This is a genomic window from Nostoc spongiaeforme FACHB-130, assembly GCF_014698475.1.
Lineage (GTDB): Bacteria > Cyanobacteriota > Cyanobacteriia > Cyanobacteriales > Nostocaceae > Nostoc_B > Nostoc_B spongiaeforme.
In genome coordinates this window covers 57672-115342 of the sequence record NZ_JACJTB010000014.1, presented here as the reverse complement: position 1 = coordinate 115342, position 57671 = coordinate 57672, and the positions used below count along the sequence as shown (strand labels likewise).

The following is a 57671-nucleotide window of genomic DNA, read 5'->3' as shown; positions in this document are numbered from 1 at the left end:
GAAGCCTAAGTTACCTAAGAAGTCTTTGCAGTCGTCTTTGCGGGTGGTGAAGTCAGAATCTATATGGCTATCACAGTCAAAGGTTGTGGCGACACCCCGGACTTGTTTTTTTCCCCAGCCGTATTGCATTAATCCTTCATCCCAAAGATAAAAGGTGGGGATACCTTTTTCATCGGCGGTGCGTAACAAGGCGTAAACGGTGGGGCCACCATAAACAGACTCGCGGAATCTACGTTGTAAATTTACTAGCTGCTCGTCAAACAGAAAATCTTCATCTTGGCTGATGGCTTCAAACCAATCCCAAACGCAATAAATTACGGCTCTGGTTGTGCGGGGATGCAGTGATTGAATACTAATGCGGGTAAATTTGTCCTCTGGCTTCACATTGAAGTGGCTCAGGTGCAAATCCATTTCCAGCTTTCCCACTTCTGAAGCGGTGCGAGCAAACAAATGAGCATAAGATTCATAAGTTTGATTGCCTAGAAGGGGATAGCGATCGCTAATTTTTTTAACATAGTCTTCAATGGGCAAAGGTTCTCTATACCCAGTCAGCGCAAAATCAAATACTAGTGCGCCTCTATCTAAATAGGGGTTCGGCCCGGCATAATGCTGGAAGTTGAAAACATCAAACACATCTGTTCTTCTGGCATTCACACGGACTACATTGGTGATTTTTTCTTGAATCATTGATTCTCAACCTTTGCTAAACACCCTGAAATTTCAACTTTAATTTGTGGTTGCTTAGACTCAATCAATTATTGTAAATTGATTCAAATTAGCTTAGGCAATCTGTAACTTTCTTCTTAACTTTGTTAATTTCACCCTAAATCGATTTATTAAGTATTTTCAACTATCTCAGGGCATAAATAAATTTCTCTGGGTTTGACTCAAATCCATAGGATTCTACACGCAATTGGTCAAGATAAAAATATAACCTTTGAAGGGTGATTTTTGATTCAGAAAAATATTATAAGTAGAAAAATAGGGTTAGAGGAGACAGCCAAACATGAATAGCACAAAAGCTGCTCTCAGAGATGAAGTTAGACAACTCGCCGAGGAAGCTTTTCACTTAAAACTGATTTCTGGCTATGGTGATGGCCCAGATATCAACGAATTCCAAATTGTCTATCAGGGTAAACCACGACATTTACCTCTGGAACAAGCACGTTTATTTTTAGTTAACTTACTTTACAAAATTCGTCCGCAGTAGCAATTTCCCTGGATATTTGTGGATAATAATCCCCACATTTATCATTTCAGGGCAATCACAAAAGCCTGTTAGATAAGAGTGATATTATACATTCTTAATATATTAGTAATTGGTAATTCTGCTAAATAAATTACCAATTAATACTATGCTTTTCTATCTTTTTGGGTCTTATACAAATTCTATAATAGCATATAAACCCCTCAGACTGAAGTCTGGGGCTATACAAACAAAGCCTGCCTTTGCAGGCTAATTATATGCTTCTTCATATCGATTTGGTATTAGTGCTGTGGCAGTTTTTATGATGAGCATTGAGGGACTTGCCTTGAGCGTAGTCGAAAGGAGTCGAAATGCGTCTTCTAGATAATTATGTCCACCTCCTTATTCATGAGATTTAGGTATACATAAATTTATACAAATTTTAGTTTCTCCTATTAAAAATTAATCTACCGAAGGACTGATTGGATTGTCGTAATTGTCATGTTTTATTGAAATTAATTAAATTAATTCTTAATCCGGTTATACGGGAGGCATTATGACAGAGGCTACACATAAACGCCAGTTGGTAATTATTGGCGGCGCAGAAGATAAAGAAGGCGATTGCGTGATTCTGCGAGAATTTGTCCGTCGGGCTGGGGGTACAAAAGCCAATATTATAATTATGACAGCCGCCACAGAACTACCTAGAGAGGTGGGCGAAAATTACATTCGAGTTTTTGAACGCTTAGGTGCAGAAAAGGTGCGGATTGTTGATACCGAAACTCGTGAAGATGCTTCTTCTTCGACTGCTTTAGAAGCAATTAGTAAAGCGACTGGGATATTTTTTACTGGTGGAGACCAAGCCAGAATTACCAGCATTCTCAAGGATACCGAAATTGATGCGGCGATTCACAAACGTTATGCGGAAGGTGCGGTAATCGCCGGGACTAGTGCTGGTGCGGCTGTGATGCCCGATAAAATGATTGTTGAGGGTGATTCTCAAAGTACACCACGGATGGAAATTGTGGAAATGGGGCCTGGTCTTGGTTTTCTCCCAGGAGTGGTGATTGACCAACATTTCTTGCAACGGGGACGCTTAGGAAGATTAATTACAGCTTTAGTCCGTGAACCTGCGGTGTTAGGATTTGGCATTGATGAGAATACAGCGATCGCAATAACTGATGACCAAATCGAAATCATTGGTGAAGGTTCGGTCACAATTGTGGATGAATCTGATTCCACATATAACAACGCAGATCAAATTCTCCGTGATGAACCTTTAGCAATTTGCGGTGCGAAGCTACACATTTTGCCGCATGGTTATAAATTTAACTTAAAGACGCGGCAAGCAATTTTGACTAATGGTGTTGTTGCTAGTGAAGCGGTGAATGAGTCTGTAGCGGTATAGAAGTAAAGGGGTGTAAGGGTTTTGAACACCTACACCCTGATTTCAACCCTTAATTTTGCTTATAGATTTTGAAGCAATACACAATATTTCGCCAACAGTATCACTACTCAACAAAAAACCCGCCGAAGCGGGGATTTCCACACAACAAAACTATAAACAGTCAACTCTTGTTTTCCCAGACTTAGCCGAGATATCTCATTTCGGCTTCTAGTTGATGAATTAGCTTTTCGTTACCTTGGGCTTTGGCTACTTCTAAGCGGTGTTCCAAGCTTTTTCTCAGGTTTTGTCTGTGAGCTTCTTTAGCTTGTCTCATAGCCTGTAGTCTATTTTGATTCATAGTTATTTCCCTCTTTATGCTTTTTTCTGTTTAGTATTGCTAATATAGCACAGGTTTTGTAGCTGTTGCTACAGAAATTAATATCTTAATATATGTGAATATTGTAAATTTATGGCGGACAAGGCAATAAGTACCCGATCGCACCTGACATTACTCAGCGATTTTGGCGATCGCGATGTTTATGTCGGGGTGATGAAAGGTATAATTGATCAAATAAACCCAGAAATCAGGGTTATCGACTTAACGCATCAAATTCCGCCACAAAATATTGTTGCTGCTAGATTTTGCTTGATGAATGCTTATCCCTACTTTCCTGATGGGACAGTACATATAGCAGTGGTAGATCCGGGGGTAGGTGGAAATCGGAGAGCGATCGCAGTAGAATTTGCTGGTGGGTTTTTAGTCGGCCCCGATAATGGCATATTTAGCGGTGTACTCAGTCAAACTCCCGCAGTCGCAGCCGTAGAACTGACAAACCCAGACTACTGGTTAACTCCCCAACCTAGCCGCACTTTTCATGGTAGAGATATTTTTGCACCCGTGGGAGCTAATTTGGCTAGTGGCGTTCCCTTGAACTATTTGGGAAAAGAAATCAATCCCACAACTTTGTTACAGCTAGGCATGGGCAAATGTCAAACAACTAGCCGTGGTGTGTTGGGACATATTCAATATATAGATCACTTTGGCAATTTAATCAGCAATATTCATCAAAGTTGCGTGGAAGGTAAAACTTGGTATGTGCAGATTGCGGGGTTGACAATACCAGGATGTGAAACTTACAGTAATTGCCAAGTTGGTGAAGCTGTTGCCTTAGTTGGTAGTCACGGCTGGGTAGAAATCGCTATCAATGGCGGTAATGCACATTCACAGTTGCAAATTAGTTACCAAGATACTTTAGAGGTGATTAATTATTAGACTAGAAACTGAGATTACTGCTAACTTATCACAATTGTTATATGACTACGCAAACTGTATCACCATCACCAGTTTATCAAGGGCAATTTGGCGAATTTACGATTGATCAAAGCGATCGCACTGGTGTAATTATCTATCGTACTGCGTTAATGGTAGCGGCACTCAGCTTTGCTGCGGGGACTGTTTTGGCATTGTTCTACAATAACCCGACTACCATCCAAGCAATTACCCCTTTATATACCTGCTTTAGTTTAGCTCTCGGTGTGAGTTTGTTGACTATTCATATTTATATGGTTTTGCTGCACCGAGTTTTACAAATTTTTTGGTTAATTGGGAGTATTTCTGCGTTTATTTTTGCTCATTTTGATAGTCAACCTTTTGCTGTGACTATCTACACAAACCCATTAACTATTTTAGGTGTGGGTTTTACTTTTGCAGCCTTAACAGGCATTTATTTTAAAGAAGCTTTTTGTTTTAATCGATTGGAAACAAAAGTCTTAACTTTCACAGTTCCCTTGCTTTTATTAGGACATTTGGTCGGAATTTTACCAGTTCAAGTAGAACAAATTTTGTTAGGAATTTGGGCAACTTTATTTTTAGTTTTTGCTTTGCGGAAAACTGTGCAAGCAATTCCCGCCGATATTGGGGATAAATCTGTATTTGCTTATTTAAAAGCCCAACGTTCAGCTAAGGTTTAATGTGGTTAATCAAACGTCAAGAAATTTGGACTCTTACGGCGCAGGGGTGGGCGTTATGTCTGGCTGTTTTAGCTAGTAATCTATTCTTTATAATTCGGAATTTACACTCATTTCTCGCCGTAACTGCTCCCATTAAATCAGCAGATACACTCGTTATTGATGGCTGGATATGTGATTATGCTTTAGAACAAGCAGCCGGAGAATTTAAAAGTGGTTCCTATCGCCAAATTATTACTATTGGCTCAAAAGTAGAACAAGGATTTTATCTGGCGGAATATCAGAATTTTGCCGAAATTGCAGCTTTGACATTGGCTAAGTTGGGTGTTCCGCCAGATAAATTGATTATTGTACCTACGCCGAGTGCGGCTAAAGATAGAACTAATGCTTCTGCTGCGGCATTATTGCAATATATATCGGAGAAAAATTTACCAATTGAGTCAATTAATTTGTTGACAATTGATGCTCATGGGCGAAGAAGTTGGTTGATATTTAGAAATATATTTGCTCCCAAAATTCAAGTCGGAATTATCTCGGCTAAAACTAAAAACTATGATCCGCAAAAATGGTGGAGTTCTAGCGAAGGTGTGCGGGTAGTTATTAGTGAAGCGATCGCTTATGTGTATGCTAAGTTGGTAAGCTGGAAGTTGTAAGAGGGGATGAGGAGACAAGGGAGACAAGGGGGACAAGGAAGCAAGATTTCTACCTTGTCTCTACCCCCACTCAGCACTTTAAAACTTGACTTTATATAATTCAAATAATTCGCCTGATTGCTGTGCAACTAGTTTACCACCGGCGGCTTTGATGATTTTTTCCCACTCAGCTAGAGGTTCTAAAAATACTTCTGCACCTAAATAAGTTTCTAATACCGCCCAGTCTTCTGCTAGAGGTTGTTGGGGGTTGAGGACATCAAAGACAAAATGTCCCCCAGATTTTAAAACTCGTTGGACTTCTCCTAAAACAATATTCCAGTATTCCAGGGGATAATAGCAACTAAATCCCGTAGCGATCGCTAAATCAAATTGATTTAAGGCATAATTTAAACGGTGCGCTCCACCCAACTCTACACCTTTGAATAGTTTGGAGTTTAGCTGAGAACCGCGAGAATTAAGTGTATCTCGCGCGATGCTACTAATTTCTTGACCATAGAAAAATGCTTGCCAATCACGCCAAGGATAAATCAAAAAACTGACACCGCAACCAATATCTAAACAATGTTGATTTTTCTGGGGTTGAGCAATTTCCCAAAACGAAGAAACAGCCCTCCCTGCTAAAATACCTGCTTGCCATTCTTGATATATTGGCAAAGCTTGTACCTCTGGTGGTAGTTCAAAAGTTTGATTTTGATATTGGCGGTTGAAGCGATAAGCTACTTGGTTAGTTCTTTCCTGCCATTTATCTGAGTGGGGACTGTTGTTGAATGGAAAACTAAGAGACGGTTTTTTAGACATAAGGCTTCACGGCTGTTGAGTGTGAGTTCCAGTAGTCTGCCAAGATAACTTTGCGTGGTGGCAAGCTTCGGAGCAGGGAGCAGGGAGCAGAGGGGAAAGATTCTCTCCCTTGCACCCTGCCCCCTGCACCCCTGCTAAGTCTACACGGCAATGTTCGGTTGGTGAACTACTAGGTTGGGGTTGGTAAAGATTTATGCGATCGCCCAAGACATAACCTAAAGTTCATATTGTACAATCGCAAAAAACATCATCTGGAGAACAGCTTGCCTAAATCGATACACTCCACTCAACCACCATTAAAATTTATTCCCCAAAATTTTAACCCGCTAATACTCCAGATGATGCGGTGGTGCTTGCCATTTATCCTGCGGTTTCGCACTCGACCTTGGTTAACGGCTGGTGTGGTTAAAATCGAAGCGGAGAATGCAGAGATATTAGCTGAACTATATCAACAATTCCAAGCAGGCAAAATCCGCTTTTTGATAGCATTTCGTCACCCAGAAGTCGAAGATCCCTTATGTATGCTGTATCTGCTGTCACGCTTAGTTCCCAAAGCAGCACGTCAGCATCAGATTAACTTACAAGAACCAATTCATAGCCACTTTATGTATGAACGAGGAATGACTTTATGGGCGGGAAACTGGCTGGGTTGGTTATTTTCTCGTGTGGGGGGTGTTTCTGTGCGGCGGGGGAGACGAGTTGACAAGCTGGCTATTCAAACAGCGCGAGATTTATTTGCGAATGGGAAAATACCGATCGCCGTTGCACCAGAAGGTGGTACAAATGGTCATAGTGGCATCGTTAGTCCTTTAGAACCGGGTGTAGCGCAATTAGGTTTTTGGTGTGTGGAAGACTTGCAAAAAAGCGATCGCCCTGAAACAGTATTCATAGTACCAGTTGCCATTCAATATCGTTACGTCCAGCCACCTTGGGCAAAAATAAACTGGTTATTAAGTAAATTAGAAGCTGATAGTGGTTTAACAGTCCAGTCAATTTCGCCGTCGCAAATTGACAACCCGTCCGAAATTTATCATCAACGCATTTGTCGCCTGGGTGAACATCTCATCACCGAGATGGAAGAATTTTATCGCCGCTTTTATCATCAAGATTTACCCCAAATCCCAAATCAACCATTTATTACTCGACTACATCGTTTATTAGATACTGGCTTAAAAATTGCCGAACAATATTTTGGGATTTCCGCCCAGGGAAACTTTATTGATAGATGTCGGCGTTTAGAAGAAGCTGGTTGGAATTACATTTATCGAGACGACATTCCTGATATTAATAACCTACCACCCTTAAAACGCGGACTAGCTGATTGGATTGCCGAAGAAGCCGACTTACGAATGCAGCACATGAGAATAGTCGAAAGTTTTGTCGCCATTACCGAAAACTATCTCAAAGAACAACCAAGTAGCGATCGCTTCGCTGAGACTGCATTATTAATGTATGATATGCTGACACGCATTCAAAACTCCACACTACCAGGAAGACCGCGTTTAGGTTTACGCCAAGTAAAAATTACTGTCGGTGAACCAATATCCGTTACCGAACGCTGGGAAAAGTCCCAAAATAACCGTCACGCAGCCAGACAAGCAGCAAGTAATTTAACCAAAGACTTGCAAACAGCATTAGAAAATTTGATTAACTAAGCTAATCGTCATTTAAATTGCGTCAGTTCCTGTACTTTTTCCGAGTTTTTTGAACCGCTTGCACTCATACATTTTCATATCTGCAAGGGTGATGAGTTGGTCTAAAGGAAGGGGTTGATGAGGATCATAGGCTTGAAAACCCACACTCATCGACAGTTGAAATGGTTGGTTTTGACTATGATTGTATTCCTTGATGGCTGTTTGCAATCGCTGTTGAATTACTTCCGAACTGGGATCTCGTCCTTGTAGCAGCACAACAAATTCATCACCTCCCAATCTGGCTAAAATATCGGACTCACGAAAAGTATTTTTGAGCAAATCCGCCGCCGCGATGATTGCATTATCACCAATTTCATGTCCTAAAGTGTCATTAATGGTTTTGAGTCCATCCAAATCAATAAATAGTAAGCCAGTGGGAATTTGCGATCGCTGAATTTGTTTTAATTGCTGTTGTGCCAAAATTACAAAGCCACGCCGATTGTACAATCCTGTTAACTCATCAGTAATAGAAAGACGACGGATTTCGGCTTCTGCGGCTTTGCGATCGCTAATTTCTTGTTGGAGATGGGTATTAATTGCGGCTAAAGCCGCAGTGCGATCATATACTCGCTGTTCTAATTCTGCGTATACTTGCACATTTTCCATTGCTACGGCTGTAGTATCTGCTAAAGCCTGTAATAACTTGACTTCTTCGGGGGTCGGCTGATGAAAATTTGCCCAATAAATACCGATGGCACCAATCGGATCAAATGTGCGAATTGGCACCATCACCATACTTTTTACAAAAGTAGGTTGATAGGCTACATGAGGAACCCGGAGATCACTATAAACATCACTAATAACTGCTGGTTGACGGTTTAACATTGCCCAACCGCCAAGGCAGATATTCATTGGGAATCGCTGACCTTTCCACAAAGGAGCGATCGCATCCTCATCAACGTAATAGCAATAACCATTGTCTCGTAAAATAAAACTAGCTCCATCAGACCCAGTGATTTGCCGCGCCGCTACTCTCACGATTTCAATAATGCGCTCTAAATTATGGGCGAGGGATAAATCTTGAACTACTACCAATAAATTTTCCATTGCTCGTAAATATACTTGGGTCGAAGTATCTTTAATATCTATAACCAGTGAACAATGTAGCGGCGATTCAACCTTTTTAGTCATATATCCCTCAAGAAGCCATTAAATTGATACTTCCCTCTGAGAATTATTCAGTATAAATTTGTAAAAAAATGTAATATGTAGATTTTTATTTTCCCAACCTTGAGACCAGACACGATATGATTCTTTGTGCATTGATCAAAACAATGAATACCCGACGCTCTTGATTCTGACTTCTGAATTCTTCTTCAAGGTTGGCTTTGCAAAATAATGCTGGATTGGCTTTATAGTTACCCAACGCTCTACCCTGGTGTTTTACTCAAACGCTACAAACGATTTTTTGCTGATGTGCAGCTTGCTGATGGTCAAATCGTCACAGCACATTGTCCCAACACAGGGCCGATGACTGGAGTTTCTACCCTTGGTAGTTTGGTGCAATTATCTCTCAGTGATAACCCTAACCGTAAACTGGCTTACACCCTAGAACTCATTCAAGTACACGATAATGAACCAACTTGGGTAGGTGTCAACACAGCTTTACCTAATCGCATCGTCAAACTAGCTTTAGCAAAATACTTATTTCCCGAATTAGGTAACTACAGCCAAATCAAAAGTGAAGTGGTTTATGGCGTAGATAAAAAAAGTCGTGTGGATTTTTTGTTAACAGGTAGTGATGCAGAACGCCCGATATATTTAGAAGTTAAAAATACAACTTGGGCGCAAGGAACCTTAGCATTATTTCCTGATACAGAAACCACCAGAGGACAAAAACACCTGCGCGAATTAATGGCGTTGCTACCGACAAATCGGGCTGTAATGTTTTACTTTATCAACCGGGGTGATTGTACAGAGTTTGCCCCTGGTGATACTACAGATCCAGTATATGGCCAGTTATTGCGGCAAGCGATCGCCCTTGGTTTAGAAGTATTACCTTGCCGATTTGAGATTTCTCCTGAAGGTATCCGTTATTTAGGTTTGGCAAAACTCATCGTTTAAATTGAGAACTTACACACCAAGATTATCTGTGAAAAATGGGTGTAGGGGTGAAATCAAGTCAAAAGTCAAAAGTTAAAAGTCAAAAATTCTCTTAACTTTTGACATGTCTGTAAGAGTGTAGATGTTTAAAATCTTTACCCCCTACACCCTGACACTCATTCTCAACAGACCACAGCCTTATTAAAGTTGATGGGTAGCGAGAAAAGCTTCGACTTCTGCGGCTGTTGCTTGAGAAGCGATCGCACCTGGTTTAATCGTAGTTAATGCTCCCACAGCACTAGCATAAGTAACAATGCGTTTGGCGGTGTCTGCATCTTCTAGTTTTTTGATCCCATGCTGACTTAATTGGTGGATAAATCCCGCCAAAAAGCTATCTCCTGCGCCAGTGGTATCAGCTACTTTCACCGGAAAAGAAGGTAATGTTCCTTCGTTACCACTTAAGCAATAGGCGCAACCTTTGTCACCATCAGTTATCAGCACCCCTTCCACAGAATCTAAACGGTAAGTAATGGCTCCCGCATCGGCGGTATCAAAAAGCCATTCTGCTTCCTCTTTGGAGAGTTTGAGAAAATCAATCCGCTTAAATGTCTCTTGAATTTTTTGCCGCGCGATATTTTGGTCTTGCCAAAATACTGGTCGCCAGTTGACATCTAGCACAATTTTCAGGTCAAATTGTTCTGCTAAATCTAAAGCGCGATAAACTGCCTGTTCACTGTCAGGATAAGCTAATTCTAAAGTACCCAAAACCAGAAAATCTGCCTCTTGAAACAGCGCAGTGGGTAATTGCTTGGCTTGTAGACGGGTGTCGGCAAATTCAGAGGTATCATACTGACCGAAGCCAGCGAAATTGCGATCGCCTGCCAAATCTCGCACTACATACACCTGTCGCGTTGGCGCAGTCGGATGACGTTGCACACCCGTTATATCTACCCCAACTTCCTGGAGTAACTGAACCAGCTCATTCCCCGGTTCATCTTCACCCACACATCCAACAAATCCGGCGGAAGTTCCGAGTTTCACCAACGCACAGGCCACATTAGCTGGCGCTCCTCCAGGGTAAGGAGTCCAAGACTGTACCTCCTCCAGCTTTAGCCCCAATTGATCGGCTAAACAATCAAACAGAATTTCACCAAGACACAAAACACGGGGATTGCTCATCTCACTTTAGATTTGCGATTTAGGTTGAGGAAGCAAAGAATAATCCTGACATCAGAATTTTTCTGCCTAAACCCAGAACTTTATATTCTGAGTTTTTCCTATTGACCCCTAACTTTGTAAGTTCTTGTGAGGTCAGTATAAAATCTACAATAATCTTGTCGTTCTGTCGCCAGTCCTTCATAGAATTAAATAGCAATTTTTGTTACTAATAATGAATCTGTAGGCTTTAATATCAGCTTTTATTTCTCAGTGTTAATGCTTAATAAAATCTTTATAATAAGTATTAAAAATAACACTTAGGTTGTGGTATGTAAATTTTTCCTTCGATTAAACTTGAAAAAAATTATTGTCAATCGTATTACAGCTAACACTTCAAATCCCTACCAACAAAAGAATCTTCTAGAATTAAAGAGAGTGATTAAGTACATATACCAAGGGAGGATAGAATCAGTCATGGCTGGTGGCGAGTCCCAGACCCCTGTTACTCTGTCAGACAGAGAACTGCAAATTATCGACTTAGTGGCCGCTGGCTTAACTAACCAAGAGATTGCAGCAAAACTGGAAATTAGCAAGCGAACAGTTGATAACCACATCAGCAATATTCTCACCAAAACCCAAACAGAAAACCGAGTGGCACTTGTGCGCTGGGCTTTACAGTGGGGCAAGGTCTGTTTGGATGATGTGAATTGCTGTCCTCTGCCTAACCAAAACGAATAAATTGCTAACACAGATGCGGTCAATGGCGTTTGGCAGATGCCATAAATCGCGTCTAATCTAGCGATAAATTTTATTTGGCGTGCAGCTACGACATTTTTATGGTTCACTGCTTGTTTTACTCCTCACGCATCTATTTCAGCGTGAACCTCTAGTTCTCGCTAGTATCAACATCAGGCAGAACAGATTACTGAGTTATTGGTTATCGTGCAGAACTGTTACCGTTGAGTCAGTTTGAAAAAACTGGCTCAACGGTACATTTCACCATATTTAAGAAGATATTCATTCAGTCATCAATAAAAATTAGCAATAATCTTTGGCTGCAAGCGTTACATTTGTAAGAAATATATCTTGCTCCATCAGTTTGAGGAGCAGTGTTGCTATGGAAACTTCTGCTTCTGTTCAAGGCGGCTCGTCTTCCTTTAACTTTTTTAACTTTGACTTTACTACGCCGCAATCTACCCTAGATGCTGATTTAGTCAGACAGCTATCATTTGTCCCTGGTTTGAAAGAAATTCTCATGCTGCGGCAAGTCCACGCCTTAGAACATGCTACAGTTTGGGTTTTGAGCGAAACAAAAAATGTTCATACTCCCCCAGGGAGACCCAATACAGTTCAACTTGATAACGAATTATTGGGTGGTTTATCTACAGATCAAGGATTTTACCTTTATGGTGAAGTTAATATTAGCAACTTGCGACGGGCAGTCAGCCAAGCCCTTTATCGGCTGACAAATGGTGAATGGGATTTAGCAGTACATCCCCGTTGTGGTACAAATCTTTCAGTCACAATGTTGTTAACAGCCGGACTCGCTGTCGGTGTCAATTTATTGCTTCCCTTCCGCCCAGTTGAACAATTAATTGGTTTAGGACTAGCCGCCACCACAGCCGCAGAAATCGCCCCAGATTTAGGTTCCATAGCCCAGCGTTATCTCACAACAGCTATTCCGTTTAACCTAGCAGTAGAAAATATTACCGTAGCTCGTGATGTTTGGGGACGGCAAGGGCATTTTGTCAAGGTAAAATGGCGAGAGTGAAATTTATTCGTAATTCATAATTTATAATGCGAAAGCTTTATTTTCTTTTGCCTGGAACTCAGGGCAAATTTGTTTGTGGTGGTCTCTGGGCAGAATTAAAAACTTTAAAACTTGCTCAACAGATTTGTAGTGCGGAAATCGTAACTTACCGCCAAAGAGAAGCCGATAAGTTATTTTTAGATGACTTGCTGAGAGAAGCAAATTTAGATAATGCCATCTTTGTCATTAGTTGGGGATTTGATATCGCTCAATTAGTTGCCAAACTCCAGCAGTACAATGTGGTATATCATGCCCATAGTTCTGGTTACAAGTTTAATTTACCTATAGGGATTCCCATTATTACTGTTAGCCGCAACACATTAGGTTATTGGGGGCAGAAGTCGCCAAATAACCTCATTTATTATTTACCGAATGAAATTAGCCCAGAATTTAAAAATTTACATTTAGAACGAGATATTGATGTGTTAGTTCAGGCGAGAAAGTCTTCGGAGTATTTATTAAGCGAGTTAATTCCCACGTTAAAACTAAAATGCAATGTGCATTTAGTTGACTATTATGTAGAAGATTTACCAGGATTATTTAATCGGGCTAAAATTTATCTTTATGATTCGGCAGAATATTGGGCGCAACAAGGTGTCAGTGAAGGCTTTGGACTGCAACCAATGGAAGCTTTAGCTTGTGGATGTCAGGTATTTTCTAGCGTTAACGGTGGGCTTTCTGATTATTTAGACCCTGGTTTTAATAGTTATAAAATCGCTAATTATTCCAAAGAATATGACGTGGCAAAGATTCTCAAAGTGCTGCAATCTGCTCCAGGTTTAAGTGTGTCAGAAGAGGTGTTGAAAGAGTATCGCTATGAAAATATTCTTCCAAGGCTGCGAGTAATTTTACAGGAATTAAATGAGTTTTTTGACCACAAACAACAGTATCAATCTAACATTACTATTTTGACGCAATTACGCTTAAATCAATTAAGAATTAAAAACCTCTACAAAAAAGTGAAGAAAAAATACTTTCATGCTTGATTAGATATTAATTCGTTAACCAAAATATCCCCGACTTCTTGAAGCAGTCGGAAATCTGAACCTCTCGACTTTCACAAATCAAAGAGGATTACCATAGTTGCGATAAAACAGATTTCATCATTCTTGCATAAAAGTAGTTCTTCTCTATTCCCCACTCCCTGCCTTAATTAAATCGGATTGCTATATATAGACAACTGTGCCAGTTTTGCAAATGGAACACAGTTAACTTGATAGGTGATTACATTTTAATTGCTTGCGGATAAGATGGAATTGCACTTGTAGGTATCACATATAACTTAAATTCAGGGGTTAGAGTATGAAACGCCCATTTATAACTTTAGCTGTGATTGTCAGTGCGATCGCTCTTGCTCATCCTGTCCAAGCGCAACAACAAGAGGAACTTGCGCCACTGACTATCGAAAGCCGCGAAGCCGCCACCCTGATCACTGAACCAATTACAATCAACAGTAGCGCAGTTAGCAACAGCGATCGCGCTCAAGCCTTAAGACAAATTGCTAACACTATTGGCCGCGTCCGTGAAGAAAAGGGCTGCAAAAATATCAAACCACTAGAAATTCTCAACGATCCAGAAGCGGCGATTAAAGAGTGCGAAAAGCCAAATAATAGCCAACCGAATCAACGTAACGGTGAACCAGTAGATTATTTAAAGGTTCCGCGACTAGATTCTGGTGGTGTCAGTTTGACAGTGACTCAGTTTTAAAACAATCTTTTAACATTTAGGGGCATAGGCTTGGCTTTATCAAAGGTTACAGCCATTCGCCCTTATACCAAATCGATATGAAGAAGTATATAATTAGCCTGCGAAGGTGGTCACTGAGCTTGTCGAAGTGCAGGATTTGTTTGTATAGCCCCCAACTTTCAGTCTAAGGGTTTTATTTTATTCAAAAACAAAAGATTGAATCATTTTTTCCGCGATGGGTAAAAAGTTATTATATTCATCAACAGTTGCAGTGTAAGTAATAATATAGGCATTATCATTTTGTAAAGTCCAAACTTGCAGACTTTTTAACCGCCCATTATCAATTTTCCCTGTAAAGACTAGTTGATTTGCCCTCTGATTAGCCAGTGTTATTTCACTAGAACTTTCTATTTGAGCATCATCTACTGTATTTTTCACTTCCCGAATAAATAAATCTTTCGACTCGTCTAAAGTACTCGAAAGTGCTTCAACCCGAATAGTTACAAGTTCTTGAAATTGGTCAGAATCACTTTGTTTTGGTGATAAGAAAGTAACGATATCTTGAGTTACAGCATTTGGTGTTTCTTGGACTGCCCAATTATCAGGATAGTTAATTTTCACTCCATGAGCAGCGTAATTTAAAAATTTGGTTCGATTAATTTTGATTTGAGATAAAACTATTAATCCAACTGCAACTGCGGCTGTAATTCCTAAACCCATCACCCATTTTTTCGGCAAAGATTGTTTAAGTTTAGTCAATGGTGCTTTTTTAAGCATCTCTAAGGCTTGTAACACCGACTCGGCTGTAGGGTAACGCTGGCGAAAATCATAGCGCACCATCTTATCTAAAATACTGGCAAACTGGGGGCTAACTTTTACTTTATCACGCCAATCAATTTCGCCTGTATTTGGGTGTCTGGGGATGGAATGGCTACCTGCCGCCGGATTTATCCCTGTTAAAGCTAAGATAGCAATCATCCCCACTGCATAGATGTCGCTACTTAAATGGGGATTACTATTCGCTTGTTCACTGGGCATATAACCAGGTGTACCAATAGCAACCGTAAAACTTGTTTGTCCCGCCGTGTTGGCGACTTGGGTACTAATTTGTTTGACTGCGCCAAAGTCAATTAAAACTATTTTGCCATCTGATTCTCGGCGGCGAATATTCTCAGGTTTCAGATCCCGATGAATTACATAATTTTGATGCACAAATGCTAAAACAGTCAGTATCTCTTTTAACAATTGAATTACAGCAGTTTCACTTAATTTATCACTCAGTGGCGGTAATTCTTGTTTGAGATCGTGACCGGGAATAAATTCTTGGACTAAAAAGAATTCTTCATTTTCCGCAAAATGAGCGAGTAATTGGGGAATTTGGTCATGTTTTCCTAACATTTCCAAAATCGCTGCTTCTAAATCAAAAAAGCGTTTAGCTGCATTTAAGGTGTAGGGATCATTCGCCAGTGGCTTAAATTGCTTGACAACACACTGGGGATTTCCAGGTCTTTGTATATCTTGAGCTATAAAAGTCGTGCCAAATCCTCCCCGTCCTAACTGAGTAAGAATTTGGTAGCGTCCCCCGACCGTTTGACCCAGCATGAAGTTTCCCCTCTCTTTGAGAATACTCGCTCACTGATTTGTTAATCTTGATTTTTGCACATACAGCACAGCCAAATTCAGAATCATCTGAAAAGCAAGATAGTGTACTTCACTGTTTTGCCAATCTATTGTAATAAAGTGTTAAGCATTGGCTGGTAGCAAGTAGAGTTGTCATGTAGCAATCCGGTTGAATTTGTAAACTACGCGAAGAGACTGGGAGTAGATTTGTGAGCAACCGATTTAAAATTGCTAAGTGCTGAATTTGTGCAAGTGCATCACCTATGTTTAATAAATATAAGTAAATAAATTGAAGTTCGCATATGAGTATTAGTCTGTGCATGATTGTAAAAAATGAAGAAACTACGCTACCGAAGTGCTTAAATAGTGTTAAGGATTTCGTGGATGAGATGGTAGTGTTAGATACAGGTTCTAGCGATCGCACTCCCGAAATCGCCCAGCAATTCGGCGCAAAAGTACATCATTTCCAATGGACTAATAACTTTAGTACTGCTCGGAATGCCGCTTTAAAATATGTTACTGGTGATTGGGTGTTGGTGTTAGATGCAGATGAAATACTCAACCCCAGCATTGTGCCACAGATACAAGATGCAATTCAAAGTGATGAATATATCTTAATCAATCTCATCCGCCAAGAAATTGGTGCGGTTCAATCTCCCTATTCTTTGGTTTCGCGGTTGTTTCGCAATCATCCCGAAATTCGCTTTGAGCGGCCTTATCATGCCTTAGTTGATGATAGTGTAGCGACGATTATACAAAAAGAACCGCATTGGCAAGTTGGTTATTTGCAGGGTGTAGCAATTCTGCATACAGGGTATCAAAAAAGAGCGATCGCTCAAAATAATAAATACATTAAAGCCCAAGCTGCAATGTTAGAGTTTCTCGCCACCCATCCCAATGATCCTTATGTTTGCAGTAAATTAGGGGCGCTTTACGTTGAAACTGGCAAAATTTCTCAAGGTGTAGAATTATTGCTCCGGGGACTCAAGCAAGCTAGTGGTAAGTCATCCCAAGATTGGGTGACGGCAAATCAATCAACAGAAAACTACGAAATTTTATATGAACTCCATTATCATTTAGGGATTGCGTACAATCATTTAAAACAGCCGCAATCAGCCCTAGAACACTATCAAGCTGCGATTAAATTACCGATTTATCCCATGCTCAAGTTAGGAGCATATAACAATTTAGGTAACTTACTCAAAGATGCAGGCGATTTAAACAACGCCAAAAAAGCTTACGAAACAGCTTTAAAGATTGACCCAGATTTTGCGACTGGATACTATAACTTAGGGATGACATTAAAGGCTTTGAATTTATTTACTGATGCGATCGCTTGTTATCAAAAAGTCATCAAATTAAATCCTTATTACGCAGAAGCATATCAAAATTTAGGCGTAGTACAGCTAAAAGTTGGTAATCTCCAAGCTAGTCTGACAGCATTTAAAAATGCCATTCTCCTCCACGAACAGCAGCAAAATCTCGCAGAAGCCAAAAGACTGCACCAAGGTTTATATGAGATGGGATTAATCAAATAACGACTCATACCAATTTTGGAATTTGGATTTTAGATTTTAGATTTTGGCTGAGAAACCTGTTTGAAACTGTGAAAATCTCTGTCTAGCAAAACTGTGATCTATTAACCATTCTGACTCCTGACTTCTGACTTCTATAGGACTTAAGCAATAACTATCTCAAACTCTTATAACTTCGTGTCCTTTGCGTCCTTTGCGGTTCGTTTCTTCATACTTTTGCGGTAAGGATTCAGGTCTAAATTCCTCGACGAATTTAGGATTGGGCAACTTGTGAGTCAGAAAATTACGTAATAATAAAAGATGAGTGTTTTTTTGGCAGAGAGATTGAGTATGAAATTCATACTTGATATTTAGCTGCAAAACTAACCACCCCCTCTTTGAGCATTAATTGAGCATTTTAGAGGACTCACAAGCTAAAAACCTTATAGATTCGAGATAATGCGAGTAATTTTGATGACAGGCAAAGGCGGTGTGGGAAAAACCTCTGTTGCTGCCGCTACGGGACTTCGTTGTGCAGAACTGGGCTATCGTACACTAGTTTTAAGTACAGATCCCGCCCATTCCTTAGCCGATAGTTTTGATTTAGAACTAGAACATGCGCCCAAACAAATTCGCCCAAACTTGTGGGGTGCAGAACTAGACGCACTGCAAGAACTGGAAGGTAACTGGGGTGCTGTGAAGCGATACATTACTCAGGTTTTGCAGGCGCGGGGCTTAGAAGGCGTGCAAGCCGAAGAATTGGCAATTCTACCAGGAATGGATGAAATTTTCAGCTTGGTGAGAATGAAACGCCATTATGATGAAGGGGATTTTGATGTTTTGATTATTGACTCAGCCCCCACCGGCACAGCTTTGCGCTTGTTAAGCTTACCAGAAGTCGGCGGTTGGTATATGCGCCGCTTTTACAAACCATTTCAAAATATCTCTGTAGCGTTGCGTCCTTTAGTGGAACCAATTTTTAAACCAATTGCGGGTTTTTCTCTACCCGACAAAGAGGTAATGGATGCACCTTACGAATTTTATGAACAAATTGAGGCGCTGGAAAAGGTATTAACAGATAATACCCAAACTTCTGTACGTCTTGTCACCAATCCCGAAAAGATGGTGATTAAAGAATCGCTACGCGCCCATGCTTATTTAAGCTTATACAATGTAGCTACAGATTTAGTAGTTGCTAACAGGATTATTCCGCCGGAAGTGGAAGATCCATTTTTCCAACGTTGGAAACAAAATCAAGAACAGTATCGTCAAGAAATTCACGAAAATTTCCATCCTCTACCAGTCAAAGAAGTGCCACTATTTTCAGAAGAAATGTGTGGATTAGCGGCACTAGAAAGACTCAAAGAAATTCTCTACAAAGACGAAGACCCTAGCCAAGTTTATTACAAAGAAACAACAGTTAGAGTCGTACAAGATAAGAATGAATACAGTTTAGAACTGTATTTACCAGGTATTCCAAAGCACCAAATTCAGCTAAGTAAAACAGGTGATGAGTTGAATATCACAATTGGTAATCATCGCCGTAATTTGGTTTTACCACAAGCTTTAGCAGCACTACAGCCGGCTGGTGCCAAGATGGAAGAAGACTATTTAAGAATCCGTTTTGCTGATAATAACAGAGTTTAATTCTCTGAGTAATCAGCCGCAAGGCAGAATTAATATTTAACAATAGAGACACAGTTTAGTTCTGGTCTCTATTTTTTTGGAAAAACATAAATATCTGACCTTTTTAAACTTTTTACTAGGAAAAATTTATCAAAAATCTATAAAATGATGGGATTTTTTTTGTAAAAAAAACAATGTAAAAACCTGTAACAAAAACCTAGGAGTATTCACTGTATTTTGACCGTGGTTTTACTGTAGACAAATAGATTATAGAAAATTCACAATGTTTTTAGATTTATCGCTGACAAGATAGATATTTAATTTCAAATTTTTTAAACTTAAAAACAATGTCCCAACTAGCAGATCCAAACTTGCGGACAAGACTTGATCAAGAGAGTCTCCTGCGCCGGATAACAAATCGTATTCGTCAAACATTAGAGTTAGAAGAAATTATTGCAACCACAACAGCAGAAGTACGCTGTTTATTGGGAACTGACCGAGTAATGATTTATCAATTTCATCCGGATGGTACGGGTAAAGTGGTGAGTGAATCTATTCATGAACAGCGTTTACCTTCGCTGTTGGGACTGAATTTTCCCGCCGATGATATTCCGCCTCATGCGCGTGAATTGTTTACTAAATCAAGGGTACGTTCTGTTGTGAATGTGGAATTGCAACAGATTGGTCACAGCCCGATGAGTGTTTTAGAAACAGGCGAACTGAAAGTAGAAGATATTCGTTACCGTCCTGTAGATCCTTGTCACGCGGAATACTTAACGGCGATGGGAGTTAAATCTTGCGTCGTTGCGCCGATTTTCCATCAACATCAACTGTGGGGATTGCTGGTATCTCATCATTCCCAGGCGCATTCTATTTCACTTTATGAATTAGAAGCGATGCAAATGGTTGTAGATCAATTATCGGTGGCGATCGCCCAAAGTTATCTTCTCGCCCAAGCCCGCGCCAAAGCCGAACGAGAAAGTGTAATTAATCGCATTGCTACCCTGCTACATTCCCTACCGACAATTGTTTTACAACCAGCATTAGAAGCTGCTGTCGCCGCCTTTCAAGGTGCTGGTGGGAGATTGTGTATGAGAAACACAGCTTTTCAAGCTGCCAATAATCAAATTAAAAGTCTGAAAGAATGTTTAATTCCTGGGAGTGACTGCATTCAAATTTATACCAGTGGACAACAGCCAGAAATTCCCCAAGATACGATTTATCCCTTAATGGAGCAGTATAACGTCTGGCAAGAACATTATCAGTCTGGCGAATATGATGTTTGGGCAATTGATGATATTTATCAAACTGCAAGTTTGCGAATTTTGCAACCAACTTTTAAACCAACAAAAATTCGTAGTTTGTTGATGATTCCCCTATGTTATCGTCAGCAATTAGTTGGTTATTTGAGTATCTTTCGTAATGAAATCGACACAGAAACCTTATGGGCTGGTCAATTTGACCGCGATCGCCGCCAGTTATATCCCCGGTTATCTTTTGATGTTTGGAAAGAATCAAAAACAGCCCAAGCCCAAAAATGGACAGACGCAGATATTGAACTAGCCAGAGAACTTGCTAAACATTTTGCCTCAGCAGTTCAACAATATGAACTTTATCAACAAGTACAAGGCTTTAATCACAATTTAGAACATCAAGTAAAAAGGCGCACAGTTGAACTAGAACGCACATATCAACAACAACAAGCCGTATTTGGCGTGATTGCTAAAATTCGGGAGTCGTTGGATATAGATCAGATTTTTCAAATTACCACCAAAGAAGTCTGTCAGTTAGTCAAAGGCGATCGCGTTTCGGTTTATCGGTTTACCGAAGATTGGGGTGGTGAATTTGTTGGTGATTTTGAAGCGACTAGCCCCCATTGGACAAATGAAAGCAAAATAGCGGTAAATACAGTTTGGAATGACACCTACCTGCAAAAAACCGAAGGAGGGCGTTACCGCCACAACGAAACATTTGCTGTGGATGATATCTATCAAATGGGCTTTAACCAGTGCCATTTAGATAATTTAGAGTATTATCACATTCATGCTTTTGTTTTAGCTCCCATTTTTGTCGGGCAAAAACTCTGGGGTTTACTTTGCACATATCAACATTCTGGCCCCCGTGAATGGAAGCCGTCAGAAGTTAACTTTCTCAGTCAAATTGCAGCCCAATTAGGTATAGCCCTGCAACAAGCCCAATTACTGATGCAAACTCAGCAACAAGCTGCTGATTTGCGAAAAGCGGCCGAACAACGCCAAATATTATTTGAAGTAGTAACTAAACTGCGGGAATCGCTGGATTTAGAGACAATTTTTAGTGCAACAGCCCATGAAGTGCGGCGGACTTTAAATGCTGACCGAGTTGTAGTTTATCGCTTTGACCCCAATGCAGAACTAGATACGGGTGAAGTCGTAGCAGAGGATATTTTACCTGGGTTTGTCTCGACACTTGCTTTAAAAATTCAAGACACTTGCTTTAAGCAAAAATATATTGCTTTGCATCGTCAAGGAAGAGTGCATGTGATTACTGACGTTCACAACTCTGGACTTAACCCTTGCTATTTAAACTTATTGGAAAAACTTCAGATACAAGCCAATTTAGTAGTTCCTCTGGTTAAAGGTCATGAACTCTGGGGTTTATTGTGTATTCACCAATGCACTCAACCGCGAGAATGGGAAACTTCTGAAATACAATTTACTACCCAAGTAGCAACTCAACTGTCTGTCGCCCTAGAGCAAGCTGATTTACTAGCCCATACTAAACAACAAACCCAAAAATTAACCGAAGCCTTGCATGAGTTACAAACTACCCAAACTCAACTCATCCAAACCGAAAAAATGTCTTCACTAGGTCAGTTAGTGGCTGGTGTGGCTCATGAAATTAATAATCCCGTGAATTTTATTTATGGCAATTTATCTCATGTGCGGGAGTATGCAGATGATTTACTGGGAATGCTCAACCTTTATCAGAAACAATATCCTAAACCTAGTGAGGAAATTAGCGATCGCCTAGAAGATATTGACTTAGAATTTCTCTCACAAGATTTACCCAAAACTCTCGCTTCGATGAGCGTTGGTGTAGAACGCATCCGCCAAATCGTCATGTCCTTGAGGAATTTCTCTCGCTTGGATGAAGCGGAAATGAAAGTAGTAGATATTCACGAAGGTCTTGATAGTACCCTACTGATTTTACAGCACCGCTTGAAGTCGAAATCCGATAGTGCTGACATTCAAGTTATTAAAGAGTATGGTGATTTGCCATTGGTAGAGTGTTATGCAGGACAACTCAACCAAGTATTTATGAATGTGTTGAGCAATGCGATCGACGCTTTAGAATATCACCCAGAATCCACCTCAGCCACTCATCAACATCAAATTACCGTTCGCACTACCGTTGGTGAGATGAACAAAAATGTGCCGAGCGTGGTAATTTACATCAAAGACAATGGATTAGGCATACCAGAAGCTGTAAAAACAAGAGTCTTTGACCCATTTTTCACCACTAAACCTGTAGGTAAGGGTACAGGCTTGGGACTATCAATTAGTTACCAAATTGTGGTAGATAAGCATGGTGGTATTTTTCAATGTGATTCACAACCAGGGCAAGGTACAGAATTTCGCATTGAAGTTCCTATCCAGCAAAGTATTCATACTTGAAGTGCTGAGTGCTGAGTAAAAATACTAACCTCTAGTCCCTAGCCTCCAGCCCCTAGTCTATGACCTCTGACATTAATGCAACTTGGCTGACTCGTCCCTCAACTTTAGTGGCTCCTGAATTAATTGGCTGTACTTTAGTTAGACAAATGCCAGATGGTAGGATTTTTCGGGGAATGATTGTCGAGACAGAAGCCTATGCACCGGAAGATCCAGCAATGCACGCTTATCGCAGTCGGACTACTCGCAATCAGGTCATGTTTGATGCGGCTGGAAAAGCTTATGTGTATTTAATTTATGGTGTTTACCACTGTTTGAATGTGGTAACTGACAAAGATGGAATTCCTAGTGCTGTGCTTCTCCGCGCCTTGGAGTTAGCGCAAGTCCCTACCTGGGTTAATCATCAAGAAAAACTCAAGCCACATCGCATCGCCGCCGGGCCGGGTAAACTTTGCCGTGCTTTGAAGATTGATTTGACATTGAATGCAACACCCCTAGAATTTGGTCAAGCACTCTGGTTAGAACACCGCCGTCCTGAGTTTCAACAACAGCTAGAACAAGGAAATCTGGCGCTAATTCAGACTACGCGCATTGGTTTGACTAAAGGTGTAGACTTGCCTTGGCGCTGGTATTTATGGAATAGTCCGGCTGTATCTAAAAAAGGATAAATTAATTGCTTTCGGTATCTTAGTGTATTATTTAGGCGATCGCACCTCTCCACATTCCCAAAGCGATCGCCTGTTTGTCATCATGGGCGATCGCACTCTACATAAGACTAAATCGATCACCTGTGTGGCATCATGAGCGATACCTCTACCTCCGGTAAGCTACGCTAACGCACTCCACATTCCCAAATGCGATCGCCTGATTAAAATATTCAATTTTCAGTTTTGAGATATTGCCATAAATAATGGTATTTTGTATTACAGTCCCAACCAACCTTTCAAGGATTGCTCTAACAATTCAGCATCAGCATCAGCTAACTTGCCAATTACTTTTACAACCAAGCTTTTATGGACTGTATATAATCCTCTTTTAACTGCTGTTGCTACATTTAGACCTGCTGCTTTCCATTCAGACAACACAAACTCGCCTTCTAATAATGCTTCAGTTTTGCTTGTCAAAGGCGTAATAAAAATATCTTGAGAAATGTGTTGCATACTGACTACAACAGCAGGTCTAACTTTTGAAGTTGACAAATCTGAAAAGGGATACTGAACTAAAATGATGTCATTTTTAGAGTAGTTGAGCATAGACATCATCCTCAGTATTATCCCAAACTGCATCTAATGATTTTTGACTAGCTTGAAGCCAAAATTCATTTTCATCATCAGAAAGCAACGTCACTAGCACTTTTGTTCCTTCTGTTAATTCCGCAGACTCTAGCAGTTCTATTTTTCCTTGTCTGACAGTAGCCCAAAGTGTTTTTAGCATAGCCTTATTTCTAATATATAGTTGCTGATTCTATGATGACACGGTTAGCGATCGCCTGTTTTTCAAAATGAGCGATCGCACTCTACGCATTACGGATGCGATCGCCTGTATAAAAATATGATCGCGATTTATATTTTTCTCACCTAAGCAGACATCAAACGCTGTCTTGGTTCAGGAATTGGACGACCTAAATCTTGAGCAGTTTCAATCCATTCCTGCATAATAATTTCTACATTTTGCAGTGCTGCTTGATAAGTTTCACCATCAGCAGCACATCCAGGTAATTCTGGTACTTCTGCGATAAATGCTTGGTCTTCTTCACTCCAGTAAATATTAATCTCATATCGCAGATTCATCTTGTTCTCCTAGTTGATATTTAATAATCACTTCACGGACTTGCTTGACTTGATACGCTTTAGCTTTTCCTTGTTTGGGTTGCAGATTTAAGATTTCTTCTACACCATCTTTTGTATATATGTGATGGCTACCGCGAATGCGCTCATCAAACCCTAGTTTAATTAGTAGTTGACACAACTGCTCAAAAGCAATATTTCTGTCTGATGTGCCTGATAATATCTTAGCTAGTAGTTTATCTGTTTGACTCATAATTTAGTATAAGCGATACCCACGGTAAGCTGCGCTAACGCCTGCCTTTAGCATAGTAAAATAGATTTTATTTGCAGTATTTAATTTCCAAGCCGACGAATACGAATTGCTGTTGGTGTAATAACAGTAAAAGCTCCCAGTAATTCAGAGTTGTGTTGATTAATAGCATTGGCAATACTCTCTGATTTGCTGATTGTAGATAACCCTGCTAATCGAATTAATACAACACCTGAAGCAATACGACGTAAACGGAAAACTAACTCACCAAAATCTTTGTCTGATGTTAATAATATCGCTTCTTCTTGATTAGCCAAATCCAGCACTACATCATCTGAAATTCCTGGCTCCATTTCAGCAACGTACCACACTAAATGACCATCTTGGCGCAAACGCTCAACAATCTGCAAATCTAAATTTTCATCTGCTAAGAATTTCAAGAAGCGTTCTCAACAACAGGATAAATCACATCATATCTTAAAGCCTCAGCCGCAAAAGCTAAAGCTGCTTGAATTGCTTCGCGTGTGAGTCGTGGATGTGATTCTAAAATTTGTTCTGGGGGTTCACCCGCAGCTAATTTTTCTAGAATTAACTCAACTGTGATGCGCGTACCTGCAATTACAGGTTTACCCATCATTACTTTTGGGTCGGATACAACCATTTGTTTAAGCGGCTTTTGCATTGTGTTGGCTCATTGCTTACTTCCTATATCATGCCATTAGCCAAGAGCGATCGCACTCTAAACATTGTCAAAAGCGATCGCCTGTTTATCATGATGAGCGATCGTACGCTACACATTTTCAAAAGCGATCGCCTGTATAAAAAACTAGCAATTGATTAAGCTGTTGCAAAATCTGTAAATTTCCTTACATCAGGAGGATGAAAAGCCAGCACAATATCATTATTTGTTACACCTAATCTCATTAATTCATCTGCTATTCCCTCCTCTGTATAATCTTCCTCTATATAAATTTTTTCATTCTTAATCCGAATATGAACATAAGTATATTTAATTCGTTTGCTGCCTTGCCAATCTACGGCTAACCAGAGATAATTATCATGATTTTCATCAAATGCTAGACAAGTTTCGTAATTAGTTTCAGGCGATTTGCGAGATAAATTATCATATTCAGTAAGCACCTGTTTAATTAACTTCCGATACACTACTACTTTGTCCATAAATTAATTTCCTCTCTTTCATTGTTAAATACAATCAGTTTAATATGATGAAGTTCTACAACTGCTTGAACAGATTTTCGTTGAAAAAAGGTATCAAATATTGTATCTCTAATCGCTAGATATATCTCATAGTTTTTATTTGCTAGTTGTAAAATGTCACGGTATAAAATATACTGACCTAGAGCATTTTGGAAATCTTTCATCAGAGAAGGGCTGATAAAGCTTTTTATTTCAACAACTATTTTCCTTCCTTCTTGCTCTGCTAGTAAGGCTTTTTCTACAAATAAATCAGCATAAAGTTCAGCATCTTCATACTGCAAAAAATAAGGATCAGCCGTAATTGTCCAGCCATCTTTAATTAAGGCATTTTTAACAGCATCATGGTAAATGTCCTTAGCTGGCATTTTGTTCTATTAATATGGGCTAGATAAATTATACTAATTGTGCAGGCGATCGCACTCCACATTCCCGAATGCGATCGCCTGTATGGAGAGATGAGCGATCGCACTCCACATTCCCAAAAGCGATCACATATCCTCTATTAATCTATTGGGAGAGATACAGGAACCTCTGCTTTAAGAGTAGCTTCAACTGCTGGGTTAAAATTAACTGTATACTGACGAAGTTTATCTAGTTCATCCCAAGTTAAGCGACCTTCCTCCCGTTGCAATAGCATCCTTAATAAATCTGGATCATGGTCTAATTTCCTCTGCTTCAATAATGCACTGCTATTTTTATGAAATTGTGCAATAACCTCTTTGTGAAGATATTCTAATGGGTCAACATCTTCTGGTAGTGACTGCATTTTGCTTTCTTCAATACGCTCTAACATTTCACCAAAGTAATACAACATTGCATAAGTAGTGTATGGCCATTGTCCACATACTACCAACCAGCGAATAGTTGCAAAAGGATTATTTAATATGAACTCTTCTCCCCTATATTCTGCTAAAGTACGAACAAGACGATAGACATTAATCAATCTTTTTAAATGGCGAGGGTTTGGTCTTAGGTATCGGACAAAATGCTGGAATGCTTCTAGTTCATCATAGCTAAATGCTTCTAAAGAAGGTTGTTCATCAGGTTTTACTATTGGATTTTTAACAATTTCATCTTCGGTTTTTAAAGCCTGGGGCTGAGTAGTGTTTATATCAAACTGTGAGTCATTGCTTGTAGCAGTATCTGGAGTTGTAATTGTTGGAATTTGTTCAGTTTGAACAGAGGTATTGGGTAAAGCATTGTTAGAAGCTGATGGTTTTTGAGGATTTCCTAATTGTTCTGAAATGAACAATTTAATTTCGTCTGGGTTAGGTTCTGGAATGCGGAATGGTATTTGTACAATTTTGTCTAGATATTCGTATCCAGAAGCTCCTGCTGCACCTAACACATGGCTATAATGTTTTTCCACTGCACGGGTAATAATACGAGCATCAATACCCAGACACACAATAAAGCTCTTAAAGTTAAGCAGTAAATTTACAGCTTGTAAAACTTCAACAGCTTTCTGTGGTTCACATCGATCTAAATCATCTATGATTATTAAGACTCTACCATTATTATTTTTTAGTCTCCGTGCAAGTAATTCTAGATCAGAATGAATTTCTTCCATATAATTAATCTGTTTCCCATAGTCAGTTCCTTTTAATACAGCTTCAATCCACTGACTAAGAGGTTTAGATAATGTATCAGCTACAAGCTTGAATACTCCTGTGACTCCTAATGCTAATAATGCACCCCAAATTAGCTGAAAATTAAGTTTGAACTTAAAAAGATTTAAAACTAGAAAACCTGATAATATAGCGAAAAATAAAATTATTTTACTTTTATTTTCTTCAAACTCACGTTTCAGGTTGAGTAAAAACTTCTTTCCAAATAATCCAGGAAAACCCCAGTAAAGCTCTTTTTCTAATTGATTCATGATTTTCCGCACAAGTCCTGGCCAAATGTGTTTTGCTGCACTATATTCCCAAGCATTGAACTTGACGATATGAACAAATGGTATGGGTGGATTAGTTTGCGGTTCTTGTGTTTTGCAACGCTTTTCCTGACGTTTTTGTAGTTCTCTAGTAATATGGTCAAGTAAAAACGACTTGCCCATACCCCACGATCCAAAGATGCCAATAGTTAAAGGAGGCTTGGTATAGGGTGACTCAATGAGGTCAGAAAAGGCTTTAACATAATGATGAAAGCCAAGATAATCATTATCAGCAACTACATCATTTCCCGCGCCCATAACTTTACCAATTTGATAAAGCTTGAGAACATTTTCAGTTTGATTGATATTAGGATTTATAGTAGGTATCTGAGCAGTATCTATTGAGCTATCTTCCGTAATTAGTCCCAAGCCATCTTCTGTAGTTAATCTTGAACCATCTTCTGTAATAAGGTTGATTACATTTCTTTCTTTAATTGGTGCTTTAGCTATAAGGATGTTAAATCCTTCCTTATCAAGAAGAATCTTTGGTGTAATGTTAGGCTTTACTTCTTGAACTTTTGCCTTAGCGTAATCGTGCAGTTCATGTACATAAATATTGCCATCGTTGTCTGTGTCTGCTGCGCCTGTCTCAATTCCTTCTATTAAATAGCGAGTATAAACAGATACTTCTGCCCCTTCTTGTTCAAAAGAATATTCAGTAGAACTAGAAGATGCAAGAACCACACGCCCTTCTGAACCTAGTTGATGTCGTAAATCAATAGAATTATCATTTTTTGCAAATAAAATTGGGTCGAATGCTTCACTAAAACAGCAGTCTAAGATAATTACCTGACGTTTAGCTCGACTGCGTTTCATAACTTCATGGATAAAACTAGCTGGAACTGCTGTAGACCTAACTAATTCTCCTTTTAAGTTTTTCTTGGTTGCGCGGGTTGCAAAATATAAGTTACCCGCATCATCTTTAATACCATGACCAGAAAAATACAAAAGGATTAAATCTTCTTTTGTTCGCTCTGAGAAAATTGCTTCAATTTCATATTGCATTATCTGAGGATCAGGATTTTTTAAGCTTTTTAGCTCATGAAAATCTCCCATCTCAGGATCTTGTAAAACTCGACGTAATGCTTCAATATCTTTCCCTGCTGCTGGAAGAGGATTGAATCCAGGTTCGTATTCATCAACACCGATTAGTAGTGCGATCTTAGCCATTCGGGATTTCCTATTTGAGTGTTATTGATGATTTCGATTATGAATAGATCACTGCAAATTTAATCAGCAGTAATTTTCCTATAAATTTTAACTAAAAAAAAGGAGCCTTTAGTGGCTCCAACGTATATAATATCAGTCTTAAAGATTAGAAAAATACTTACTAATCCAATCTACTCAATCCCTTCAATTCGGTCTTCAACTTCTTGGTACAACTCGCGGAGGCGGTCTAAATTCTCCTCGCTAGTTTCCCAATAACCGCGACCATTTAACTGCAACAATGTTGATACCATATTGCATAAAAATAATATTTAAGATTGATTAATTTATGCTTAAATATATTTCTTAACTAACTGCATATTCTGTAAACTGCCTCATAAAAGGCGACTGAAAACCTAACACAATATCTTCTTTGGGAACTGCCGCAGCTACCAAATTAGCCGCAATATCATCCTCTGTACCATTCCACTGAAGCCAAATTTTGCTACCTTTGATGTCAATGTGGATAATACAACTATGTACCCAATTTTGACCTTCCCAGCCTACATGAACGATTTGATAATGGTCGCGTTCTTTATCGAAAATTGTCTCAACTTCTATATTTCCGTGAGATGGTTTTTGCTCACTATATTCCCGTAATATTTGTAGTACAAGCTGGCGATACCGAGTTAATTTATCCATTGGAAAATCACCTCTGGCTCTTCTACATCCTAAATTACCAAATCATTGCTAGATTCAAAACAAAACCATTTAAAATATCTTCCCCTGATACTGTAGCAGGAGATTCCAAAACCTCTACTTCCTTACCTTGTCTATAAATTTCTACCTGACGAGATTTACGATTAATTAACAAACCTAACCGCACACCATTGTCTATATATTCCCTCATCTTTTCCTGTGCAACCTTCAAACTATCACTCGGCGAAAGTAACTCAATTACAAAATCAGGACAAATGGGGGGAAATTTTTCTTTTTGTTCCTCAGTTAAAGCATTCCATCGTTCTAACTTTATCCAAGCAGCATCAGGAGAACGATCGCCACCTTTAGGCAATTTAAAACAAGTAGAAGAATCAAAAGCAATGCCAGTACCATCAGCATCAGTCCAATTCATTACTTGTTGAGTAATTCTAGCGTTTTTATTTCCCGTTTCTCCCCCCGTGGGTGGCATGATAATTAATTCTCCCGTAGCAGTGCGTTCAAATTTCAAGTCACGGTTTACTTGACATAGATTAAAAAACTGCTCATCTGTCAGTTCCAATACTGATTGAAGGTTGACGGTTAAAGCATTCATAGTGATATTCCAGACTGAAAGATTAAGGCAGGCGTAAAGCCTGCCCATATCATCCTATTCTATGCCTTCAATTCGGTCTTCAACTTCTTGGTACAACTCGCGGAGGCGGTCTAAATTCTCCTCGCTAGTTTCCCAATAACCGCGACCATTCACTTCCAACAATGTGGAAACCATCTTGCGGAAAGAATGGGGGTTGAGGTTCATCAAGCGTTTCTGCATTTCTTCATCTTTGATGAAGGTTTCGTTCGCATCCTCATAAATCCAGTTGTCCACTGCGCCGGCTGTCGCACTCCAACCCATTGTGTTTACCAACCGTTTGGAGAGTTCGCGCACACCTTCGTAACCGTGAGATAGCATACCTTCATACCACTTGGGATTTAATAGTTTGGTACGGGCATCTAAGCGCACGGTTTCGGATAATGTGCGGACTTGGGCGTTAGCTGTGGTGGTGTCTGCAATGTAAGATGCTGGTGTTTTGCCATCGCCACGCAGACTTGAGACAACCTTGGTGGGGTCAGAGTCGAAGTAATGGGAAACGTCCGTTAAACTAATCTCGGAGGAATCCAGGTTTTGGAAAGTCGCCTCAGCAGTTTTGAGGGTGCTTTCAAAAATCTTCCGAGATTGTTCCATCATGCCGGGGTTATCGGCACTGAAGGCGAAGGATTTACGGGTGAGGTACATTTCTTGTAACTCGGCTTCGCTATCCCAGGTGCTGTTTTCTACTGCCAAGTTGATATTTGACGAGTAAGAACCGGAAGCGTTAGAGAAAACGCGGGTGGCTGCTTGACGCAGGTTAATTCCCATTTCTTCAGCTTGTTGCAGTGCGTGTTTGCGGACAAAGTTCATTTCTAATGGTTCATCCGCTTCCGCCGCCATCTTCACCCCTTGGTCTAACAGGTTCATCTGGTTGATGAACAAGTCGCGGAATACTCCAGAACAGTTAATTACAACGTCAATTCTGGGTCTTCCCAATTCTTCTAAGGGGATTAACTCTAACTTGTTCACCCGTCCCAAAGCATCAGGAACCGGACGTACACCAACCATCCACATAATTTGGGCTAGGGATTCGCCGTAGGTTTTGATGTTATCTGTTCCCCAGAGAACACAGGCGATGGTTTCCGGCCAATTACCGTTGTTTTCGGCTTTATTCCGTGCCAAAAGTCTATCGACAACGATTTTCGCTGATTGGACAGCCGCAGCCGTGGGAATTGATTGGGGGTCTAGGGCGTGAATATTCTTCCCTGTGGGCAATACATCCGGGTTACGGATGGGGTCGCCACCAGGGCCAGGAAGGATGTATTCGCCTTCTAAGCCTTTGAGTAATGCACCTAGTTCGTTGTCTGCACAAACTTGTTGCAAACAGAATTCTAAATACTCGAATAGAGGTTTCAAGGCTGAGTTGTCAACTTTGGGATAACCTGATTTGTGCAGTGATTCTACCCAAGGTTCTTTTTTGCCCATGTTGAAGAAATTCAACCTGGAAACTAAAGAAACTCTGCCTTCTGCATCGGTTTGTTCTTGTACTAAGGCGCGGACGGCGGCGCGGGTGGCTAGGGTGATGTCTTGTAGTAGTTGGACATCTTCTAATACGCCTCTGTCGCTATTTTGGTAAATTTCGTCAATGTTGCGCCCAATGCTGTTAGCGATGATGCGGGGTAAGCTGAGAACTTCTTCTTCTTGACGGTCTAGGCTGGCGATATTTACAAGGGTGGCGATCGCTTCTTCTGCACTTGGCGGTTTACCAATGACATGCAAACCACAAGGTAACAACCGAGATTCAATTTCCATTAACTTGCGGTAGACGCTGCCGACAATATTATCCCGTTCTTCGGGGGTCATATCTTTGGCATCGGTTTCGGGCAAGTTAATATCTTTATCTAGGTTGACGATGCGACATTTATCCATAATCGTGTTGACGATGGGGATACCGCGACCGCTATCTTTTAAGGTTTGGTAAGAAGCAATTAATTCGCTGAGTTCTTTCAACCCTTTATACAACCCAGCGTTTTCTGCGGGTGGTGTCAGGTAAGAAATTGTCTCGGCGTAACTGCGACGTTTAGCAATTGTCGCTTCGCTGGGGTTGTTGGCGGCGTAGTAGTACAGGTTGGGAATTGTACCAATTAGGTTATCTGGGTAACATTCGCCGGACATCCCCATTTGCTTACCGGGCATGAATTCTAAGGAACCGTGTGTACCAAAGTGCAGTACAGCATCAGCACCCCAAATTCTTTCTAGGTAAGTGTAGTAAGCAGCGAAGCCGTGGTGAGGGCTGGCGGAACGGGAGAACAATAACCGCATGGGGTCGCCTTCGTAACCGAATGTTGGCTGAACACCGATGAAGACGTTACCAAATTGCTTACCGTAAATTAATAAGTTTTGTCCGTCGCTGTTGAGGTGTCCTGGTGGTGGCCCCCAGTTTTCTTCTAGGCGTTGGGAATATGGTGTCAGTTCTTCGTATTCGGGGACTGACATTTTATAAGCAATGTTGAGTTCGGGGCTGGCGTACTGTGCTTGTGCGTCGTGGATGACTTGTTCCATCAACTCTTTCGCGTTTTCTGGTAAGTCCTGCACGTCGTAGCCGTTGTTTTTGAGTGCGTGCATCACCTCGTAAATTGAACCGAATACATCTAGGTATGCGGCTGTACCGACGTTGCCTTTGTCGGGGGGGAAACTGAAAACGGTGATGGCGACTTTTTTGTTTAATTTGGGTTTGCGGCGGAGGTTAGCCCATTTCAAAGCACGTTGGGCTACTGCTTCGATACGGTCTTGGAGTGCGATCGCTTTCCCAGTTGCCCCATCTCTACCTGATAATATAATCGGTTCAATCGCCCCATCAAGTTCAGGAATCGCAATTTGTAAAGCAACTTGAATTGGATGTAAGCCTAAATCGCTATCTAACCATTCTTCGGTAGTTTGGAATACTAAAGGCAATGCCACCATGTAAGGGCGATTTAAGCGTTTGAGTGCGTCAATTGCCTTGGGATGGTCTTGTCTAGCGGGGCCGCCAACTAAGGCAAAACCAGTTAAGGAAATTACAGCATCAACTAACGGTGTATTTGTAGTTGGTTCGTAGAAGTAAGCATCCACAGGTTTGGAGAAGTCTAAACCACCGGCAAACACAGGTACTACCCTTGCGCCTAATGCTTCCAACTCCTGCACCATCGCCACGTAATGGGCATCATCACCAGTAACTAGGTGAGTGCGTTGTAATACTAACCCTACACAGGGTGCTAAAGGATCTTTTAAATCTTGGGGGATATCCCGGCGGGCGCTGTACCAGTTGAGATATTCTCTAACATCCTCATACATGGTTGTGGCTAAAGGATGCCAAATCCCCATATCTGGGTAAACTACTGGTGCTTGATATTCTAAAGATGCAACTTTTTGTTTTTCAACATCTTTTAATACATATTTATCAGCCAGCATCAGCAAGAAGTTTTCCAGGTTTTCTGGAGAACCACCCAGCCAATACTGGAAACTCAGCATAAAATTGCGTGCGTCCTGTGCTTTATCTATCGGTAAGAACTTCAGCACTTGGGGCAGTGTCCGCAATAGTTTCAGCATTCCATCTTGGAATCCTGCACCGGATTTTTCTTTGCGTTTCTTCATGAATTGTGCGATCGCACTCTTCGATTGACCCAACTGTGCCAAGGAAAAACTGCCCATTTTATTTAGGCGCATTACCTCTGGCATCGAGGGGAAAACAACAGCAACGTCTAGATTATCGCGGTGTGGTTCTACTGCTGCTACTACTTTCTGTGCTAAGTCTTCGATAAAAATCAGAGAGGCAATAAAAATATTGGCACTTTGTATATCGCGCTGGAACTCTTCGTAGTTTTCGGGGTCTCTGAGTTCCTCAATCAAGTACCCACTGATTTCAATCGCAAGGTCAGGATTGTTGGTGTTAATTGTACGAACCGCTTGCGACAATGCACTCTGGTACTGGGACTCAAGCACGACATAGACCACCTTAATGAAGTTACGTCCGCCCAGGTTATCAGGCGCAATGTGTCTAATGGTGGACTTGACGTGGGTGAACATGCTTCCTCTGCTCCTTTGATGCGTGTTCTCGACTGAAATTTCTTTGTGGATTAGTTGCCCACAAAGTTTAACGATTTTTTTCGGCAATAAGAGTTTTTTATCAGAAAAACCTTACCAAATGGGCATTTTGTCGCTTAACTGACATAAATCGATATAAAAATCGCAAACTTTGTTAACAAACATTAATAAATAATAAAAGCAAATGCTCAGTAAATGTAACAAAAACTTAATATTTCTCATATATTCTGGCAAATCAGTGATGTTGAGGAGGTATGTAGCCAGATGTATAAATATGTAATTTTGTCAAGTATTTTCTGGTAAATTTAGGCGATGAGAATGAGGCGGTCAGGATTCGCGTAGTGTTTCCCCATATTTTTATAGTAATACCAAATCAAGGGCGATCGCCTGACTAAACAACTAACATAAAATCAGATGTACCCAAGGGAGAAGGTGAGATGACTACTCAAGTTGTAGATACCACCTCAGAATTAATTGCCAAGTTGCAAAATCTAGCACCAGAACAGCAACAGCAGGTCTTAGATTTTGTGGAATTTTTAATACAAAAATATGCTCAACCTGAAAAAACTCAAGAAACTCCTCAGCAAAGAATATTGGGATTACATGAAGGCGAAATTTGGATGAGCGATGATTTTAATGATCCTTTACCTGATGAATTTTGGATGGGTGAAGGTGCAGTATGAAATTATTGTTAGACACTCATGTACTTATTTGGTACAGGTATGTCAAAAGTCTCTTGGATAAGTCTGATGAAAAGTTAGAAAATTGGCGAAATATTTCGGAATGGCTTGATGATGCTGGGTATAAAAATCAGTCAATAAATGTTCCAGGTTTAGATTTATCTCCTGATAAAGCAGTAGTTAATGTCACTAATATAAATATTGAAAATAATCAAATAGTATTTTTGATTAGTATGAAAATTCCAACTTTTCAGGATTTATCTTCTTTAGCGGATGAATTAAATAACTTAGATAATTATCAAGGTAATTAGTATTTAGATTTTGACTAACCCTCTTGTACCATCCAAACCAACATTCCTAATAGAATTTCTACGGGAGGAACTGTATAATTAGTCAAATCAATACTTAATGTTTGCTCTGCTAATTTTAAAAATCTCCAAGTAGTGCCACTGCTCACACTGCCATAAATTGTCTTAATTGGTATATTATTAGTCTCATTAAACTTTTGTGCAGCAATCATTTCTGCGGCACATTGACCTAAACCTGGCTTTAAATCACCTTTTTTCGCTTCAATGATTACAATAATAGGAGCTTCAATAAATATTTGTTCAGGTGAGCGACTAATTAAAAAATCACACACGCCACTTAAGCCTAAATCTGGTGCAACTGTAAAATCTTCACCCGAAAACAAGCTAACTTTGCGTTCTAATATTTTTCGGACTTCTAAAAGAATAGGACTAATAATTAACTCGGAGCGTGCTTTTTCTGAACCTGTCGCTGTTGCTAGTGGGATTCCTTCACTTAGTGCTTCTTGGAGATAAAGACTAGGTTTTATTGGTTGTATTTCTGGTAAAAAACGTGCATTTTCAATTATTTTTAAGTTGAAGTCGCGTTTGACTTTTGCCAGGGAGAAGTCACTATAAGACATAAGGAATTAAATATTTTGTTTGAATATCACTGAATCTCAGTATTTTTTATTCGAGCTTGTAATTTTTGAACTTGTTCGACATTTAAATCAGTCACTTCAACAATTAATGCAATATCAAAACCTTTTATGAGCATATTTCTGGCAATTTCCTGAGCTTTTTGTTCTAAACCTAGTTTAAAACCTAGTTTAAAACCCAGTTCAAAACCTTCTTGAAACCATTTTTGCCAAATCTCTTGATCAATAACCGATTCACGCATAAAGTTACTGGGGTTGAATGTCTTCTGTTTGAGCCTGTAATTTTTGCAACTGTTCAATAGTTAAACCTGTGGCATCGGCAATTATTTCGAGACTAATACCTTTATTAATCAGTTTGATGGCAATTTCTTGAGTGTTTTGTTGAATACCCTGCTCAAGACCTTCTTGTAAAATATCTTGATAAATTACAGATTCGCGCATAATATCACTCCGCAAAATTCTTTTAATCACGTCCTTATTTAATACTAGCCCAGATAACACGGCTGTTGATGCGGCAAGATTACTGAGGATTCTGGTGTCTTTGATCGCTTCAATAACTAATGATTCAGCAAGAAATTTACAGACGTTATCATACATAGGTTGTAATTTTATCAATATTTAGCCCCGACGAATGGAATTCGCGGCTATCAGAACAAAGTCCACCTGCGCGGACTAATGTAAAATAGAAGGTTTTCAAAAGATTTATAAAGAAAATTGTCCATCATACTGTATTCCCGACAACATAATTAATAGATTTCAGCCAATTTTTCTCCAAAAGCTTCAGGAGGGACTGATGGTTACAACGAAAGAACCGAAACAGCAGGTCAAAATCGGCCCAACCAAACTGCTGATTAATAATGAGTGGGTAAATAGTGTCAGCGATCGCCGATTTGCAACAATCAATCCAAGTACAGGTGATATGATCTGCGAAGTCGCCGAAGCAGATGCAGCCGATGTCGATAAAGCAGTGCAAGCAGCGCGTCACGCTTTTAAAAGTGGGGAATGGCGCAATATGTCCGCAACCCGTCGTGGGGAGTTGCTTTATCGGTTAGCTGATTTAATTGAGCAGAATATTGACGAGTTAGCGCGACTGGAAACCCTGGATAACGGCAAACCATTACAAGATTCTTTAGGAGACTTGGGTTTAGTTATTGCCTGTTATCGCTACTATGCAGGTTGGGCTGATAAAGTCCAAGGTAAAACTATCCCGATTAACGGCCCTTACTTTTGCTACACCCGTCATGAGCCTGTGGGAATAGTTGGGCAAATTATCCCGTGGAATTTCCCCTTGTTAATGCAGGCGTGGAAATTAGCCCCGGCTTTGGCAACTGGTAATACTGTGGTGATGAAAACGGCGGAACAAACACCGTTATCAGCATTGCGGGTGGGAGAGTTAATTATTGAGGCTGGTTTTCCCCCTGGGGTAGTGAATCTTTTATCAGGATACGGCCCTACTGCTGGGGCAGCGATCGCATATCATCGAGACATTGACAAAGTTGCTTTCACAGGTTCCACAGAAGTGGGACACCTGATTATGGAAGCGGCTGCGAAAAGTAACTTAAAGCGTGTCACCTTAGAACTTGGTGGTAAGAGTCCGAATATTGTGTTTGCTGACGCAGACATGGATGCAGCGATCGCAGGTTCCCATGAAGCTTTATTCTTTAATCAAGGTCAATGCTGTTGTGCGGGTTCGCGGCTATTTGTCGAAGAAAAATGCTACGACGAATTTGTGGCTCGAACTGTGGAAAAAGCTAGACAGCGAATTGTCGGCGATCCTTTTGATTCTGCCACAGACCAAGGGCCGCAGGTAGACCAAGAGCAATTTCACAAAGTTATGAGTTACATCGAATCTGGGATGCGAGAAGGCGCTCAGATGCTTTGTGGTGGTCAACAAGTAGGCGACAAAGGTTACTTTATTGCCCCCACAGTTTTTGCCGATGTGCGTGATGACATGAAAATAGCCCAAGAAGAAATCTTCGGCCCGGTGATGAGCATTATCAAGTTCAAAGACATCAACGAAGTCATCGAACGGGCGAATAACACCATGTACGGACTCGCCGCCGCCGTCTGGACTCAGGATGTTACCAAAGTTCATGCGATCGCTAACAATCTTCGTGCAGGTACAGTCTGGGTCAATTGCTACGACGTATTTGATGCTGCTGCACCCTTTGGTGGTTTCAAGCAATCGGGTATCGGTCGTGAACTAGGTGAATATGGCTTACAGCAATACACCGAAGTTAAGACTGTTACCATCAAACTGTAAACTGGTATGTATTAAGGCTCCTTGGCAAGTTGGGCTTTTGCCTGTTGCCAGAGCGTTTCTAACTCATCCAAACTGTAATCAGAAAGGGGGCGGTCAACCACTGCCTCCATTTTTTGTAACCTCTGCACAAATCGCTGATTTGTTCCTTGCAAAGCGGTGCTAGGGTCAAGATTATACCACCGGGCAAGTTGCAGAACGGCAAATAATAAATCCCCTAATTCAGATTCTTGGCGTTCTGGCGTTTCCTCAGCCAAAGCGTGTTGAAACTCTGCCAACTCTTCGTGAAACTTTGCCCACACACCATCAATGTTTTCCCATTCAAAGCCTACCGCAGCCGCTTTTTGGGAAATCTTCATCGCCGCCATCAACGGCGGAAGAGTGCGCCCATAACGGCTGAGTTTAGCACTGAGTTGGTGCTTTTCTGGGGTTGGTTCACCTTTTTCCGCCGCTTTGATTTGTTCCCAATTTTGTCGCACCTCATCAACATTCTGCACCGACACATCACCAAAAACATGGGGATGGCGACGGATGAGTTTTTGGGAAATACCTTGGGCGACTTCTTTGAGGGAAAATTGCTGATATTCGCTGGCGATTTGGGCTTGTAAGACAACTTGTAAGAGTAAATCGCCTAATTCCTCAGTAATGGCGGTTTGATCATCACTTTTAATTGCGTCCACCACTTCGTAAGCTTCTTCAATCACATAGGGTATTAGAGTTTGTGGAGTTTGTGCTAAATCCCAAGGACAACCACCATCAGGCGATCGCAATTTTGCCACCACATCAATTAATTCTTGTAACGCCGCCAATGTGTCAGCCTGATTTTGATTGAATTCCATAACTCACCTGTCGCCCAGCTAAATACTTCTTTACCTTAAGCAAAGCATGATTAATATTCAACTTTTCAAGGAGTATTAGTTTTAGAAACTTCTGGCGAGAGAATTAGCAAATGTCCTTTATCATTTTCTTGAATCGCAATTACAACTGGACGCTGATTAGGTGTTGCATTTGGCGGTAAAGTGGGAAACAAATAAATCCAACCGCCACGTTGTAGAAGTATGCGCCAAATTCTGGGCTGTTGAGGATTACTGATATCAGTATCTTCTTTACCGCGTAAGTCTTCAAATAAACCTCTATCTCCAATTATTCTATAGCCTTTGAGTGAGGGATCAGCAAAGGGATTATCAAGTTTACGTCCGGCAACAAATTTTTCTTCTGGGGTAATTAAGGCAATTACAGGTAAGGTAGAATTCTGTCCAGCATCTCGCCTTGCATCAGTTACACCTTGCCATTGGGCTAACCAAAATATCACGATTAAAACCCAAGCGACAATGACAATTTCATTAACTAGCGATCGCAAAAAATCTACTAACCGCAATTGTTGAGAACTATAGTTAGCTAAAGAATAAAGAAATTTCGCTGTTACTGACCGCTTATTTTGAGTAACACTGATGATGCGATTTGATAAATCGTGGAAGCGGTTAACAACAAACTCGCTGATAACTCTAATTAACCATAGCGTCATATTAATGGCAATTGCCGCCAACAAAAAAGCGATCGCTGTTTTGCATATTGCCCAACCATCCCCAAAAAATATTTGTATGGGAACAATGAGAAAGGACTGTGCAGGTAAATCTAGGTTAGAAATTTCTAGTTGAAAAAAGTTAAAGTATGCCCAACGGTAAATCCAGCCTGCAAAGAACAGCGCCGCACCAAGTAAACCAACTACACTAGTAAACTTACCTAAAATATTTGGATCTGGGGTTGGGTTGGGATTTGAAGTCACAGAAGTATTCCAAAGAATTACCCAAAATATAGATTAACGCCCTTTACAACATTTTCTTAAAAAAATCCAATGATTTTCCGTTATTTTACGGAAACTTGATAATCAGTAGGGAAGTTAAATAAAGCATTAATACATAAAGTAACCGTGTTAAGACTATGACAGCTTCTCTTAAGGTAATGTTTGCGGGAGTCTTGGCAGCAGGAACATTGCTGGCAGGATACACCATATCTGCGATCGCCAAAGAAGTCAAGACGGGAAATCTGTTACTAGCACAAACACCAGCAAAATCAAAGTTCGTAGAATTGCCCATAGCCTTACCAAATTTGGCAAAAATTTCTTTAAAGGGAGGAGAATCGCAAAGTGGTAAGATAATCCAAGTAGATGCTCAAAAACAAACCTTAAAAATTCAGCGTAGTAGTGACACCCTTTCTATTTCTCTAAATAAAATTGACAAAGTACAATTCGACAATAAAGCTTTAGTTTACAGAAGTGATGGCCGTAGAATTATCCGGGGTGAACAAAAACACCACACAGCTAAACAAGTAACTTTGAATGGGTTGCCACTAAATACTTTTACAATTCAAAATTCAGCTACAGGTACAGCAAAAGTTAAGCTGGCTCCCCCTGTAGTTTCTCGTGGGGAGTTGTTAGGTATTCAAGCAGTGGCTGAAGATAGACAATATGTAGTGGATCAAATGCAGTTTAATCCGCAAAAAAGAACCATGACTATTCAAGCAACACCTTATTAAATCAGTGAACAGTTATCAGTAAACAGTTATCAGTATATGTAGGGTGTGTTAGGTGACAGCCGTAACGCACCGCAAGCTTTGTGGTAAATACTTTACTTTCCTTTAACACATCCTACGTCTTGACTAAATCATTTCTGCTCGTTGTGCTACTCGTACAGAGAGGAAGCTTTATGAATAACCCTGAAGAAGAACATAGCGGTTCTTACTTGCTTGTAATACACTCGGAACCCCACCCCGCATTTGCTGACGCAAACGCTCCCCTCCCCGCTTGCGGGGTTGAAATGTACCTCATCCAACCAAGAACCGCTATATACATTACAACTGCGCCCACGCCCACATGAAACAGTGTCTTTAGAAATTCCTACAGATACCTTAGAATCGCTTAAAAAAATAGCCGACAGTCGAGATATGTCTTGTGAGGCATTACTTAAATTTTATATTGGGCAAGGTTTACGCCAAGATGTAGCTAAGTTATTTTCTAACCGTGTGCTAGAGGTTACTGCTCAAGTTTTGGCACAACATATTGAATCAGAAGCCGAAATTTTCCACATTTTACAAGAAATTCGCTCTCAAACTAATTATTAATGCGATCGCTTGATTGTTTTGATGTAAGGAAACCCAACACCAATATTTGTCTTGAGTTTCCGAGATTTTTGTTGGGTTACGCTATCGCTTCACCCAACCTACATTTTTCTGGCTTTAGCTTGAGGTAGTACTTAAAGCCATACCTTGACGCATTGCACGCTTGCGATCGCTTTTTCGAGTTCCTCCAGCCATTTGATACTCATGGCTATTGTTGCCAAATTTATAAGCAATTCCACGCAGAATATTTTCTGAATAATCTGCTAAATGTTCCTCATTTTCTACAATCTGGGTTAATAAAACATCAATACTAGAAAGAGTAGTATTATACACTTCCAGTAATTGTCGCATCTTTTCTATTTTTTCAGTATAATCTGTGACCGTTAATCCTTCCCCTACATCCAGAGTTGGACTGATGGATTTAATACTTGCTAGACGCATTTCGGCTTTTTCGAGAATACGTGAACTGCGCTTTTTCCTTGCCATAATTAATACTCATTTTTTGAGTTTACCATTACTCTATAGTGAACAATTGTATAAAAAGTTGCCATACGTAAAATTGTTGATTTTTGTTAAATAACCAATGTCAAAGCGGAAACTACTACAGACTGAGGGAAACACGGAACTATGAAAGCAGAAGTTACTTCAAGGAAAACAAAAGTTAGTTTCCCGAAAGCAGAAGTTAGTTCAGGGAAAACAGAAGTTGCTTCAAAGAAAACAAAAGTTACTTTAAGGAAAACAGAAATTGCTTCAGAGAAAACAAAAGTTACCTTACATAGCATCAAATTTAAGTTTGCGATGCCTGCGGCGGGCGTAGCCATCGCCCTACTATATAAAAATGTAGTGTTTGCAAAAGTACGATCGCTTGATTATTTGTGAACGACAAGATCCCCGACTTCTTAGAGAAGTCGGGGATCTGAGACTCTCGAATTTATAAAAAATTGCTATATGCAGAAAATTCTTATTAGTATATTGGCTGCGTGTGTTTACCTAACGCCCTTAACAGTAACACTCATCGCTCAACCCAGTTGGGGAGAAACAAAAACACCCCAAGCAGAAACAGCCAAAAAATTACTAGAGCAAGCAAGACAAAAGTTAGGACAACAAGAATATCAACGAGCTATACCCCTATTTCAGCAAGTTCTAACTATGGCACGAGAACTGAAAGACCAAAAACTTGAGGCACTCGGACTCCATGAGCTAGGGTTTTGCTACAACGCATTAGGAGAAAAGCAGCAGGCATTGTCATATTACAATCAAGCTCTACCCCTATTGCGTGCCGTGGGCAACCGCGCTGATGAAGCCAGAACTCTTAATAACATTGGTAAAGTCTACTCAGATTTAGGAGAAAAACAGCAAGCCCTGTCATATTACAACCAAGCACTGCCCCTATCTCGTGCCGTGGGCGATCACGCGGGGGAAACCACTACTCTCGCTAACATTGGTGGAGTCTACAACGATTTAGGAGAAAAGCAGAAAGCACTGTCATTTTACAACCAAGCTCTGCCTCTATATCGTGCCGTGGGCGATCGCTCTAAGGAAGGCACTATTCTCAATAACATTGGTGGAGTCTACAACGATTTAGGAGAAAAGCAGCAGGCATTGTCATTTTACAACCAAGCTCTGCTCCTATCTCGTGCCGTGGGCGATCGCTCCGGTGAAGCTAGAACTCTCAATAACATTGGTCTAGTCTACAACGATTTAGGAGAAAAGCAGCAGGCATTGTCATTTTACAACCAAGCTCTGCCTCTATATCGTGCCGTGGGCAATCGCGCTGGAGAAGCTACTACTCTCAATAACATTGGTGCAGTCTACAACGATTTAGGAGAAAAGCAGCAGGCATTGTCATTTTACAACCAAGCTCTGCCTCTATATCGTGCCGTGGACAATCGCTCCGGGGAAGCTACTACTCTCAATAACATTGGTGCAGTCTACAACGCTTTAGGAGAAAAGCAGCAGGCATTGTCATATCTCAACCAAGCTCTGCCTCTATATCGTGCCGTGGGCGATCGCTTTGGGGAAGCCGCTACTCTCAATAACATCGGTGGAGTCTACAGCACATTAGGAGAAAAGCAGCAGGCATTGTCATATTACAACCAAGCTCTACCCCTATTGCGTGCTGTGAGCAATCGCTCTGGGGAAGCCAGAATTCTCACTGGCATCGGTGGAGTCTACAACGCATTAGGAGAAAAGCAGCAAGCCCTGTCATTTTACAACCAAGCTCTGCCTTTATATCGTGCGGTGGGTGATCGCATGGGAGAAGCTACTACTCTTAATAACATCGGTTTAGTCTACTCAGATTTAGGAGAACAGCAGCAAGCCCTGTCATTTTACAACCAAGCTCTGCCTTTATATCGTGCGGTGGGCGATCGCGCGGGGGAAGCTACTACTCTCAATAACATTGGTGGAGTCTACTCAGATTTAGGAGAACAGCAGCAAGCCCTGTCATTTCTCAACCAAGCTCTGCCTCTATCTCGTGCGGTGGGTGATCGCACAGGGGAAGCCACTACTCTCAATAATATCGGTTTAGTCTACTCAGATTTAGGAGAACAGCAGCAAGCCCTGTCATTTTACAACCAAGCTCTGCCTTTATATCGTGCGGTGGGCGATCGTTCTGGGGAAGCAAATACATTAGGTAATAGAGGTATATTATTTCAAAACACAAATCGATCAAGTGAAGGTATTACTGATTTAGAAAAATCTTTGCAAATAAGCTTAGAATTGCGCCGGGGTTTACAGCAAGAAAATCGCCAAAAATTTTTACAGCAAAATGATTGGAGTGCAACTGCTTTAGTAAATGTCTTGATTGATCAAAAGAAATATGACCAAGCTTTGGTATGGGTTAACTTGTTCAGCACTGCTGATTTAGCTGATTACAATCGTCTAATTAATGCTAAAGTTGCCAACCCAGAAGCACAAAAGGCTATTGATAAATGGAATCAAAAAAATCAACAACTAGAATCTCAACGACAACAACTGCAAAATAACTTTTTGCCAGATTTCGCCCAAAAATTTCGTCAATTAGAAACACAAATTTATCAAGAAGCTACAAATATATCTCGCCAATTCCCCGAAGTTGCCGAACTCTTTGAAACCACACCCGCCGATGTTGACAAGCTTAAATCATCCATACCCGCGAACACAGTAGTAATTCAACCAGTCTTACTTAAAAACGTGAGAAATATATCAAATTCTCTAGCAATTTTTATCTTAACTAATAATAAAGTAACCGTTATTAAAACATCAATTAATCCCAATGAGTTTGATCAAATACTCACCCAATATCTAGAGCAATTAGAAGATGACAGTGATTTTGGCTATGCAGAAAATAGCATTAAGTTATATGACATCCTTATTCGACCTGTAGAAGCTGAAATTCAAAAATTACAACCCAAGCAATTAAGCATCATTGCCACAGGTAAACTCCGCTATCTGCCTTTTGAAACCCTTTACGACATTAAAACTGAACAATATTTAATCGAGAAATATCCCGTCAATTATCTCACTCGCATTTCCACAAGCTCTTTAGGTTCACCAAAAGCAACCACAAACCAAGCACCAAAAGTCCTAGCCTTTGGTAATCCCGTACCTCATCATCCACAAAATTTGCAAGGTGCAGAAACAGAAGTTAAGGAAATCACGAATAAATTACCAGGAAGTGAAGCTTATCTTGGCAGTAAAGCTACCCTGGCAAATTTCAAAAATCAAGCTTTACGTTTTAATTTTGTCCATTTAGCAACTCACGGCTGCTTTCAAGATACAGACTGTACAACATTCAATTTAAAAAATAATTCATTGCTGTTTGCCGATGCACAATATAACATTGCTGATGCAGCATTATTAGGTTTAAAAGGTACACAATTATTAACCCTGAGTGCTTGTCAAACTGCCAAAAAAATTGAGGATAAAGGCTTAGGCATTTCTGGCGTTGCTTATATATTTGAACGTGCAGGTGCTAAAGCAGTAATGGCGGGGTTGTGGTCAGTTGACGATAAGGAAACCCCAAAACTCATGATTGATTTTTATGTAAATCTCCAGCAAGGTATGACTAAGGGTGAAGCATTACAAAAAGCCAAATTGCAGCAAATTAAACGTCATCCCTATTACTGGTCGCCATTTGTCATCATTGGCGACGTACGGTAAATATAACAGAAGTATGCGTGAATGTTGGGTTCCGTTCCTCCACCCAACCTACACCTGTGTGAATTGCTGCGAGCCATGTATAACAGCCAAAACCTCTATTTGTTCAGGCTTAATGTAATAAATAATTCTATATGAACCTTCAATGACTTCACGAATCTGCTCTGTTTCAAACTCTGGCACAATTCTGCCAGATAAAGGAAATTTAGCAATTTGTTCCGAACGTCTGGTAATTCGGTCTACTATCCTTGCTGCATATTGTGGTGAGTTTTGGGAAATGTTAAGTGTAGATAGCTGATAAGTTTTCTATAGCTGTTTCTGTCCAAAAAACTTTCACTCTGGTAGTCCGAATTTTGCCCTAACTGCTTGTACAGAAGTTACTCTACCAGCCTGAGAGTCAGCAAGTCCAGCCTCAATTACTTGTCTGACATAAATCTCATACATTAGGTCATCCCATGTACAATTATCTGGCAATTGCTCAATTAATTTTTTGGCTTCTTCTTTGATGTTTAGTTTTTCCATATATGTTTAAACAATCGCTTTATGTTTATATTGTAGGCGATCGCAATTCCCTCATCACTTGGTGCAAGATGTGAATACATTCAACGCAGAATAGCTTAATTTTCCATCGCTACAGCACTCACCCCATCTCGCACCAGATGTCCATCTTCCATGTAAATAATTCGGTCAGCAATATCTAAAATACGGTTATCGTGGGTGACTAGCAAAATTGTACAGCCTTGCTCTTTGGCAAGTTTTTGCATTAATTCCACCACATCGCGCCCAGATTGTTTATCGAGGGCTGCTGTTGGTTCATCTGCCAAGACTATTTTAGGTTGATTTACTAAAGCACGGGCGATCGCTACCCGTTGTTTTTGTCCCCCAGAAAGGCTATCAGGATAGTAATTCAGGCGATGTTCTAACCCAACTGCGGCTAACATTGCTTGGGAACGTGTCAGCATTTCTTGGGGTGCAATTCCACGATGCACTTCTAAACCCATACGTACATTCTGAATTGCTGTTAAACTACCATGCAAGTTATGAGCTTGGAAAATATATCCATTACTGCGTCGAGCTTGGGTTAATTCTTCACTACTAGCATGACAAAGTTCTCGATTTAATACTTGTAAACTACCAGATTGGGCAGACCGCAAGCCACCTACTAAGGTTAATAATGTAGTTTTACCTGACCCAGAAGGGCCAGTCATAATGATAATTTCACCAGCGTTAATGGTGAGATTGATATTAAATAATACTTGTTTCCGCAGTTGCCCTTGACCAAAGTAATGGTCAAGATTTTGGATGGATATAACAGGTTTAGAGGAGTAATTAGTTTCCATATCGAGTTTTTTACCTCACGCAGAGGCGCAGAGACGCGGAGAGTTATGAGTTTTTAAAACATATCGGCGGGGTCGGCGGATTGGAGTTTGCGAGTGGCGATCGCTCCAGATAAACTACACATCATTATTGTTAAAATCAATACGAATAATGCCCGACTTGCTGTCATATATATGGGTAAGTTTGTCGCCGTGGCAGCTAATTGATAAAGTCCTAATGGGAAGATAAAGCCAGGAATAAACCCCAAGACGGCTAAGATAATTGCTTCTTCAAAAATGACTCCGAGTAAGTAATAATTGCGATAGCCCATTGCTTTAAATGTGGCATATTCTTTAATATGAGCATTCACATCAGTTGATAAGACTTGATAAACAATAATCACACCTACAATCACACCCATTGATACACCTAAACTGAAGATAAAACCAATGGGACTTTCGGTTTTCCAATAATCTTCTTCAAATTTGATGTATTCTGCGCGGGTTAATACTTTGACATCTTCACTTTGGAGATGTAATTTTAATGCTGCTGCAACTTGTTGGACATCATAACCTGGTTGAATATTAATTAAACCGAGATTAATACTGCCTACTTGTCTTCTCGGAAATAAGCGCAGAAAGTTTTCATCACTAGAAACTAATGTGCCATCAGCACCAAATGATGCGCCTAATGTAAATCCACCACTCAGATTTATCGTGTGTTTATCTACTTCTGTGGTGACAGTTTTACCTGCATCAAGTTGCTGAACAACTTTTTGATATTCACCTCTGGATGCGCGATCAAAAATGAAGGTATCTGGTAGTTTAATTTTGTCTAATTGGCTTTGAACTCCGGGAATGTTTAAGGCGGATTGTTCCGGGTTAAAACCAATGGCTTGCATAGAGGTTTTGCTGCGGGTTTGGGGATTTTTCCAAGTCAATAAACCGATATACATGGCTGTAGCTGATTTCACACCGGGTACATCTGCGGCTTGCAACAGTCGCCGCCGAGAGAATGTCGCTAAATTCTGCATATTCCGGCTTTGGGGACTGAGCAAAATAATGTCTGCAACGAGGGCGCGATTTAGGCGGGTGTTGCTGTCATACAGTGCATTTTGAAAACCTAGCTGCATAAAAATCAGCACATCAGCAAAGGCAATACCAGCTAATGCAACTAACAAGCGGCTTTTATGATGACTGAGTTGCAGCCATCCCAAAGGTGTGCGGCGTTGCAGTTCTTGAATAATTCCTGTCATAGTTCAATCACCGCTTTGACTTGTAAATTGGTAAATTTGGCGGCTTTGCTGCTGGAAGCTTCATCTAGTTGCACATGAACTTCCACCACTCTAGAGTCAATATTTTCGCTGGGATCTGTGTTGATCACATTTTGTCGTTGGACTTTCCAGCCAATCCAATCTACTGTTCCCGACAATTCACCAGGGAGAGAGTTGCTAGATATTTGCACTTTTTGTTGCGGACGAATTTTGCTGACATCACTTTGATAAACTTCTACAACTGCATACATCTGGTTAGTTTGTCCAATTTCCACGATGCCATCGCTAGATACTAGTTCACCAGAACGTGTATGAATATCGAAGACTACACCTTCTTGGGGCGATCGCACATAAGCTTGATCTAAGTTTGCCTTGGCTTGGTTAGCGGCTGCAACTGCCCGATTAATTTCTGCCTTTGCGGCTTGTACATCTACGGGGCGGACTTCGGCAATACTATTTAAGCTGGCTGCGGCTGACTGGACTTGCTTGCTACCTGTTGCCGTAATTCGCCCTAAAACTGCCTTAGCTTCACTAATTTGTTTGCTACCAGTACTATCTATGCGGTTCAGATTGGCTTTGGCTTCACTCAACTGCTGGGTGATTGTATCTACACTCAAGCGTTTACTATCAAAGGTAGAAAGGGAAATTGCACCTTCGGAATAAAGTTGCTGATAACGACGGAATTCGGCTTCAGCATTTTTTAATTCTGCTGCTAATCTTTTGATTGTTGCTTGTTGAGCAGTCGTCTCACCTTGCCATTGTGCTTCTAACCGCGCAATAGTTTGCCTTTGTTCTGTTTCTTCACCGAGATTTTGGGCTTGTACACGGGCAACTTCGGCTTGTTGGGCGGCAATTTCACCTTGTTTCGCACCCGCTTGCACTTTCGCTAAATTTACCCTCGCTACTTTTACAGCTTCTTGAGCTTCTTGCAAAGCTGCCTGGAGGCGATCGCGGTTATCTAAAATTGCAATTAATTGCCCAGCTTTGACTGTATCGCCTTCTTTTACCAGCAACTTCTCAACTCGACTACCTTGACTAGCCGCCGGAGCCGAAAGTTTAATTACCTGTCCCTTGGGTTCTAGTCTCCCTAACGCCGTCACCGTCTTAATTTGCGGTAAACTGACCTCGGTTGTGGCTGTATTCTGAGTGGGCGTTGATTGCACTTGCCAAAATTTATAACCTGCGATCGCAATACCTAAAGCAGCTGCCAACATTATTAGCTGGCGAGAATTAGGTTTGAAGTATGCGGAACCCCTAGCTACTGCATTACTCACTGTAAGCCCCCTTTCGTTTAGGACGCTAAATAAACTATATTGTTTAATTATCTGTAAATAAACTAAACCGTACATTACAATAATGTCAAGAGTCATCCAAAAATTTCTTTTTTAGGGAATAGGGGTATGGGGAGAATCATAAATGACGAAAAATCAAGACATGAAATATAAAAAAAGACAGATAGAGCAAGATAATCCAGACCGTTCAGCCGAGAAAGTCGATGCTATTCTCGCTGGTGCAATCCAAGAATTTCTGGAAAATGGCTATGCAGCCACAACAATGGATAAAGTGACATCTGCCGCCGGAGTATCTAAAACAACCGTTTACAGCTATTTTCAAGATAAAGAAACATTATTTGCAGCATTAGTTGAGCGACTAGTAGGAGAAAAATGTCTGCCATTGTTGAACCCCCAAGACCCAGAATTTCACCAAGGCGACCCTAAAATCGTGTTGCGTTTTGTAGCGAAGGGTATTTTAGATGAAGTTACTTGCGAACCAGAATTTCTCGGCTTAATCAGATTGATTATTGGTGAATCTGGGCGATTTCCGTCACTAGCCCAAGTATTTCTCAAAAATATCGATAAATCGGGCTTAGATTTAATTAGTCAATATTTTGCCGCCCATCCAGAACTTCAATTACCTGACCCCCAGGCAGCTGCACGTATTTTTATTGGTACATTAGTTCATTTTATGATTACTCAGCACATGCTGCATGGTAAAGAGATTATGCCAATGGAGAGCGATCGCCTAATTGATAACTTAGTTAACTTAATCACCATTAACCTAACTCCTAAAACTGAACTTGCAGATAAATATACTGGTACAAGACAGAAAACACCAAGACGCAAACGTACATCCTCCGGTAAATTCCAAACAGACTACAGATCAGAACCTAAACAGTTAAGGTCGATTCGACTCACAGATACAGCCTGGGAAAAACTCGCAGAATTAGCTGCTGAAAATAACCTTACCCGCAGCGAAATGATCGAAATCTTCGCCCGTCAAAGCAACCTAGAAAGGGAGTCGGGAGTAGGGAGTGGGGAATAGGGAAGAGAGGGAGAAAAACTTTTTTAACTAGGACTTACGCAAGAACTCTCTTAAACTCTCATTCCTCCGTGACCTCTGCGCCTCTGTGGTACCCTCCGGGAAGCCGCTTCGCGTCTACGTTTTTCCAGACCCTGTGCGTAAGTCCTATTAACGTTGCAATTAATGTATATACATGGATATTTTGATTGACTCAATGTATATACATGGAAAAACTCATTCCCCTATTCCCTACTCCCCATTCCCCATTCCCTCCATCCTGGGTAAATTTGCTAGAGTTAACACACTAGGATTTTTCAGTTAAATTCCTGAAATTCAGCCAGCAGACGAGGCTACCCATGCTTACAAGTACCCTACTTCTCTCGAACCAACTACCAACTTTAAAATACTCCTCCACAACAGAACGATTCGATGAAACATGGGAAGCCCCCCTGGCAACCCTTTTGGGACTAGGACGCGCCGCCGGTGCTGACTTCATCGAATTTTTCTTAGAGCGCCGCAACTACATTAGTTGTTTAGCAGAAGACGATGCCATCACCAGCATTTCACCCAGTTTGGCCACAGGCGCAGGTGTGAGAGTATTTCGTGGCAAAGCCGACTGCTATGTTAGTACCAACGACCTTTCCTTTACTGGGTTAAAAGCAGCTTTAGAAAAAGGACTTTCTATTCTAGGGTTACAACTACCCGCCCCCTATTCCTTCATCCCAGAAATCAACCTGGAATTATTGCGCGACTACGCCAGCAAACGAGGCAAAGATGGTTGGTTAGGACTGTGTAGCTCTATCCGCGAAATGGGCGAAGTTCTCTTAGATGGAACTGCGGCTCTGAACAAAAAAGCCAGCCATATCCAATCTCGCCGCGCCACTTATTTCCGAGATTGGCAAGAAGTTTTAGTCGCATCTAGTGATGGCACCTTTGCCCGTGACATTCGCCTCACCCAATCGGTAGGATTTAACTTGTTGTCTGCCGATGGTGCCAATCGTTCTTCCATCGGTGAACGTGCAGGCAATACCAGCGATGCTAACTTTCTCAGAACTTGGGACTACACCCAAGCCGCCGAGCAGATAGCCGAATCTGCTGGCAAAATGCTGTATGCAGATTATGTGGAATCTGGTACTTACCCCATCATCATGGCCAATCACTTTGGCGGCGTAATCTTCCACGAAGCCTGCGGACACTTACTAGAAACCACCCAAATCGAGCGTAACACTACCCCATTTGCTGATAAAAAAGGTGAAAAAATTGCTCACGAAAGTCTAACAGCTTGGGATGAAGGACGTTCTGATTATGCCTTCGGGACAATCGATATGGATGATGAAGGTATGCCGGCACAAAGAACATTACTCATAGAAAAAGGCGTTCTCAAAAACTTCTTAGCAGATAGAGCAGGTTCTTGGCGCACCGGACACCCCAGAACAGGTAGCGGCCGCCGCCAAAATTATACCTTTGCTGCTGCCAGCCGGATGCGTAACACTTATATTGCCACTGGCGAATACACCAACGAAGATTTATTTGCCTCCATTGATAAAGGCATTTACTGTAAAAAAATGGGCGGTGGTAGTGTTGGCGCTACAGGCCAATTTAACTTTAGTGTTGATGAAGCTTACTTAATAGAAAACGGCAAAATTACCAAGCCATTAAAAGGAGCAATTTTAATCGGTGAAGCCAAGGAAATTATGAATAAAATTTCCATGTGTTCCCAAGATTTAGAATTAGCACCTGGCTTCTGTGGCTCCGTTAGCGGCAGTATTTACACCACAGTCGGACAACCACACATCAAAGTTGATTCCATAACAGTAGGTGGACGTTAATTATCCATATATCAAACCACAGATGTACACAGATATCTGCGTCCATCCGCGTCCATCTGCGGTTAATTTAAAATCCAAAATCTAAAATTTGACTATGCCTAATATCACAGAAATCTCCAATTACGCCAAGGAAAACGCTGATAAACTTGGCATCAAAAAATTTGACATTTATGGCTCAATCATAGACGAAACGAGTGTACAAGTAGATCAGGGTGAGCCAAAACAAGTTAAAGCTTCCAATCGCTCTGGTGTTACCGTGCGTGTTTGGAATGAACAAAACACAATTGGCATTACCAGCACTACAGATGTAGACCCCAAAGGCTTAGAATTAGCATTAAAAACTGCCTACGAAGCTAGTTTCTTTGGTGTCAAAGAAAACGTTCCAGATTTTAGTCCAGAAGCAACAGTTCCGATTGCTCATCCATCAGAAGATAAAGCACCCCAAGCCCCAGTTTCTGAATTAATAGAAAAATTACTAGTAGCAGAAAAAGAATTACTGTCGGCTCATCCAGCAATTCAAGGCGTACCTTACAACGGTTTAGCACAAAGAGATATTGACAGATTTTATCTTAATAGTGATGGTGCAGTCAGAACCGAGTCTCACTCCATAGCATCAGTTTATCTGTACAGCAAAACAGAAGAAGAAGATAAAAAACCTCGTAGCGGGAATAGTTTTAGAATTAGCCGTAGTGTTGATGAGCTTGATATCAATGGTTGCATCAAAGAAGCCGCAGACAAAACTATTAGTCACTTGAACTACGAAAAAGTCAAGTCTGGTAAATATTTAGTTGTTTTCTCTCCTGACGCTTTTTTAAGTTTGTTGGGTGCTTTTTCTAATTTATTCAACGCTCAAAATATTTTAGATAAGCAAAGTCTGTCTACTCCTGATGATTTAGGCAAAGAAATCGCTTCCCCATTAATTTCAGTCTACGATGATGCACTGCATCCGGCTAATATTGGTGCCGAAACTTTTGATGGCGAAGGAACACCAACTCGTCAAGTAAAATTAATTGAGAATGGTGTACTTACAGGCTTTCTTCACAGTGCTGGTACAGCTAAAAGACTAAATGCTCAACCCACAGGTAATGCCAGTATTGGTGCAAAAGTGAGCGTCAGTCCTAACTTTTATCATGTCTTTGCTGCTGCAACTCCTGAGCAAGAATTTAGTTTAGCAACTGCGGAAAATGTCATTTTAATTGATGATTTACAAGCTCTGCACGCTGGGGTGAAAGCTTTACAAGGTTCGTTTTCTTTACCTTTTGATGGTTGGTTAATAAATAAAGGCGAGAAGACAAGTATAGAATCTGCTACTGTTGCTGGTGATTTCTTACAAGTTCTCAAGTCTATTGTTTACCTAGAAAAAGAAGTCGAATTAACTCCTGGCGGTGTTTCTCCGAGAGTTTGGGTTGATGGACTTTCCATTACTGGGGAATAACATCTCAGAAAAAGTAGCGACTGTTGGGTGCAACGAAGTGGAACTCAAGGGACTACCAACTGAAAAAATATCCAATCATCAGGAGTAGCAAAGGAGCAGGGGAGCAGAGGTAGAAAAAGGCTATAAAATCAGTTTCATCGAGACTACCTTCTGGAGACAGCGCGTTGCGGAGGACAGTTGCGTGGGCGGGTTTCCCGACTTGAGCAAACTGTCCGTTGGGGTTCCCTCCGTTGTAGCGACTGTCTTCCTCCTGCTATCACCATCAACAATTAAACAGTTTGTTCTGTTTTTTCGGCTTCTGTAACTACTTTCTGCCCAATTTTGGGTTCAGTTCCAGCTAAAAGACGCTCTATATTACTGCGGTGGCGAATAATTACATAAAAACCACCAAGAATACTAAACAAAATATAAGGTAATGGTTGGTGGAAAACTAACATCAAAATAGAAACAGCGATCGCACCAGAAATTGAACTTAAGGATACAATTCGGGAAATAGCGACAACAATGGCAAATACTCCCAAAGTTGCCAAACCAACTTGCCAACTCATCGCCAATAATATCCCTAAACTGGTAGCCACAGATTTACCACCAGTAAAGCCCAGAAATATTGATTTACTGTGTCCCAAAATTGCAGCTAAACCCGCTAATATCACCATCCAGGGTTGCCATAATTGCAAATCTACGGTTTTGGGAATGAAGTTGGCAGTAGCGGCAAAATTCAAGAAAGCATAAACTAAAGCGATCGCTAATACTCCTTTTAAGCAATCAACTCCTAAAACAAAAGCTCCCGGCCCTTTACCCAAGGTTCTTAATACATTCGTTGCCCCTGTTGAACCAGAACCCACTTCTCGAATATCAATACCTGTTAGCTGCTTCACGGCAATATAGCCAGTGGGAAAAGAACCCAGCAGGTAAGCTACTACGAAAATCGCTGCACACAAACTTAACCAAATAGCCATAAACCATCCACACAAGAGTCCGTAGTCAATAGTTTAAACAATTGTGTCCTTGATGGTGCGATCGGCCGGGTGGGGTTATTCAGTTTTAGTCAGTTCAGTTAAGAGAATAGTAGCGACTGTCTTAACTGAACTGTATTGGATTATGATTAGGACTGACGCATAAAGGCTGTCTGTTAAATTTCTACTGTTGAATTTATCCCAAGATAGAGCGTTTTAAATAACTTCCAGTCGGTGAACCTACAACCTGTCCGTTGTGATAAATCAAATTTCCTCGCAAAAAAGTACTTTTCACCCTTGCGGTTAACTCCATCCCCTCAAATGGTGTGTAACCTTGTTGTGATTCTGACTCAGCCGCACTTACTACAAAACTTTCGTTAGGGTTTACTAACACCAAGTCTGCATCATAACCAATAGCAATATCTCCTTTTTGCAATACACCAAAACGCCGCGATGGGTTCCACGATAGCAACTTAGCAACATGGTTGTAAGACATTCCCCGCTTACTACCTTCACTTATTACACCCGAAAGTAGATATTCCGTACCGCCGAAACCAGACTTGGCTAACCAAATATTATGGGGGTCTTTCGCACTGCGTTTTTGTTCCGCAGAACAGCAAGCATGGTCACTCACTATCCAATCTACTTGATTATCTAATACCGCTTGCCATAAATATTCCACATCAGCACGGGGACGAATTGGTGGGTTAACTTTTGCCCAAGTACCATTAGGACTATCAACATCTAATAGTAAATGTCCTACTGTCACTTCTCGCCGGAAATTAATATGAGGAAAAGCAGTTTGCATCGTCAACGCTGCTTCCATTGCTTTGCGCGAACTCAGATGTAATAAATTGATATTTGCACAGTTAGTTTCATGTGCTAAATAAGCAGCAATACAAATTGCTAAACCTTCAGAATGAGGCGGACGTGCTGCACTATAAGCAGATAGTCCAGTCAGGTTAGAATCATTGGCGACTATTTTGGTATAAGCGTTGAGAATTTCGGCAACTTCGCAATGCAAACTTAAGCTAATAGTATCTCGTGCTGTTGGATATTCTTCCATCAAGCGAGTTATACCACGCATAATAAATTCAAAATGGGCAAAATCGTAGCGTTCTTCTTGATTAATCATCAAAAACAAGTTTTGCTGGTCTGACAAACCATGCAACCCATAACCGCCATAAAACATAAAAATTTTAAATGAAGATATCCCATGTTCTGTAAACAATAAAGGTATTTCATCGATATGTCTGCTGGCTATTGGTGCGACATGATAGCTGTAATCAACAAAAAAATTACCTGCGGATAATGCCAATACTTCAGGAAAAAAATCCTGGTAAGAACCACCTTTGTTGAGATAATATTGTCCGGTGCGAATGTAATTTAAACTAGTTGTGACTCCTCCCATTGCGGCGGCTTTACTTTCTGTGACTGCATCTTGATCGAGGGGTTGATAAATGCCAATGTGCATGTGAGCATCCACAACCCCTGGAAAGCCGAGTAAATTTTTAGCATCGAAGATTTCTTTGGCTTGTGTGGCGCTAATATTAGGGGCAATTTCCACAAACTTACCATCTTTAATGCCTAAATCCAGTAGTTCGACTGCATCCTGATGAGGGCGAACAACCTGAACATTTTTAATAACTTTATCTAATAAAGGAGGTTCAGACACAGTAGACCTCAGACTAAAATAAGTATATTCACATCTTGCGCCAAGCGACTGAAGTCGCAGCTACACGGACAAAACCCGCCTGCGCGGGTTCAGAATATTTGATTTTCTGTTAGTCCGCGTGGTGCGCCAAGCGCAGCGCAAGCGCGATAGGCGGACTTTGTTTTTGTAGCCGCGAATTCCATTCGTCGAGGCTAGATGCTGGTTTAACCAGAAATTTTTATATATTACTGGAACCTCGGCTAAAAACTATGATTATGTAATAGTTTTTTATTCAAATAGCTTCAGGATAAAAACAATGGCAACTTTTAATGAATATCATCTCGACCCCAATCAATTTCCGTTTCTCCAAAGTCTTCAAGATGAATGGCAAGTAATTAGGGATGAATTTACGGGCTTTAGGCAGCAGGCATCAACTGAAGAGTTAAAATTTGCTTACGATGTTTTGGGGCCTAAAAGTAAAACAATTAAAACCAAGGGTGATGCAAAATATAGTGCCTTTGGAATTTTATTTCAAGGGTTATTTATTGAAGAATATATTCAATTACATCAAATCCAATATCCAGATTATGCCACAGAGGAGGCAGCAGCAAAAGCTTTAAGTTTAAGAAATAAATATTTTCCAAATTTGGCGAAGGTTATTGAAAAAGTAAACTTTAATGAAGATAATATCCTGAGAAATGTTTATTTTGGGACATTTCATCCAGGCTTAGATATCAAGCTGCATGTTAACTATAACCCACACATGAATCGCGGCTATTTGGGCTTGATTGTGCCGGAGGGTGATGTGGCTATGAAAATCTGCCATGACAAGCTTTATTGGGATGAAGGTAAGTTTTTGATTTTAGATCATAGCTATCCCCACTGTCCGCACAATTACACTGATTATGACAGAACTGTTTTGGTCGTAGACTTTTTTAAACCAGAGAAACCTAGAGCAGAAGTCAGAGAATTTGAACAAGAACAAGTTACACAACGTATGCAAGATAATCCTTACAGTTTAGGGGTGTTTGGTAAAAGTGATAAAGCAACAGTGGAAGATTTTATTAAGTATGGTTTAGCTCATCAATTAGAGTGGGATAAGGCTTTGTAAGTAAAATTAATTCACAGGCAAATGTCAACTAGATTCTTGAATTTTGATTTTAGACTTTTGCCTGCCATTGACTATTTACTTGTGCTGATTCAGCGCAGACTGGAGACGTGCATCATCTTGCTGAGTAATATCTGGGTTATGCAGTATCCAA

The 57671-nt window shown here is 40.6% G+C and carries 59 protein-coding genes (2 of these 59 cut by a window edge); 27 read left to right on the top strand and 32 right to left on the bottom strand.

The window, feature by feature from the left end:
• Positions 1 to 687, bottom strand: partial view of an ATP-binding protein gene (locus tag H6G74_RS13270; protein ID WP_190968114.1) — the beginning only. Its footprint begins 1224 nt before the window's first position; the window shows 687 of its 1911 coding nt (coding positions 1-687); it begins with the start codon at positions 685 to 687; the stop codon falls past the left edge of the window.
• A gap of 319 nt (positions 688 to 1006) precedes the next feature.
• Here H6G74_RS13270 and H6G74_RS13265 point away from each other — a divergent pair, with 319 nt between their 5' ends.
• A complete protein-coding gene (locus H6G74_RS13265; protein WP_190968113.1) occupies positions 1007 to 1210 on the top strand; it encodes a hypothetical protein in 204 nt (67 codons plus the stop codon).
• Positions 1211 to 1742: 532 nt separating this feature from the next.
• On the top strand, positions 1743 to 2594 hold the full coding sequence (locus H6G74_RS13260) for a cyanophycinase (protein ID WP_190968112.1): 852 nt from the start codon (positions 1743 to 1745) through the stop codon (positions 2592 to 2594).
• A gap of 181 nt (positions 2595 to 2775) precedes the next feature.
• Here the strand turns inward: H6G74_RS13260 and pirA are convergent, their stop codons facing one another.
• The gene (pirA, locus tag H6G74_RS13255; RefSeq protein ID WP_190968111.1) at positions 2776 to 2931 is read right to left on the bottom strand and encodes an arginine synthesis PII-interacting regulator PirA; all 156 of its coding nucleotides are present in this window, start codon (positions 2929 to 2931) and stop codon (positions 2776 to 2778) included.
• Positions 2932 to 3042: 111 nt separating this feature from the next.
• Between pirA and H6G74_RS13250 the strand changes: the two genes are divergently transcribed.
• From H6G74_RS13250 to H6G74_RS13240, 3 genes are read left to right on the top strand one after another with little or no spacing between them, the layout of a single operon-like run.
• A complete protein-coding gene (locus H6G74_RS13250; protein ID WP_190968110.1) occupies positions 3043 to 3846 on the top strand; it encodes an SAM hydrolase/SAM-dependent halogenase family protein in 804 nt (267 codons plus the stop codon).
• A gap of 41 nt (positions 3847 to 3887) precedes the next feature.
• Positions 3888 to 4544, top strand: coding sequence for a DUF2301 domain-containing membrane protein (locus tag H6G74_RS13245; RefSeq protein ID WP_190968109.1), 657 nt, complete (start codon positions 3888 to 3890; stop codon positions 4542 to 4544).
• Positions 4544 to 5194, top strand: a complete 651-nt coding sequence (locus tag H6G74_RS13240) for an ElyC/SanA/YdcF family protein (protein WP_190968108.1) — start codon at positions 4544 to 4546, stop codon at positions 5192 to 5194. Before H6G74_RS13245 ends, H6G74_RS13240 begins: the two co-directional genes overlap by 1 nt.
• A 78-nt stretch (positions 5195 to 5272) precedes the next feature.
• Here the strand turns inward: H6G74_RS13240 and H6G74_RS13235 are convergent, their stop codons facing one another.
• Positions 5273 to 5992 carry a class I SAM-dependent methyltransferase gene (locus tag H6G74_RS13235; RefSeq protein ID WP_190968107.1) on the bottom strand — a complete coding sequence of 240 codons (720 nt, stop codon included), beginning with the start codon at positions 5990 to 5992 and terminating at the stop codon, positions 5273 to 5275.
• Positions 5993 to 6255: 263 nt separating this feature from the next.
• Here H6G74_RS13235 and H6G74_RS13230 point away from each other — a divergent pair, with 263 nt between their 5' ends.
• A complete protein-coding gene (locus H6G74_RS13230; RefSeq protein WP_190968106.1) occupies positions 6256 to 7647 on the top strand; it encodes a lysophospholipid acyltransferase family protein in 1392 nt (463 codons plus the stop codon).
• A gap of 12 nt (positions 7648 to 7659) precedes the next feature.
• Here the strand turns inward: H6G74_RS13230 and H6G74_RS13225 are convergent, their stop codons facing one another.
• Entirely contained in the window at positions 7660 to 8817 is a 1158-nt protein-coding gene (locus tag H6G74_RS13225; RefSeq protein WP_190968105.1) for a sensor domain-containing diguanylate cyclase, read from the bottom strand.
• A 207-nt stretch (positions 8818 to 9024) separates the two neighbouring features.
• Here H6G74_RS13225 and sfsA point away from each other — a divergent pair, with 207 nt between their 5' ends.
• Complete coding sequence (gene sfsA, locus H6G74_RS13220) at positions 9025 to 9750, top strand: DNA/RNA nuclease SfsA (RefSeq protein ID WP_190968104.1); 726 nt, start codon at positions 9025 to 9027, stop codon at positions 9748 to 9750.
• A 180-nt stretch (positions 9751 to 9930) separates the two neighbouring features.
• On the opposite strand, the gene H6G74_RS13215 is transcribed toward sfsA, so the two are convergent.
• Positions 9931 to 10908 carry a carbohydrate kinase family protein gene (locus H6G74_RS13215; protein ID WP_190968103.1) on the bottom strand — a complete coding sequence of 326 codons (978 nt, stop codon included), beginning with the start codon at positions 10906 to 10908 and terminating at the stop codon, positions 9931 to 9933.
• A gap of 453 nt (positions 10909 to 11361) precedes the next feature.
• On the opposite strand from H6G74_RS13215, the gene pedR reads away from it, so the two are divergent.
• The 4 genes from pedR (at position 11362) to H6G74_RS13195 (ending at position 14404) form a co-directional block, all read left to right on the top strand.
• Positions 11362 to 11625 carry a photosynthetic electron transport-dependent transcriptional regulator PedR gene (gene pedR, locus H6G74_RS13210; RefSeq protein WP_062294889.1) on the top strand — a complete coding sequence of 88 codons (264 nt, stop codon included), beginning with the start codon at positions 11362 to 11364 and terminating at the stop codon, positions 11623 to 11625.
• 379 nt (positions 11626 to 12004) lie between these two features.
• Positions 12005 to 12658, top strand: a complete 654-nt coding sequence (locus tag H6G74_RS13205; protein ID WP_190968102.1) for a DUF6391 domain-containing protein — start codon at positions 12005 to 12007, stop codon at positions 12656 to 12658.
• A 26-nt stretch (positions 12659 to 12684) separates the two neighbouring features.
• Positions 12685 to 13683, top strand: coding sequence for a glycosyltransferase (locus H6G74_RS13200; RefSeq protein WP_190968101.1), 999 nt, complete (start codon positions 12685 to 12687; stop codon positions 13681 to 13683).
• 316 nt (positions 13684 to 13999) lie between these two features.
• On the top strand, positions 14000 to 14404 hold the full coding sequence (locus H6G74_RS13195) for a hypothetical protein (RefSeq protein WP_190968100.1): 405 nt from the start codon (positions 14000 to 14002) through the stop codon (positions 14402 to 14404).
• 177 nt (positions 14405 to 14581) lie between these two features.
• Here the strand turns inward: H6G74_RS13195 and H6G74_RS13190 are convergent, their stop codons facing one another.
• The gene (locus tag H6G74_RS13190) at positions 14582 to 15985 is read right to left on the bottom strand and encodes a serine/threonine-protein kinase (RefSeq protein ID WP_190968099.1); all 1404 of its coding nucleotides are present in this window, start codon (positions 15983 to 15985) and stop codon (positions 14582 to 14584) included.
• 320 nt (positions 15986 to 16305) lie between these two features.
• On the opposite strand from H6G74_RS13190, the gene H6G74_RS13185 reads away from it, so the two are divergent.
• From H6G74_RS13185 to H6G74_RS13170, 4 genes are all read left to right on the top strand, one after another.
• Positions 16306 to 17541, top strand: a complete 1236-nt coding sequence (locus H6G74_RS13185; RefSeq protein ID WP_190968098.1) for a glycosyltransferase — start codon at positions 16306 to 16308, stop codon at positions 17539 to 17541.
• A 435-nt stretch (positions 17542 to 17976) separates the two neighbouring features.
• Positions 17977 to 19164, top strand: coding sequence for a TRC40/GET3/ArsA family transport-energizing ATPase (locus H6G74_RS13180; RefSeq protein WP_190968097.1), 1188 nt, complete (start codon positions 17977 to 17979; stop codon positions 19162 to 19164).
• A gap of 326 nt (positions 19165 to 19490) precedes the next feature.
• Positions 19491 to 22799, top strand: a complete 3309-nt coding sequence (locus H6G74_RS13175) for a GAF domain-containing protein (protein WP_190968096.1) — start codon at positions 19491 to 19493, stop codon at positions 22797 to 22799.
• A gap of 59 nt (positions 22800 to 22858) precedes the next feature.
• Positions 22859 to 23464, top strand: coding sequence for a DNA-3-methyladenine glycosylase (locus H6G74_RS13170; protein ID WP_190968095.1), 606 nt, complete (start codon positions 22859 to 22861; stop codon positions 23462 to 23464).
• A gap of 255 nt (positions 23465 to 23719) precedes the next feature.
• Here H6G74_RS13170 and H6G74_RS13165 read toward each other — a convergent pair whose 3' ends face one another.
• From H6G74_RS13165 to H6G74_RS13140, 6 genes are all read right to left on the bottom strand, one after another.
• On the bottom strand, positions 23720 to 24049 hold the full coding sequence (locus H6G74_RS13165; RefSeq protein WP_190968094.1) for a type II toxin-antitoxin system PemK/MazF family toxin: 330 nt from the start codon (positions 24047 to 24049) through the stop codon (positions 23720 to 23722).
• Positions 24033 to 24230 (bottom strand): hypothetical protein, encoded by a 198-nt coding sequence (locus H6G74_RS13160; RefSeq protein WP_190968093.1) that lies wholly within the window; start codon positions 24228 to 24230, stop codon positions 24033 to 24035. The genes H6G74_RS13165 and H6G74_RS13160 overlap by 17 nt, the downstream gene beginning before the upstream one ends.
• A 143-nt stretch (positions 24231 to 24373) precedes the next feature.
• A complete protein-coding gene (locus tag H6G74_RS13155) occupies positions 24374 to 24586 on the bottom strand; it encodes a type II toxin-antitoxin system HicB family antitoxin (protein WP_190968092.1) in 213 nt (70 codons plus the stop codon).
• Entirely contained in the window at positions 24570 to 24836 is a 267-nt protein-coding gene (locus H6G74_RS13150) for a type II toxin-antitoxin system HicA family toxin (protein WP_190968091.1), read from the bottom strand. The genes H6G74_RS13155 and H6G74_RS13150 overlap by 17 nt, the downstream gene beginning before the upstream one ends.
• 80 nt (positions 24837 to 24916) lie before the next feature.
• The gene (locus H6G74_RS13145) at positions 24917 to 25273 is read right to left on the bottom strand and encodes a DUF5615 family PIN-like protein (protein ID WP_190968090.1); all 357 of its coding nucleotides are present in this window, start codon (positions 25271 to 25273) and stop codon (positions 24917 to 24919) included.
• Positions 25270 to 25515, bottom strand: a complete 246-nt coding sequence (locus tag H6G74_RS13140; protein ID WP_190968089.1) for a DUF433 domain-containing protein — start codon at positions 25513 to 25515, stop codon at positions 25270 to 25272. The genes H6G74_RS13145 and H6G74_RS13140 overlap by 4 nt, the downstream gene beginning before the upstream one ends.
• A gap of 30 nt (positions 25516 to 25545) precedes the next feature.
• Between H6G74_RS13140 and H6G74_RS31520 the strand changes: the two genes are divergently transcribed.
• On the top strand, positions 25546 to 25674 hold the full coding sequence (locus H6G74_RS31520; protein WP_277927151.1) for a hypothetical protein: 129 nt from the start codon (positions 25546 to 25548) through the stop codon (positions 25672 to 25674).
• Here the strand turns inward: H6G74_RS31520 and H6G74_RS13135 are convergent.
• From H6G74_RS13135 to H6G74_RS13110, 6 genes are all read right to left on the bottom strand, one after another.
• Entirely contained in the window at positions 25671 to 26012 is a 342-nt protein-coding gene (locus H6G74_RS13135; protein WP_190968088.1) for a XisI protein, read from the bottom strand. The genes H6G74_RS31520 and H6G74_RS13135 overlap by 4 nt on opposite strands.
• Positions 26000 to 26416 (bottom strand): XisH family protein, encoded by a 417-nt coding sequence (locus tag H6G74_RS13130; RefSeq protein ID WP_190968087.1) that lies wholly within the window; start codon positions 26414 to 26416, stop codon positions 26000 to 26002. The genes H6G74_RS13135 and H6G74_RS13130 overlap by 13 nt, the downstream gene beginning before the upstream one ends.
• A 137-nt stretch (positions 26417 to 26553) precedes the next feature.
• Positions 26554 to 29157 carry a caspase, EACC1-associated type gene (locus tag H6G74_RS13125; RefSeq protein ID WP_190968086.1) on the bottom strand — a complete coding sequence of 868 codons (2604 nt, stop codon included), beginning with the start codon at positions 29155 to 29157 and terminating at the stop codon, positions 26554 to 26556.
• A 342-nt stretch (positions 29158 to 29499) separates the two neighbouring features.
• Positions 29500 to 29835 (bottom strand): XisI protein, encoded by a 336-nt coding sequence (locus H6G74_RS13120; protein ID WP_190968085.1) that lies wholly within the window; start codon positions 29833 to 29835, stop codon positions 29500 to 29502.
• Positions 29836 to 29869: 34 nt separating this feature from the next.
• Complete coding sequence (locus tag H6G74_RS13115; protein WP_190968084.1) at positions 29870 to 30445, bottom strand: Uma2 family endonuclease; 576 nt, start codon at positions 30443 to 30445, stop codon at positions 29870 to 29872.
• A 54-nt stretch (positions 30446 to 30499) separates the two neighbouring features.
• Entirely contained in the window at positions 30500 to 34486 is a 3987-nt protein-coding gene (locus H6G74_RS13110; RefSeq protein WP_190968083.1) for a magnesium chelatase subunit H, read from the bottom strand.
• 455 nt (positions 34487 to 34941) lie between these two features.
• On the opposite strand from H6G74_RS13110, the gene vapB reads away from it, so the two are divergent.
• The gene (gene vapB, locus H6G74_RS13105; RefSeq protein ID WP_190968082.1) at positions 34942 to 35187 is read left to right on the top strand and encodes a type II toxin-antitoxin system VapB family antitoxin; all 246 of its coding nucleotides are present in this window, start codon (positions 34942 to 34944) and stop codon (positions 35185 to 35187) included.
• Complete coding sequence (locus H6G74_RS13100; protein WP_190968081.1) at positions 35184 to 35495, top strand: hypothetical protein; 312 nt, start codon at positions 35184 to 35186, stop codon at positions 35493 to 35495. Before vapB ends, H6G74_RS13100 begins: the two co-directional genes overlap by 4 nt.
• Before the next feature lie 14 nt (positions 35496 to 35509).
• On the opposite strand, the gene H6G74_RS13095 is transcribed toward H6G74_RS13100, so the two are convergent.
• From H6G74_RS13095 to H6G74_RS13085, 3 genes are read right to left on the bottom strand one after another with little or no spacing between them, the layout of a single operon-like run.
• A complete protein-coding gene (locus tag H6G74_RS13095; protein WP_190968080.1) occupies positions 35510 to 36112 on the bottom strand; it encodes a hypothetical protein in 603 nt (200 codons plus the stop codon).
• 26 nt (positions 36113 to 36138) lie between these two features.
• Complete coding sequence (locus H6G74_RS13090) at positions 36139 to 36369, bottom strand: hypothetical protein (protein ID WP_190968079.1); 231 nt, start codon at positions 36367 to 36369, stop codon at positions 36139 to 36141.
• 4 nt (positions 36370 to 36373) lie between these two features.
• The gene (locus H6G74_RS13085; RefSeq protein ID WP_190968078.1) at positions 36374 to 36724 is read right to left on the bottom strand and encodes an Rpn family recombination-promoting nuclease/putative transposase; all 351 of its coding nucleotides are present in this window, start codon (positions 36722 to 36724) and stop codon (positions 36374 to 36376) included.
• A 196-nt stretch (positions 36725 to 36920) separates the two neighbouring features.
• Between H6G74_RS13085 and H6G74_RS13080 the strand changes: the two genes are divergently transcribed.
• Positions 36921 to 38390, top strand: coding sequence for an aldehyde dehydrogenase family protein (locus H6G74_RS13080; RefSeq protein WP_190968077.1), 1470 nt, complete (start codon positions 36921 to 36923; stop codon positions 38388 to 38390).
• 11 nt (positions 38391 to 38401) lie between these two features.
• Here H6G74_RS13080 and mazG read toward each other — a convergent pair whose 3' ends face one another.
• Both mazG and H6G74_RS31895 read right to left on the bottom strand, forming a co-directional pair.
• The gene (gene mazG / locus H6G74_RS13075; protein WP_190968076.1) at positions 38402 to 39226 is read right to left on the bottom strand and encodes a nucleoside triphosphate pyrophosphohydrolase; all 825 of its coding nucleotides are present in this window, start codon (positions 39224 to 39226) and stop codon (positions 38402 to 38404) included.
• Positions 39227 to 39291: 65 nt separating this feature from the next.
• A complete protein-coding gene (locus tag H6G74_RS31895) occupies positions 39292 to 40173 on the bottom strand; it encodes a hypothetical protein (protein WP_190968075.1) in 882 nt (293 codons plus the stop codon).
• Positions 40174 to 40328: 155 nt separating this feature from the next.
• On the opposite strand from H6G74_RS31895, the gene H6G74_RS13065 reads away from it, so the two are divergent.
• On the top strand, positions 40329 to 40922 hold the full coding sequence (locus H6G74_RS13065) for a hypothetical protein (RefSeq protein ID WP_190968074.1): 594 nt from the start codon (positions 40329 to 40331) through the stop codon (positions 40920 to 40922).
• A gap of 345 nt (positions 40923 to 41267) precedes the next feature.
• Entirely contained in the window at positions 41268 to 41507 is a 240-nt protein-coding gene (locus H6G74_RS13060) for a hypothetical protein (RefSeq protein WP_313888479.1), read from the top strand.
• 114 nt (positions 41508 to 41621) lie between these two features.
• Here the strand turns inward: H6G74_RS13060 and H6G74_RS13055 are convergent, their stop codons facing one another.
• On the bottom strand, positions 41622 to 41990 hold the full coding sequence (locus H6G74_RS13055; RefSeq protein WP_190670626.1) for a hypothetical protein: 369 nt from the start codon (positions 41988 to 41990) through the stop codon (positions 41622 to 41624).
• A 141-nt stretch (positions 41991 to 42131) separates the two neighbouring features.
• Between H6G74_RS13055 and H6G74_RS13050 the strand changes: the two genes are divergently transcribed.
• Together H6G74_RS13050 and H6G74_RS13045 are read left to right on the top strand one after the other, a co-directional pair.
• Positions 42132 to 42383, top strand: a complete 252-nt coding sequence (locus tag H6G74_RS13050) for a hypothetical protein (protein ID WP_190968072.1) — start codon at positions 42132 to 42134, stop codon at positions 42381 to 42383.
• Positions 42384 to 42452: 69 nt separating this feature from the next.
• Positions 42453 to 45647, top strand: a complete 3195-nt coding sequence (locus H6G74_RS13045) for a CHAT domain-containing protein (RefSeq protein ID WP_190968071.1) — start codon at positions 42453 to 42455, stop codon at positions 45645 to 45647.
• A 48-nt stretch (positions 45648 to 45695) separates the two neighbouring features.
• On the opposite strand, the gene H6G74_RS31185 is transcribed toward H6G74_RS13045, so the two are convergent.
• From H6G74_RS31185 to H6G74_RS13020, 5 genes are all read right to left on the bottom strand, one after another.
• A complete protein-coding gene (locus H6G74_RS31185; protein WP_313888480.1) occupies positions 45696 to 45878 on the bottom strand; it encodes a type II toxin-antitoxin system RelE/ParE family toxin in 183 nt (60 codons plus the stop codon).
• A 99-nt stretch (positions 45879 to 45977) separates the two neighbouring features.
• On the bottom strand, positions 45978 to 46166 hold the full coding sequence (locus H6G74_RS13035; RefSeq protein WP_190670631.1) for a hypothetical protein: 189 nt from the start codon (positions 46164 to 46166) through the stop codon (positions 45978 to 45980).
• A gap of 95 nt (positions 46167 to 46261) precedes the next feature.
• Positions 46262 to 46984, bottom strand: a complete 723-nt coding sequence (locus H6G74_RS13030; protein WP_190968070.1) for a DevA family ABC transporter ATP-binding protein — start codon at positions 46982 to 46984, stop codon at positions 46262 to 46264.
• 53 nt (positions 46985 to 47037) lie between these two features.
• Complete coding sequence (devC, locus tag H6G74_RS13025) at positions 47038 to 48216, bottom strand: ABC transporter permease DevC (protein WP_190968069.1); 1179 nt, start codon at positions 48214 to 48216, stop codon at positions 47038 to 47040.
• Complete coding sequence (locus tag H6G74_RS13020; protein WP_190968134.1) at positions 48213 to 49448, bottom strand: ABC exporter membrane fusion protein; 1236 nt, start codon at positions 49446 to 49448, stop codon at positions 48213 to 48215. Before H6G74_RS13020 ends, devC begins: the two co-directional genes overlap by 4 nt.
• Before the next feature lie 220 nt (positions 49449 to 49668).
• Here H6G74_RS13020 and H6G74_RS13015 point away from each other — a divergent pair, with 220 nt between their 5' ends.
• From H6G74_RS13015 to H6G74_RS13005, 3 genes are all read left to right on the top strand, one after another.
• The gene (locus H6G74_RS13015) at positions 49669 to 50556 is read left to right on the top strand and encodes a TetR/AcrR family transcriptional regulator (protein WP_190968133.1); all 888 of its coding nucleotides are present in this window, start codon (positions 49669 to 49671) and stop codon (positions 50554 to 50556) included.
• Between the two features lie 335 nt (positions 50557 to 50891).
• On the top strand, positions 50892 to 52364 hold the full coding sequence (locus H6G74_RS13010) for a TldD/PmbA family protein (RefSeq protein WP_190968068.1): 1473 nt from the start codon (positions 50892 to 50894) through the stop codon (positions 52362 to 52364).
• A 94-nt stretch (positions 52365 to 52458) separates the two neighbouring features.
• The gene (locus H6G74_RS13005; protein ID WP_190968067.1) at positions 52459 to 53799 is read left to right on the top strand and encodes a TldD/PmbA family protein; all 1341 of its coding nucleotides are present in this window, start codon (positions 52459 to 52461) and stop codon (positions 53797 to 53799) included.
• A 269-nt stretch (positions 53800 to 54068) separates the two neighbouring features.
• Here the strand turns inward: H6G74_RS13005 and plsY are convergent, their stop codons facing one another.
• On the bottom strand, positions 54069 to 54758 hold the full coding sequence (gene plsY, locus H6G74_RS13000) for a glycerol-3-phosphate 1-O-acyltransferase PlsY (RefSeq protein WP_190968066.1): 690 nt from the start codon (positions 54756 to 54758) through the stop codon (positions 54069 to 54071).
• A gap of 193 nt (positions 54759 to 54951) precedes the next feature.
• Positions 54952 to 56430, bottom strand: coding sequence for an amidohydrolase family protein (locus H6G74_RS12995; protein WP_190968065.1), 1479 nt, complete (start codon positions 56428 to 56430; stop codon positions 54952 to 54954).
• A gap of 295 nt (positions 56431 to 56725) precedes the next feature.
• On the opposite strand from H6G74_RS12995, the gene H6G74_RS12990 reads away from it, so the two are divergent.
• Positions 56726 to 57520: an aspartyl/asparaginyl beta-hydroxylase domain-containing protein gene (locus H6G74_RS12990; protein WP_190968064.1), complete on the top strand. Its 795-nt coding sequence runs from the start codon at positions 56726 to 56728 to the stop codon at positions 57518 to 57520.
• A gap of 75 nt (positions 57521 to 57595) precedes the next feature.
• Here H6G74_RS12990 and H6G74_RS12985 read toward each other — a convergent pair whose 3' ends face one another.
• Positions 57596 to 57671, bottom strand: the 3' end of a protein-coding gene (locus H6G74_RS12985; protein WP_190968063.1) for a DUF4437 domain-containing protein. The gene runs 902 nt beyond the window's last position; only the last 76 of its 978 coding nucleotides appear in the window; the start codon falls outside the window, past its right edge — the gene reads right to left on this strand; it ends in the stop codon at positions 57596 to 57598.

Coding starts and splice junctions, on each gene's coding strand:
- H6G74_RS13265 (WP_190968113.1), top strand. CDS start 1,007: ATGAATAGCACAAAAGCTGCTCTCAGAGATGAAGTTAGACAACTCGCC.
- H6G74_RS13260 (WP_190968112.1), top strand. CDS start 1,743: ATGACAGAGGCTACACATAAACGCCAGTTGGTAATTATTGGCGGCGCA.
- pirA (WP_190968111.1), bottom strand. CDS start 2,931: ATGAATCAAAATAGACTACAGGCTATGAGACAAGCTAAAGAAGCTCAC.
- H6G74_RS13250 (WP_190968110.1), top strand. CDS start 3,043: ATGGCGGACAAGGCAATAAGTACCCGATCGCACCTGACATTACTCAGC.
- H6G74_RS13245 (WP_190968109.1), top strand. CDS start 3,888: ATGACTACGCAAACTGTATCACCATCACCAGTTTATCAAGGGCAATTT.
- H6G74_RS13240 (WP_190968108.1), top strand. CDS start 4,544: ATGTGGTTAATCAAACGTCAAGAAATTTGGACTCTTACGGCGCAGGGG.
- H6G74_RS13235 (WP_190968107.1), bottom strand. CDS start 5,992: ATGTCTAAAAAACCGTCTCTTAGTTTTCCATTCAACAACAGTCCCCAC.
- H6G74_RS13225 (WP_190968105.1), bottom strand. CDS start 8,817: ATGACTAAAAAGGTTGAATCGCCGCTACATTGTTCACTGGTTATAGAT.
- sfsA (WP_190968104.1), top strand. CDS start 9,025: ATGCTGGATTGGCTTTATAGTTACCCAACGCTCTACCCTGGTGTTTTA.
- H6G74_RS13215 (WP_190968103.1), bottom strand. CDS start 10,908: ATGAGCAATCCCCGTGTTTTGTGTCTTGGTGAAATTCTGTTTGATTGT.
- pedR (WP_062294889.1), top strand. CDS start 11,362: ATGGCTGGTGGCGAGTCCCAGACCCCTGTTACTCTGTCAGACAGAGAA.
- H6G74_RS13205 (WP_190968102.1), top strand. CDS start 12,005: ATGGAAACTTCTGCTTCTGTTCAAGGCGGCTCGTCTTCCTTTAACTTT.
- H6G74_RS13200 (WP_190968101.1), top strand. CDS start 12,685: ATGCGAAAGCTTTATTTTCTTTTGCCTGGAACTCAGGGCAAATTTGTT.
- H6G74_RS13195 (WP_190968100.1), top strand. CDS start 14,000: ATGAAACGCCCATTTATAACTTTAGCTGTGATTGTCAGTGCGATCGCT.
- H6G74_RS13190 (WP_190968099.1), bottom strand. CDS start 15,985: ATGCTGGGTCAAACGGTCGGGGGACGCTACCAAATTCTTACTCAGTTA.
- H6G74_RS13185 (WP_190968098.1), top strand. CDS start 16,306: ATGAGTATTAGTCTGTGCATGATTGTAAAAAATGAAGAAACTACGCTA.
- H6G74_RS13180 (WP_190968097.1), top strand. CDS start 17,977: ATGCGAGTAATTTTGATGACAGGCAAAGGCGGTGTGGGAAAAACCTCT.
- H6G74_RS13175 (WP_190968096.1), top strand. CDS start 19,491: ATGTCCCAACTAGCAGATCCAAACTTGCGGACAAGACTTGATCAAGAG.
- H6G74_RS13170 (WP_190968095.1), top strand. CDS start 22,859: ATGACCTCTGACATTAATGCAACTTGGCTGACTCGTCCCTCAACTTTA.
- H6G74_RS13165 (WP_190968094.1), bottom strand. CDS start 24,049: ATGCTCAACTACTCTAAAAATGACATCATTTTAGTTCAGTATCCCTTT.
- H6G74_RS13160 (WP_190968093.1), bottom strand. CDS start 24,230: ATGCTAAAAACACTTTGGGCTACTGTCAGACAAGGAAAAATAGAACTG.
- H6G74_RS13155 (WP_190968092.1), bottom strand. CDS start 24,586: ATGAATCTGCGATATGAGATTAATATTTACTGGAGTGAAGAAGACCAA.
- H6G74_RS13150 (WP_190968091.1), bottom strand. CDS start 24,836: ATGAGTCAAACAGATAAACTACTAGCTAAGATATTATCAGGCACATCA.
- H6G74_RS13140 (WP_190968089.1), bottom strand. CDS start 25,515: ATGCAAAAGCCGCTTAAACAAATGGTTGTATCCGACCCAAAAGTAATG.
- H6G74_RS31520 (WP_277927151.1), top strand. CDS start 25,546: ATGCCATTAGCCAAGAGCGATCGCACTCTAAACATTGTCAAAAGCGAT.
- H6G74_RS13135 (WP_190968088.1), bottom strand. CDS start 26,012: ATGGACAAAGTAGTAGTGTATCGGAAGTTAATTAAACAGGTGCTTACT.
- H6G74_RS13130 (WP_190968087.1), bottom strand. CDS start 26,416: ATGCCAGCTAAGGACATTTACCATGATGCTGTTAAAAATGCCTTAATT.
- H6G74_RS13125 (WP_190968086.1), bottom strand. CDS start 29,157: ATGGCTAAGATCGCACTACTAATCGGTGTTGATGAATACGAACCTGGA.
- H6G74_RS13120 (WP_190968085.1), bottom strand. CDS start 29,835: ATGGATAAATTAACTCGGTATCGCCAGCTTGTACTACAAATATTACGG.
- H6G74_RS13115 (WP_190968084.1), bottom strand. CDS start 30,445: ATGAATGCTTTAACCGTCAACCTTCAATCAGTATTGGAACTGACAGAT.
- H6G74_RS13110 (WP_190968083.1), bottom strand. CDS start 34,486: ATGTTCACCCACGTCAAGTCCACCATTAGACACATTGCGCCTGATAAC.
- vapB (WP_190968082.1), top strand. CDS start 34,942: ATGACTACTCAAGTTGTAGATACCACCTCAGAATTAATTGCCAAGTTG.
- H6G74_RS13100 (WP_190968081.1), top strand. CDS start 35,184: ATGAAATTATTGTTAGACACTCATGTACTTATTTGGTACAGGTATGTC.
- H6G74_RS13095 (WP_190968080.1), bottom strand. CDS start 36,112: ATGTCTTATAGTGACTTCTCCCTGGCAAAAGTCAAACGCGACTTCAAC.
- H6G74_RS13090 (WP_190968079.1), bottom strand. CDS start 36,369: ATGCGTGAATCGGTTATTGATCAAGAGATTTGGCAAAAATGGTTTCAA.
- H6G74_RS13085 (WP_190968078.1), bottom strand. CDS start 36,724: ATGTATGATAACGTCTGTAAATTTCTTGCTGAATCATTAGTTATTGAA.
- H6G74_RS13080 (WP_190968077.1), top strand. CDS start 36,921: ATGGTTACAACGAAAGAACCGAAACAGCAGGTCAAAATCGGCCCAACC.
- mazG (WP_190968076.1), bottom strand. CDS start 39,226: ATGGAATTCAATCAAAATCAGGCTGACACATTGGCGGCGTTACAAGAA.
- H6G74_RS13065 (WP_190968074.1), top strand. CDS start 40,329: ATGACAGCTTCTCTTAAGGTAATGTTTGCGGGAGTCTTGGCAGCAGGA.
- H6G74_RS13055 (WP_190670626.1), bottom strand. CDS start 41,990: ATGGCAAGGAAAAAGCGCAGTTCACGTATTCTCGAAAAAGCCGAAATG.
- H6G74_RS13050 (WP_190968072.1), top strand. CDS start 42,132: ATGAAAGCAGAAGTTACTTCAAGGAAAACAAAAGTTAGTTTCCCGAAA.
- H6G74_RS13045 (WP_190968071.1), top strand. CDS start 42,453: ATGCAGAAAATTCTTATTAGTATATTGGCTGCGTGTGTTTACCTAACG.
- H6G74_RS13035 (WP_190670631.1), bottom strand. CDS start 46,166: ATGGAAAAACTAAACATCAAAGAAGAAGCCAAAAAATTAATTGAGCAA.
- H6G74_RS13030 (WP_190968070.1), bottom strand. CDS start 46,984: ATGGAAACTAATTACTCCTCTAAACCTGTTATATCCATCCAAAATCTT.
- devC (WP_190968069.1), bottom strand. CDS start 48,216: ATGACAGGAATTATTCAAGAACTGCAACGCCGCACACCTTTGGGATGG.
- H6G74_RS13020 (WP_190968134.1), bottom strand. CDS start 49,448: ATGTTGGCAGCTGCTTTAGGTATTGCGATCGCAGGTTATAAATTTTGG.
- H6G74_RS13015 (WP_190968133.1), top strand. CDS start 49,669: ATGAAATATAAAAAAAGACAGATAGAGCAAGATAATCCAGACCGTTCA.
- H6G74_RS13010 (WP_190968068.1), top strand. CDS start 50,892: ATGCTTACAAGTACCCTACTTCTCTCGAACCAACTACCAACTTTAAAA.
- H6G74_RS13005 (WP_190968067.1), top strand. CDS start 52,459: ATGCCTAATATCACAGAAATCTCCAATTACGCCAAGGAAAACGCTGAT.
- plsY (WP_190968066.1), bottom strand. CDS start 54,758: ATGGCTATTTGGTTAAGTTTGTGTGCAGCGATTTTCGTAGTAGCTTAC.
- H6G74_RS12990 (WP_190968064.1), top strand. CDS start 56,726: ATGGCAACTTTTAATGAATATCATCTCGACCCCAATCAATTTCCGTTT.